This window comes from Streptomyces sp. NPDC041205, from assembly GCF_055591765.1.
In genome coordinates this window covers 167,133-221,408 of record NZ_JBVIZH010000003.1, presented here as the reverse complement: position 1 = coordinate 221,408, position 54,276 = coordinate 167,133, and the positions used below count along the sequence as shown (strand labels likewise).

Annotated in this window: 59 protein-coding genes and 1 riboswitch (1 of these 60 cut by a window edge); of the genes, 33 read left to right on the top strand and 26 right to left on the bottom strand. The window is 72.1% G+C overall.

The window, feature by feature from the left end; genetic code table 11:
- From ACZ6BG_RS15225 to ACZ6BG_RS15200, 6 genes are all read left to right on the top strand, one after another.
- On the top strand, positions 1-639 hold the 3' portion of the coding sequence (locus ACZ6BG_RS15225) for a Gfo/Idh/MocA family protein (protein WP_469000801.1). Its footprint begins 306 nt before the window's first position; only the last 639 of its 945 coding nucleotides appear in the window; the start codon falls outside the window, past its left edge; the stop codon is at positions 637-639.
- 452 nt (positions 640-1,091) lie between these two features.
- Positions 1,092-1,913 (top strand): MmyB family transcriptional regulator, encoded by an 822-nt coding sequence (locus ACZ6BG_RS15220; protein ID WP_469000798.1) that lies wholly within the window; start codon positions 1,092-1,094, stop codon positions 1,911-1,913.
- 125 nt (positions 1,914-2,038) lie between these two features.
- Complete coding sequence (locus ACZ6BG_RS15215) at positions 2,039-3,079, top strand: PhlD (protein ID WP_469000795.1); 1,041 nt, start codon at positions 2,039-2,041, stop codon at positions 3,077-3,079.
- A gap of 444 nt (positions 3,080-3,523) precedes the next feature.
- Positions 3,524-3,781 carry a hypothetical protein gene (locus tag ACZ6BG_RS15210; RefSeq protein ID WP_469000793.1) on the top strand — a complete coding sequence of 86 codons (258 nt, stop codon included), beginning with the start codon at positions 3,524-3,526 and terminating at the stop codon, positions 3,779-3,781.
- A complete protein-coding gene (locus tag ACZ6BG_RS15205) occupies positions 3,781-4,443 on the top strand; it encodes a trimeric intracellular cation channel family protein (RefSeq protein WP_469000791.1) in 663 nt (220 codons plus the stop codon). Before ACZ6BG_RS15210 ends, ACZ6BG_RS15205 begins: the two co-directional genes overlap by 1 nt.
- 9 nt (positions 4,444-4,452) lie before the next feature.
- The gene (locus ACZ6BG_RS15200; protein ID WP_469000788.1) at positions 4,453-5,229 is read left to right on the top strand and encodes a GNAT family N-acetyltransferase; all 777 of its coding nucleotides are present in this window, start codon (positions 4,453-4,455) and stop codon (positions 5,227-5,229) included.
- A gap of 186 nt (positions 5,230-5,415) precedes the next feature.
- Here the strand turns inward: ACZ6BG_RS15200 and ACZ6BG_RS15195 are convergent, their stop codons facing one another.
- Both ACZ6BG_RS15195 and ACZ6BG_RS15190 read right to left on the bottom strand, forming a co-directional pair.
- The gene (locus ACZ6BG_RS15195) at positions 5,416-6,594 is read right to left on the bottom strand and encodes an isoaspartyl peptidase/L-asparaginase family protein (protein ID WP_469000784.1); all 1,179 of its coding nucleotides are present in this window, start codon (positions 6,592-6,594) and stop codon (positions 5,416-5,418) included.
- Positions 6,595-6,777: 183 nt separating this feature from the next.
- Complete coding sequence (locus ACZ6BG_RS15190) at positions 6,778-8,004, bottom strand: acyl-CoA dehydrogenase family protein (RefSeq protein WP_469000780.1); 1,227 nt, start codon at positions 8,002-8,004, stop codon at positions 6,778-6,780.
- 189 nt (positions 8,005-8,193) lie between these two features.
- Between ACZ6BG_RS15190 and ACZ6BG_RS15185 the strand changes: the two genes are divergently transcribed.
- A complete protein-coding gene (locus tag ACZ6BG_RS15185; RefSeq protein WP_469000776.1) occupies positions 8,194-8,841 on the top strand; it encodes a TetR/AcrR family transcriptional regulator in 648 nt (215 codons plus the stop codon).
- Between the two features lie 52 nt (positions 8,842-8,893).
- On the opposite strand, the gene def is transcribed toward ACZ6BG_RS15185, so the two are convergent.
- Positions 8,894-9,460, bottom strand: coding sequence for a peptide deformylase (gene def / locus ACZ6BG_RS15180; RefSeq protein WP_468459380.1), 567 nt, complete (start codon positions 9,458-9,460; stop codon positions 8,894-8,896).
- Positions 9,461-9,597: 137 nt separating this feature from the next.
- Between def and ACZ6BG_RS15175 the strand changes: the two genes are divergently transcribed.
- The 5 genes from ACZ6BG_RS15175 (at position 9,598) to ACZ6BG_RS15155 (ending at position 14,216) form a co-directional block, all read left to right on the top strand.
- Positions 9,598-10,845, top strand: a complete 1,248-nt coding sequence (locus ACZ6BG_RS15175; protein ID WP_030362405.1) for a Mur ligase family protein — start codon at positions 9,598-9,600, stop codon at positions 10,843-10,845.
- Between the two features lie 46 nt (positions 10,846-10,891).
- Positions 10,892-11,620, top strand: a complete 729-nt coding sequence (locus tag ACZ6BG_RS15170) for a type 1 glutamine amidotransferase (protein WP_030362404.1) — start codon at positions 10,892-10,894, stop codon at positions 11,618-11,620.
- A gap of 232 nt (positions 11,621-11,852) precedes the next feature.
- Positions 11,853-12,878 carry a 6-phosphofructokinase gene (locus tag ACZ6BG_RS15165; protein ID WP_469000772.1) on the top strand — a complete coding sequence of 342 codons (1,026 nt, stop codon included), beginning with the start codon at positions 11,853-11,855 and terminating at the stop codon, positions 12,876-12,878.
- Between the two features lie 114 nt (positions 12,879-12,992).
- A complete protein-coding gene (locus tag ACZ6BG_RS15160) occupies positions 12,993-13,964 on the top strand; it encodes a cytochrome c oxidase assembly protein (protein ID WP_469000769.1) in 972 nt (323 codons plus the stop codon).
- Positions 13,965-14,057: 93 nt separating this feature from the next.
- Complete coding sequence (locus tag ACZ6BG_RS15155) at positions 14,058-14,216, top strand: hypothetical protein (RefSeq protein WP_037656815.1); 159 nt, start codon at positions 14,058-14,060, stop codon at positions 14,214-14,216.
- Positions 14,217-14,306: 90 nt separating this feature from the next.
- Here the strand turns inward: ACZ6BG_RS15155 and ACZ6BG_RS15150 are convergent, their stop codons facing one another.
- Entirely contained in the window at positions 14,307-14,705 is a 399-nt protein-coding gene (locus ACZ6BG_RS15150) for a subtilase-type protease inhibitor (protein WP_469000767.1), read from the bottom strand.
- A 325-nt stretch (positions 14,706-15,030) separates the two neighbouring features.
- Between ACZ6BG_RS15150 and ACZ6BG_RS15145 the strand changes: the two genes are divergently transcribed.
- The 3 genes from ACZ6BG_RS15145 (at position 15,031) to ACZ6BG_RS15135 (ending at position 17,460) form a co-directional block, all read left to right on the top strand.
- Positions 15,031-15,771: a lysophospholipid acyltransferase family protein gene (locus ACZ6BG_RS15145; protein WP_469000764.1), complete on the top strand. Its 741-nt coding sequence runs from the start codon at positions 15,031-15,033 to the stop codon at positions 15,769-15,771.
- Positions 15,772-15,929: 158 nt separating this feature from the next.
- Positions 15,930-16,973 (top strand): NAD-dependent epimerase/dehydratase family protein, encoded by a 1,044-nt coding sequence (locus ACZ6BG_RS15140; RefSeq protein ID WP_469000759.1) that lies wholly within the window; start codon positions 15,930-15,932, stop codon positions 16,971-16,973.
- A 1-nt stretch (position 16,974) separates the two neighbouring features.
- The gene (locus ACZ6BG_RS15135) at positions 16,975-17,460 is read left to right on the top strand and encodes a YbaK/EbsC family protein (protein WP_469000756.1); all 486 of its coding nucleotides are present in this window, start codon (positions 16,975-16,977) and stop codon (positions 17,458-17,460) included.
- Positions 17,461-17,508: 48 nt separating this feature from the next.
- On the opposite strand, the gene ACZ6BG_RS15130 is transcribed toward ACZ6BG_RS15135, so the two are convergent.
- The 15 genes from ACZ6BG_RS15130 to ACZ6BG_RS15060 form a co-directional block, all read right to left on the bottom strand.
- Positions 17,509-19,125: an alpha/beta hydrolase gene (locus ACZ6BG_RS15130; RefSeq protein ID WP_469000753.1), complete on the bottom strand. Its 1,617-nt coding sequence runs from the start codon at positions 19,123-19,125 to the stop codon at positions 17,509-17,511.
- A gap of 253 nt (positions 19,126-19,378) precedes the next feature.
- Positions 19,379-19,633 (bottom strand): hypothetical protein, encoded by a 255-nt coding sequence (locus ACZ6BG_RS15125; RefSeq protein WP_469000749.1) that lies wholly within the window; start codon positions 19,631-19,633, stop codon positions 19,379-19,381.
- A 5-nt stretch (positions 19,634-19,638) separates the two neighbouring features.
- Positions 19,639-20,241, bottom strand: coding sequence for a DUF5994 family protein (locus ACZ6BG_RS15120; protein WP_469000745.1), 603 nt, complete (start codon positions 20,239-20,241; stop codon positions 19,639-19,641).
- Positions 20,242-20,491: 250 nt separating this feature from the next.
- The gene (locus tag ACZ6BG_RS15115) at positions 20,492-20,974 is read right to left on the bottom strand and encodes a DUF5994 family protein (RefSeq protein ID WP_469000743.1); all 483 of its coding nucleotides are present in this window, start codon (positions 20,972-20,974) and stop codon (positions 20,492-20,494) included.
- A gap of 168 nt (positions 20,975-21,142) precedes the next feature.
- Entirely contained in the window at positions 21,143-21,541 is a 399-nt protein-coding gene (locus ACZ6BG_RS15110; RefSeq protein WP_469000740.1) for a DUF5994 family protein, read from the bottom strand.
- 111 nt (positions 21,542-21,652) lie between these two features.
- Complete coding sequence (locus ACZ6BG_RS15105; RefSeq protein ID WP_469000736.1) at positions 21,653-22,687, bottom strand: acyl-CoA desaturase; 1,035 nt, start codon at positions 22,685-22,687, stop codon at positions 21,653-21,655.
- Positions 22,688-23,080: 393 nt separating this feature from the next.
- Positions 23,081-24,187, bottom strand: coding sequence for a fatty acid desaturase family protein (locus ACZ6BG_RS15100; protein WP_469000734.1), 1,107 nt, complete (start codon positions 24,185-24,187; stop codon positions 23,081-23,083).
- A gap of 97 nt (positions 24,188-24,284) precedes the next feature.
- Positions 24,285-25,502, bottom strand: a complete 1,218-nt coding sequence (locus ACZ6BG_RS15095) for a ferredoxin reductase (protein WP_469000732.1) — start codon at positions 25,500-25,502, stop codon at positions 24,285-24,287.
- A gap of 362 nt (positions 25,503-25,864) precedes the next feature.
- Complete coding sequence (locus ACZ6BG_RS15090; protein ID WP_469002912.1) at positions 25,865-26,665, bottom strand: urease accessory protein UreD; 801 nt, start codon at positions 26,663-26,665, stop codon at positions 25,865-25,867.
- Positions 26,662-27,399, bottom strand: coding sequence for an urease accessory protein UreG (gene ureG, locus ACZ6BG_RS15085; protein WP_469000730.1), 738 nt, complete (start codon positions 27,397-27,399; stop codon positions 26,662-26,664). Before ureG ends, ACZ6BG_RS15090 begins: the two co-directional genes overlap by 4 nt.
- A gap of 116 nt (positions 27,400-27,515) precedes the next feature.
- Positions 27,516-28,190: an urease accessory protein UreF gene (locus tag ACZ6BG_RS15080; protein WP_469000727.1), complete on the bottom strand. Its 675-nt coding sequence runs from the start codon at positions 28,188-28,190 to the stop codon at positions 27,516-27,518.
- Positions 28,191-28,206: 16 nt separating this feature from the next.
- Complete coding sequence (locus tag ACZ6BG_RS15075; protein ID WP_469000724.1) at positions 28,207-29,928, bottom strand: urease subunit alpha; 1,722 nt, start codon at positions 29,926-29,928, stop codon at positions 28,207-28,209.
- Entirely contained in the window at positions 29,921-30,232 is a 312-nt protein-coding gene (locus ACZ6BG_RS15070; RefSeq protein WP_469002909.1) for an urease subunit beta, read from the bottom strand. The genes ACZ6BG_RS15075 and ACZ6BG_RS15070 overlap by 8 nt, the downstream gene beginning before the upstream one ends.
- 64 nt (positions 30,233-30,296) lie before the next feature.
- Positions 30,297-30,599, bottom strand: coding sequence for an urease subunit gamma (locus ACZ6BG_RS15065; protein ID WP_087883138.1), 303 nt, complete (start codon positions 30,597-30,599; stop codon positions 30,297-30,299).
- A 280-nt stretch (positions 30,600-30,879) separates the two neighbouring features.
- On the bottom strand, positions 30,880-31,500 hold the full coding sequence (locus ACZ6BG_RS15060; RefSeq protein WP_469000722.1) for a TetR/AcrR family transcriptional regulator: 621 nt from the start codon (positions 31,498-31,500) through the stop codon (positions 30,880-30,882).
- A 153-nt stretch (positions 31,501-31,653) separates the two neighbouring features.
- Here ACZ6BG_RS15060 and ACZ6BG_RS15055 point away from each other — a divergent pair, with 153 nt between their 5' ends.
- The gene (locus ACZ6BG_RS15055) at positions 31,654-32,664 is read left to right on the top strand and encodes an ABC transporter permease (RefSeq protein ID WP_469000719.1); all 1,011 of its coding nucleotides are present in this window, start codon (positions 31,654-31,656) and stop codon (positions 32,662-32,664) included.
- Positions 32,665-32,810: 146 nt separating this feature from the next.
- Here the strand turns inward: ACZ6BG_RS15055 and ACZ6BG_RS15050 are convergent, their stop codons facing one another.
- Positions 32,811-33,110, bottom strand: a complete 300-nt coding sequence (locus ACZ6BG_RS15050; protein ID WP_469000717.1) for a type II toxin-antitoxin system Phd/YefM family antitoxin — start codon at positions 33,108-33,110, stop codon at positions 32,811-32,813.
- A 121-nt stretch (positions 33,111-33,231) separates the two neighbouring features.
- Between ACZ6BG_RS15050 and ACZ6BG_RS15045 the strand changes: the two genes are divergently transcribed.
- From ACZ6BG_RS15045 to ACZ6BG_RS15030, 4 genes are all read left to right on the top strand, one after another.
- Positions 33,232-33,861, top strand: coding sequence for an ATP-dependent Clp protease proteolytic subunit (locus ACZ6BG_RS15045; protein ID WP_469000714.1), 630 nt, complete (start codon positions 33,232-33,234; stop codon positions 33,859-33,861).
- Between the two features lie 7 nt (positions 33,862-33,868).
- Positions 33,869-34,198, top strand: coding sequence for a hypothetical protein (locus tag ACZ6BG_RS15040; protein WP_469000712.1), 330 nt, complete (start codon positions 33,869-33,871; stop codon positions 34,196-34,198).
- 587 nt (positions 34,199-34,785) lie between these two features.
- Positions 34,786-34,955: riboswitch (cyclic di-AMP (ydaO/yuaA leader) on the top strand.
- Positions 34,956-34,958: 3 nt separating this feature from the next.
- Positions 34,959-35,432: a C40 family peptidase gene (locus tag ACZ6BG_RS15035; RefSeq protein WP_469000710.1), complete on the top strand. Its 474-nt coding sequence runs from the start codon at positions 34,959-34,961 to the stop codon at positions 35,430-35,432.
- A gap of 103 nt (positions 35,433-35,535) precedes the next feature.
- Positions 35,536-36,099, top strand: a complete 564-nt coding sequence (locus ACZ6BG_RS15030; RefSeq protein WP_469000708.1) for a DUF6328 family protein — start codon at positions 35,536-35,538, stop codon at positions 36,097-36,099.
- On the opposite strand, the gene ACZ6BG_RS15025 is transcribed toward ACZ6BG_RS15030, so the two are convergent.
- Positions 36,092-36,793 (bottom strand): LysE family translocator, encoded by a 702-nt coding sequence (locus ACZ6BG_RS15025; protein ID WP_469000706.1) that lies wholly within the window; start codon positions 36,791-36,793, stop codon positions 36,092-36,094. The genes ACZ6BG_RS15030 and ACZ6BG_RS15025 overlap by 8 nt on opposite strands.
- 178 nt (positions 36,794-36,971) lie before the next feature.
- Here ACZ6BG_RS15025 and ACZ6BG_RS15020 point away from each other — a divergent pair, with 178 nt between their 5' ends.
- A complete protein-coding gene (locus ACZ6BG_RS15020) occupies positions 36,972-37,883 on the top strand; it encodes a LysR family transcriptional regulator (RefSeq protein WP_469000703.1) in 912 nt (303 codons plus the stop codon).
- A 78-nt stretch (positions 37,884-37,961) separates the two neighbouring features.
- Here ACZ6BG_RS15020 and ACZ6BG_RS15015 read toward each other — a convergent pair whose 3' ends face one another.
- The gene (locus tag ACZ6BG_RS15015; RefSeq protein ID WP_469000700.1) at positions 37,962-38,393 is read right to left on the bottom strand and encodes an ATP-binding protein; all 432 of its coding nucleotides are present in this window, start codon (positions 38,391-38,393) and stop codon (positions 37,962-37,964) included.
- Positions 38,394-38,655: 262 nt separating this feature from the next.
- Between ACZ6BG_RS15015 and ACZ6BG_RS15010 the strand changes: the two genes are divergently transcribed.
- Both ACZ6BG_RS15010 and ACZ6BG_RS15005 read left to right on the top strand, forming a co-directional pair.
- Positions 38,656-39,516, top strand: a complete 861-nt coding sequence (locus ACZ6BG_RS15010) for a helix-turn-helix domain-containing protein (protein ID WP_469000698.1) — start codon at positions 38,656-38,658, stop codon at positions 39,514-39,516.
- A 9-nt stretch (positions 39,517-39,525) separates the two neighbouring features.
- Positions 39,526-39,750 (top strand): DUF397 domain-containing protein, encoded by a 225-nt coding sequence (locus tag ACZ6BG_RS15005; protein ID WP_289953863.1) that lies wholly within the window; start codon positions 39,526-39,528, stop codon positions 39,748-39,750.
- A 57-nt stretch (positions 39,751-39,807) separates the two neighbouring features.
- Here ACZ6BG_RS15005 and ACZ6BG_RS15000 read toward each other — a convergent pair whose 3' ends face one another.
- A complete protein-coding gene (locus ACZ6BG_RS15000) occupies positions 39,808-40,944 on the bottom strand; it encodes an 8-amino-7-oxononanoate synthase (RefSeq protein WP_469000695.1) in 1,137 nt (378 codons plus the stop codon).
- Positions 40,945-41,141: 197 nt separating this feature from the next.
- Between ACZ6BG_RS15000 and bioB the strand changes: the two genes are divergently transcribed.
- The 4 genes from bioB to ACZ6BG_RS14980 all read left to right on the top strand — a co-directional run bounded on the left by bioB (position 41,142) and on the right by ACZ6BG_RS14980 (position 45,292).
- Positions 41,142-42,317: a biotin synthase BioB gene (gene bioB, locus ACZ6BG_RS14995; protein ID WP_469000692.1), complete on the top strand. Its 1,176-nt coding sequence runs from the start codon at positions 41,142-41,144 to the stop codon at positions 42,315-42,317.
- On the top strand, positions 42,310-43,629 hold the full coding sequence (locus ACZ6BG_RS14990) for an adenosylmethionine--8-amino-7-oxononanoate transaminase (RefSeq protein WP_469000689.1): 1,320 nt from the start codon (positions 42,310-42,312) through the stop codon (positions 43,627-43,629). Before bioB ends, ACZ6BG_RS14990 begins: the two co-directional genes overlap by 8 nt.
- Positions 43,626-44,339 (top strand): dethiobiotin synthase, encoded by a 714-nt coding sequence (bioD, locus tag ACZ6BG_RS14985; protein WP_469000685.1) that lies wholly within the window; start codon positions 43,626-43,628, stop codon positions 44,337-44,339. Before ACZ6BG_RS14990 ends, bioD begins: the two co-directional genes overlap by 4 nt.
- Before the next feature lie 269 nt (positions 44,340-44,608).
- On the top strand, positions 44,609-45,292 hold the full coding sequence (locus tag ACZ6BG_RS14980; protein ID WP_469000683.1) for a class I SAM-dependent methyltransferase: 684 nt from the start codon (positions 44,609-44,611) through the stop codon (positions 45,290-45,292).
- 9 nt (positions 45,293-45,301) lie between these two features.
- Here ACZ6BG_RS14980 and ACZ6BG_RS14975 read toward each other — a convergent pair whose 3' ends face one another.
- From ACZ6BG_RS14975 to ACZ6BG_RS14965, 3 genes are all read right to left on the bottom strand, one after another.
- On the bottom strand, positions 45,302-45,664 hold the full coding sequence (locus ACZ6BG_RS14975; RefSeq protein WP_469000681.1) for a VOC family protein: 363 nt from the start codon (positions 45,662-45,664) through the stop codon (positions 45,302-45,304).
- Positions 45,665-45,864: 200 nt separating this feature from the next.
- Entirely contained in the window at positions 45,865-46,203 is a 339-nt protein-coding gene (locus tag ACZ6BG_RS14970) for a fic family toxin-antitoxin system, toxin component (RefSeq protein WP_469002906.1), read from the bottom strand.
- Between the two features lie 36 nt (positions 46,204-46,239).
- Positions 46,240-46,467 (bottom strand): toxin-antitoxin system HicB family antitoxin, encoded by a 228-nt coding sequence (locus ACZ6BG_RS14965; protein ID WP_030358728.1) that lies wholly within the window; start codon positions 46,465-46,467, stop codon positions 46,240-46,242.
- Between the two features lie 176 nt (positions 46,468-46,643).
- Between ACZ6BG_RS14965 and ACZ6BG_RS14960 the strand changes: the two genes are divergently transcribed.
- From ACZ6BG_RS14960 to ACZ6BG_RS14935, 6 genes are all read left to right on the top strand, one after another.
- The gene (locus ACZ6BG_RS14960; RefSeq protein ID WP_469000675.1) at positions 46,644-47,537 is read left to right on the top strand and encodes an ABC transporter ATP-binding protein; all 894 of its coding nucleotides are present in this window, start codon (positions 46,644-46,646) and stop codon (positions 47,535-47,537) included.
- A gap of 10 nt (positions 47,538-47,547) precedes the next feature.
- Positions 47,548-50,112 (top strand): ABC transporter permease, encoded by a 2,565-nt coding sequence (locus ACZ6BG_RS14955; RefSeq protein WP_469000672.1) that lies wholly within the window; start codon positions 47,548-47,550, stop codon positions 50,110-50,112.
- Between the two features lie 182 nt (positions 50,113-50,294).
- Positions 50,295-51,188, top strand: coding sequence for an LLM class F420-dependent oxidoreductase (locus ACZ6BG_RS14950; RefSeq protein WP_469000670.1), 894 nt, complete (start codon positions 50,295-50,297; stop codon positions 51,186-51,188).
- 85 nt (positions 51,189-51,273) lie between these two features.
- A complete protein-coding gene (locus tag ACZ6BG_RS14945) occupies positions 51,274-51,699 on the top strand; it encodes a GNAT family N-acetyltransferase (protein ID WP_469000667.1) in 426 nt (141 codons plus the stop codon).
- 196 nt (positions 51,700-51,895) lie between these two features.
- The gene (locus ACZ6BG_RS14940; RefSeq protein ID WP_469000665.1) at positions 51,896-53,236 is read left to right on the top strand and encodes a hemolysin family protein; all 1,341 of its coding nucleotides are present in this window, start codon (positions 51,896-51,898) and stop codon (positions 53,234-53,236) included.
- Positions 53,233-54,246, top strand: coding sequence for a hemolysin family protein (locus ACZ6BG_RS14935; RefSeq protein ID WP_469000661.1), 1,014 nt, complete (start codon positions 53,233-53,235; stop codon positions 54,244-54,246). The genes ACZ6BG_RS14940 and ACZ6BG_RS14935 overlap by 4 nt, the downstream gene beginning before the upstream one ends.
- Positions 54,247-54,276 lie beyond the last annotated feature (30 nt).

Genomic DNA, 54,276 nt, shown 5'->3' with positions numbered 1-54,276 from the left:
GCGCGCGGCCTCGCCGACGCGGTGGAACGGGCCGGGGTGGCGTCCGTGGTCTTCTTCACGCTCCGGTTCGCCCCGCCCATGGCGCAGTGGCTGGCGCGCCGGGCCGAGGAGGGGCCGTGGTTCACGGCGCGCGCCGACTGGTACAGCTCGTTCTTCGCGGCGGACGGCAGCGGTGCCTTCGACTCGCCGTGGCGGGCCGCCAAGGGCGGCCTGTGGGACGTCGGACCGCATGCGCTTGCTGTGCTCACGGCGGTGCTCGGCGAGGTCACGTCGGTGACGGCGGCGCCGGGGCCCGCGGACACCGTCCATCTGATCCTGCGGCACGCGGGCGGCGCGTCGAGCACGGCGACGCTCACGCTGCGGGCGCCGCGGGCGGCCGAGGGCCTGGTCCTCGAGTTCCGCGGCGAGGGCGGGACGGCCGTGCCGCCGGGGTGGGGCGAGAGCGGGTGGGGCGATTCGACCGATGCGTTTCGGTCAGCGGTCGACGCCCTGGTGCGTGCGGCGGGCGGCGGGGAGCGGCACGCGTGCGACGTACGTTTCGGACTGCGGGTGACGGAAATCCTCGCTGACGCGGAACGGCAAGTGGAGGCGCGAAGGGAGACGGAACTTCCGGCTCAGCAGCCGACCGGGGCCTCTTGAAGCACGTCCGGGCACTCGCGCCGCCCGTAACAACACGGGCGGCCGGTACCGTGGCCGCTACGTAATGGCGAGTGACGGCACCGGCCGCAGCCAGTGAACCCAGGAACCGAACCGGGCGGTAACTGCCACGCGGGTACACACTGCTCAGTTTCCGACCACACGGATCGGAATACGAACAACCGGTCCCACGCACTACCCGACTACGACCCCGTAGGCCTAGGGGGTGTCCAACGCCGAGGAATTTCAGCCAATTTCACGCCACTCGAACAGGACGCCCCTGAGTTGTGCCCACGAGCCCACCGACGATCAAACCTGCAGGTCGGTGGTCTCGCGTACTCCATGATGCCGCATCGACTGATCGTTTTCTTCAGGCAATGTTTATGCCCAAAGAAGTTGCGAATATTTAGACTGCTGATGCTCAACTCGGCGTGCACGAAGAGGGATTACCCACCATGAACAAGACGGCGCTACGCGCTCTGCTCCGTGAACGACGCGCCCTCATCGCCCCCGAATCGCACGGGTTCGTCCGTTCGACGGGCCAGGGCCGCCGGGCTCCCGGGCTGTCCCAGCACCAGGTGGACCAGCTCCTCCACCGCACTCTCGGCACCTATCACCGTCTGGAGTCGGGCAATTACCCGAACCCGCCGACCTCTCTCCTGCGCGATGTGGCCCGCCTGTTCGGGTTGAACGAACAGGAATGGGTTTCCTTGTGCCGTTATGCCCTACTACAGGATCCTCCGGGGCCGCTGCACTTGTCGTCGGGCAAGGAGATTCCCGGCGTCTGGCAGGAGGCCGTGGACGGTGTGCGGCACATGGCGTACATCACGGACGCCTCCTGGGACATGCTCGCCCACAACGAGGCCTTCACTCGGATGTTCCCGGACAGCCAGGTCCCCACGAACGTGATGCGCTGGATGGTCCTGGACCCGGTGGGCCGCGCGCACCTCCTCGACTGGCGCACCACCTGGGCCCCGATGGTGCTGCCGCAACTGCGCGCCGCCCTCGCCTCCCGGCCCGAGGACGAAACGCTCCGCCAGATCGAGAAGGAGGTCCTCGCCGACCCCGAGACCGCTCCCTACTACGGCGCCGGGCGCCCCTTCCCCCACCCCGACGGCGACGAGCGCCCCCTCATGCACGCCGAGCTGGGCCCCGGCTGGGTCACGATGTGCGCGGCTCAGCCCTTGACGGCTCCCGGCGCCCGGCTGATGATCCTGGTGTTCCACCCCGGGACACAGCGCTCCCACCCGCGCACGCCCATGCTCCGCTCCTCTTGATCCTCCAGTCGGCCTGACCCCCCAATCGGCCCAGAGGGAGGAGCACGGCAGGATGCATGTTCGATGTGGTGCAGTACTTTGGCCCCAGATCCCCACATCGGATCGTGCCTCGTGGGAGCCCTTCCATGCCAGCTCATGTACTCAGACCTCTGACCGTCCTGGGTGATCACCAGGTCACCACCGCAGAGATAGCCGAAGACATCCGGAACCAGCATCCGGACCACCCGCGACTGGGCGCGTTCCTCCGCGTCGTCGGCAACTGCGGGGTTCGGACGCGTTACTTCACCCGGCCGCTGGGCTCCCCCACCGTCTCGGGCTCCGCCGGGATAGAGGAACGCGTCAGCATGGCCTTCGAGGACGCCCTCGCCATGGCGGAGAAGGCGGCCAAGGCGGCCTTCGACCAGGCCGGGCTCACGGCGCTCGACATCGACGCCATCGTGACCACGCACACGACGAGCTGGGCTGTCCCGAACCTGGACATCAACCTGATCGACCGGCTCTGTCTGCGCCCCACGGTGCGCCGCGTGGCCCTGACGACCGTGGCCTGCCCGGGTGGCGCCCAGGCGCTGATCCGCGCCGCCGACCTGGTGGCCGCGCGGCCCGGCAGCAAGGTCCTGGTGGTGGCCGGGGAAGTCCTGTCCGGCATCTACCACAACGCCGACGACACCATCGAGTCGATGATCTACAAGGCCCTGTTCGGCGACGCGGCGGCAGCGACGATCGTCACCGACGAGCCCCTCGGTCCTGGCCTCGTCATCGAGGACAGCTTCGAGTACATCCTGCCGCACAGCGTCGACCGCCAGGCGGGCCGCATCGACCACGCGGGCATCCATTTCGTGTCCACGAAGAAAGCGCTGTCCGCAGCCGACGACGTGCTGCCCACGCTCACGGACTGGGTCGGCACGGACCGCCCCGGGTTCGCCGTCATCCACCCGGGCAGCCCGCGCATCATCGCCGACACGGCGGCGGCGCTCGGCCTCGACGAGCACGACACGCGGCACTCCACGGACACCCTCGCCCACGAGGGCAACATCGGCGGGGTCAGCGTCCTGCGCGTCCTCGAGCGCACCCACGCCGACCCGCCCGCCGACGGCTCACTCGGCTACACCATCGCCTTCGGCCCCGGTTTCGCCACCGCGGCCCTGCGCTGCCGCTGGCAGTCCTGACTCCGTCTCCTGGCACTCCCCGCCGCACCCTCCCGCCGACGTCCCACGCCCCGGCCCGCGTACGGCATTCGGCGCCCCGGCCCACTCGAAGCACTCTGCCGGACCCGTCGGCTGCCACCACCCCGCTTTGCTCCTCCTTTCCGCTATTTGCCGTGCCTTTGCATAAGGCGCCTCTGCACGCGGCGGCTTTGCGCGAGACGGCCGGGTGCGCTGCGCTGGTGCGTGAGGCGACTTTGCGCGCCATGCGTTTGCGCAACGAAGCTGCGCGCGACGCGGCTTCGTTCGACGGGCCCCCGTCGCCTCCGTGACCGGGCCCCATCCGTTGTCGGCCCCGCCCTTCCATGCTCGGCTCCTCCGCGCTCGCACTCCCTCATCCTTTCGGCCATCACGATCCGTCCACCTGACCGATGGCGCGCCCCGGGCCGCGCCGGACAAGCTGGACGGATGTTCACGGCGCGTAATCCCAGGTGGTGGCTCAGGGCGGCGGGGGCCGTCGGCGTGGTCGGGCTGACGGCGGCGCTCCTCGCGAGCGGGCCCGCCCGGCACGGGCGGCCCCGCCCCGGACCGGGTGACGGCGGCGCGGATCCCCGGCTCGACGCGGCCGCCCTGGCGATCGCCGTCGTCGTGTCGACGGCCGTCCTCCTGCTGCTGCGCCGCCCCGCCACGGGCAAGGACGCGGACGGCCGCGAGGTGGGCCGCTGATGCTGCACACGCTGTACCTGGTCGGCATCGCCGCCTTCGCCGCCAGCGGCGTGCTCGCCGCGCACCGCGCGCGGATGGATCCGTTCGGCGGCCTCGTGCTCGCCTTCGTCGCCTCCGTCTCCGGCGGCACCCTGCGCGACCTCATCCTGGACCGGCACCCGCTGTACTGGACACACGACTGGGTCCTGCTCACGGTCATCGCCTGCACGGGCGTGGCCACGATGCTGTTCCTGCGCCACCGGGAGCTGCCGCAGCGCACGCTCATGGTGGTGGACGCCGTCGGCCTGGCCGTGGTGACCGTCATGGGCGCGCAGGCCGCCATCGACGCTGGCGTCACACCGCTCGCCGTCGTCCTCCTCGCGGTCCTCACGGGGGTGACCGGCGAGGTCCTGCGCGATGTGCTGTGCGGCCAGTTCCCGCCGCTGCTGCTGCGCGAGGAGGTGTACGCGACCGCCGCGCTCGCGGGCGCCCTGTGCTACCTCGGCCTGCACCACGCCGGCGCGTCCCCGACCGCGACGACAGTGACCTCGGCCGGCCTCGTGCTCGCCCTGCGCCTCGCCGCGATCACCAAGTCCCTGCACCTGCCGCCGCTCTCCCGCGCCGAGAGCGCGGACGACGCCCCCGCACGAAATCCTGTTGCCCCACCGGAACCGCCCTGCTGAAGTGACCGCATGGATCACTCAGCGGTGCTCGCGGCGTACGACCGGCAGATTCGGCAGAACCTGGATCCCGACGGCCCCGGTGTGGTGGTCGAGCGGCTGGACGGTGTCGTACGCCGGGTGGGCGGCGCGCACGACTGGAACGGCGTCGTGTGGTCGGACCTGGACGAGAGCACCGCGGACGCGGCCATCGCCGCGCAGGTGCGCCACTTCACCTCGCGCGGCCTGGAGTTCGAGTGGAAGGCGTACTCCCACGACCTGCCCGCGGACCTGCCCGACCGGCTCCTCGCGGCCGGGTTCACGCCCGAGCCGCCCGAGGCCCTGATGGTCGCCGCCGTGGACGAGCTGCCCCTGGACGCGGGTCCGCCCGAGGGTGTCCGGCTGGTCCCGGTGACGGACGCGGCCGGTGTGCGGCTGATGGTCGACGTGCACGAGCAGGCCTTCGGCACGGACGGCACCGCCCTCGGCAGGCAGCTGCTCGACCAGCTCACGACGGCCCCGGACACCATCGCCGCCGTCGTCGCCCTCGCCGGTGACGTCCCGGTGAGCTCGGCCCGCCTGGAGTTCCGCCCGGGCACGGACTTCGCGGGCCTGTGGGGCGGCGGCACCGTGACCGAGTGGCGCGGCCGCGGCATCTACCGCTCCCTGATCACCCACCGCGCCCGCATCGCGGCCGCCCACGGCGTACGCCACCTCCAGGTCGACGCGTCCAGTCAGAGCCGCCCGATCCTGCACCGCCTCGGCTTCACGGAACTGGGCACGACAACGCCCTACGTATACAAGCCGTGAGCCCGGCCCGGGCCGGAACCCGCGTGGGCGGCCGAGGACGGTCGGGTGACGGCGCTCGCGGGGCAGGGAACGGAGCCGTGCGGGGGCCGGACGGTCTGTCGGACCCAACGGCCGGGACGACTCGAAGCGCCCCGGGGCCGAGGGGCACCGCCCCCTCCCCCGGCCCGGCCGAGACGCCACCCACTCTCACGTATTGGACGGAGTCTCATCCGGGAAGATCTTCGTGACGACCTTCCCGCTCTTCGTGAGATAGCCGTGCAGCATGCCCGGGCTGCTGTGCGGCGCGTCGAACTCCCCGTCGGGCGCGAGCGCGATCACGCCCCCTTCGCCGCCGAGCTTCGGCAGGCGCTCGACGATCACTTCGTACGCGGCGGACGCGACGTCCGCGCCCTTGAACTCCACGAGGTTGGAGATCGTCGAGGTGGCGGCGCCCCGGATGAACACCTCACCGGCGCCGGTGGCGCTCGCGGCGATCGTGGTGTTCTTCGCGTACGTCCCCGAGCCGATCAGCGGTGAGTCACCGACGCGGCCGGGGAGTTTGTTGGTCATGCCGCCGGTCGAGGTGGCCGCCGCCAGATCGCGTCGCTTGTCGACGGCCACCGCGCCGACCGTGCCCTTGGACTGCGCGTCGGCGATCGCGGCGGGCGAGTCGGCGGCACGATCGCCGCCCTCGGCGCCCTTGGATGACTGTGAGCTCTTGGCCGCGCCCCCGCCGCCCCTCTCCGCCTCCTTGGCGGCCATCAGGGCGTCCCAGCGCGCCTGCGTCCAGTAGTAGTCCTGGGTGACGGTCTTCAGGCCGTGTCGCGCGCCGAAGTCGTCGGCGCCCTCGCCCGCGAGCAACACATGCGGGGACTTGTCCATGACCGCGCGGGCGCCCGCGATGGGGTTGCGCAGGCTCTTCACGCCCGCCACCGCGCCCGCCTTCAGGTCCGAGCCACGCATGATCGACGCGTCCAGCTCATGTCCCGCGTCCGCGGTGAACACGGCGCCCTTGCCCGCGTTGAACAGCGGGTCGTCCTCCAGTTCGACCACGGCCGCCTGCACGGCGTCCACACTCGAACCGCCCTTGTCGAGGATCTTCTGCCCGGCCCGCAGGGCCTTGCCGAGCCCGTCCCGGTACGCCTTCTCGCGCTCCGGGGTCGTCTTGTCCCGGTCTAGCGCGGTCCCGGCCCCGCCGTGCACGGCCAGGACCACGTCCCGCGCGTCGGGCTTGCCCTTCCCTGCGGGGCGCTCCCCGTGCCCGGCGGGCACGGACCGGCCGTCCGGCTCCCGGCCGTCTCCCTGGGGGACGACCACCGCCGTCACGGTGACCGCGGCGGCGGTGGCGAGGACGGGGATCAGCCAGGTCAGGGGGCGTCTGCGCATCGGCACTCCTCAGCAGAGGGAACGCGGGCGTCCACGGTAATGGCATGACCATGGCGCCTGCCAGAGCGCCTCCTCAGCCCCGGCCCGCACCCCCGTCACACGCCCAGCGCCCTCATGACCCGCCCCTGGGGCCGGTCCGGCGCGACGCCGCGCCGGACCGCCCCGGGCCACGCTCCCCGCCCCTCAGCGGATCGGCAGCCCCGACAGCGTCCGCGCGATCACCAGGCGCTGGATCTCGCTCGTCCCCTCGAAGATCGTGTAGATCGCGGCATCCCGGTGCATGCGCTCCACCGGGTACTCCCGCGTGAAGCCGTTGCCACCGAGGATCTGGATCGCCTGGGCGGTGACCTTCTTCGCGGTCTCGCTCGCGAACAGCTTGGACATCGAGCCCTCGGCCGACTCGAACTTCTTGCCCGTGGTCGCCATCCAGGAGGCCCGCCACACGAGGAGACGGGCCGCGTCGATCTGCGTCCGCATGTCGGCCAGCTGGAAGGCCACGCCCTGGTTGTCGATGATCGGGCGGCCGAACTGCGTACGCGTCTTGGCGTACTCCAGGGCCTCCTCGTACGCGGCGCGGGCCGTGCCCACCGCCATCGCGCCGACCGCGGGACGGGACGCCTCGAAGGTCGCCATGGCGGCGTTCTTCAGGCGCTCGCCGCCGCTCTTCGCACGCTCACGCGCGCGTGCCAGGCGCTCGTCCAGCTTGTCCTTGCCGCCGAGCAGGCAGGAGCCGGGGACGCGCACGTCCTCCAGGACGACCTCGGCGGTGTGCGAGGCGCGGATGCCGTGCTTCTTGAACTTCTGGCCCTGGGACAGGCCGGGGGTGTTCGGCGGCACGATGAAGGACGCGTGGCCCTTGGAGCCCAAATCGGGGTCGACCACCGCGACGACCACGTGGACGCTCGCGATGCCGCCGTTGGTCGCCCAGGTCTTGGTGCCGCTCAGGACCCACTCGTCCTTGGCCTCGTCGTACACCGCGCGGGTGCGCATGGACGCCACGTCGGAGCCCGCGTCCGGCTCGGACGAGCAGAAGGCGGCGACCTTCACGTCGTTCACGTCGCCGTACATCTGCGGGATCCAGGTGCCGATCTGCTCCTCGGTGCCGTTGGCGAGGACGCCGACGGCGGCGAGGCCGGTGCCGACGATGGAGAGGGCTATGCCCGCGTCGCCCCAGAAGAGCTCCTCCATCGCCATGGGTATGCCGAGCCCGGTGGGGTCGAAGAACTGCTGGGCGTAGAAGTCCAGGGAGTAGATGCCGACCTTCGCCGCCTCCTGGATCACCGGCCAGGGCGTCTCCTCGCGCTCGTCCCACTCGGCGGCCGCGGGCCGGATCACGTCGGCGGCGAACCCGTGGAGCCAGTCCCTGACCTCCTTCTGCTCGTCACTCAGCTCCATGGTGAACTCGGCCATGACCCCTCCAGGACTGCGGAACCCTGCTACGTTACTTCCGGTAACTGGAGTGTGTTACCGGCCGGTAGCCGATGTCAACTCCCGGCAGCCCGTTCGATGCGCACCCTCACGCGAGTGTTACGTTTCGCGTGCGTCAGGCATTTCGCACGGCGCGTGCGTCACGCAATCGCACGGGCGGAGAGACACCCCATGGAGACCACGCAGCGGACCGATCAGCAGCGGTCCGCCGAGCAACGGCGACGCGAGCTTCTGGAGGCGGCCGACCGCGTCGTGCTCCGCGACGGACCCGGCGCCTCGATGAACGCCATCGCCGCCGAGGCAGGCATCACCAAGCCCATTCTGTACCGGCACTTCGGCGACAAGGGCGGACTGTACGCGGCCCTCGCCAAGCGGCACACGGACGCCCTGCTCGCCTCGCTGCGCGCCGCCCTCGACGCCCCCGCCGAGCGCCGGGAGCGGGTGGAGGCGACGCTCGACACCTACCTCGCTGCGATCGAGGCCCGCCCGCAGGTCTACCGCTTCCTGATGCACCCCTCGGAGGCGGGCACGGCCGGCGACCAGGGCGGCTTCGACGTCGGCCTGCACTCCGCCCCCCTGCTGCGCCGCCTCGGCGAGGAACTGGCCGAGGTCATCGAGGAGCGGGTCGACCTCGGCCCGGAGAGCGCCCGTCTCGCCCGGGTCTGGGGCCATGGCATCGTCGGCATGATGCACGCGGCCGGTGACTGGTGGCTCGGCGAACGGCCCTGTTCGCGCGCCGAGTTGGTGGGCAGCCTGGCCGACCTGCTGTGGGGCCGGCTCGCGGCGGCGGGCAACCGCATGGGCGGGCCAGGCTTCTGAGCGCTTCCCGGACGGCCTTTCCGAGAGCATCCCGGGCAGCGGTGACCGCGGTTCAGGCCGTGGTCGCCGCGGCCTCGGCGCGGGTCGCCCACGGAGCCTTCGCCGCCTGGCGCAGCACCCGGCGGCGGCGCCACCCGGTGACGTGATCGGTGTACACCCCGCCCTCCAGGTGGTCGTACTCGTGCTGCAGGCAGCGCGCGAAGAACCCGGTGCCGTGCACCCGCACCGCCTCCCCGCGCATCGTGACGCCCTCCAGGACGGCGTGGTCGAAGCGCGGGGTCGCCGCCTCGAGGCCCGGCAGCGACAGACACCCTTCCGGCCCCCGGACGCTCACCCCGTCCACATCGACCAGGCGCGGGTTCACCAGGTGCCCGAGATGGCGCACGTCCTCGTCGTCCGGGCAGTCGTACACGAACACCCTCAGGCCCACGCCGATCTGATTCGCGGCCAGGCCGACGCCCTTGGCGGCGTACATCGTGGCGAACATGTCCTCGACGAGCGCGGCCAGTTGGGGACCGAAGTCGGTCACCTCCGCGCCGGGGGCGTGCAGCACGGGGTCGCCGAGCAGGGTCAGGGGTCGTACGCGCCCTGAGGCGCCCGGGATCGAGCCGTGTCGCATGGCGGCAAGAGTACGGTCCAGGGGAGAGCAGCAGCGTGAGCAGGTGGTGTGATTCGGGCTTGTCTGCCGATCTCGATAGGCTGGCCCGACACGATGCCGGGCAGGCGCGGCGCCGTACGCAAGGAGGATCACGAGAGATGGCAGGACACCCTGGCAGTGCAGACCCGCTGTCGCCGCGGGCCAAGCTGGCCGTGACGGCGGGCAAGGCGGCCGCGGCGGTGTCGCGCGCGGCGGGCCGCGGCAGCGGATCGGTGATCGGCGGCAAGGTGGCCCTCCGGCTCGACCCGGAGCTCCTCGGCCGGCTCGCCACGCACCTGGACGTGGTGCTCGTCTCGGCCACCAACGGCAAGACCACCACGACGCGGCTGATCGCCGAGGCCCTGCGTGCCAGCGGCCCGGTCGTCTCCAACGCCCTCGGCGCCAACATGCCCGCCGGAATCACCTCCGCGCTCGCGGGCGGCTCCGACGCGCGGTTCGGCGTCATCGAGGTCGACGAGAAGTATCTGGCGGGCGTCGCCCGTGACGTCGACCCCAAGGCGATCGCGCTCCTGAACCTCTCCCGTGACCAGCTCGACCGCGCCGGTGAGACCCGCATGCTCGCCGAGAAGTGGCGCGAGGGCCTGGCCGGTTCCAAGGCCGTCGTCATCGCCAACGCCGACGACCCGCTGGTCGTGTGGGCCGCCTCCTCCTCGCCGAACGTGGTGTGGGTGGCCGCGGGCCAGGAGTGGAAGGACGACGCCTGGTCCTGCCCGGCGTGCGGCGGTGTCATGCAGCGCCCCGGCGACGACTGGTTCTGCGGCGAGTGCGGCTTCCGCCGCCCCGCGCCGAGCTGGGCCCTCTCCGGTGACTACGTCCTCGACCCGCACGGCTCCGCCTGGCCCATCCACCTCCAGCTCCCCGGCCGGGCGAACAAGGCCAACGCCGCCTCGTCGGCCGCCGTCGCCGCCGTCTTCGGCGTGCCCCCGCAGGTCGCCCTGGAGCGGATGTACCAGGTGCAGGCCGTCGCGGGCCGCTATGACGTCGTCCAGTTCCAGGGCCGTGACCTGCGTCTCCTTCTCGCCAAGAACCCGGCGGGCTGGCTCGAAACGTTTTCGCTGATCGACCCGGCCCCCGCGCCGGTGGTCCTGTCGGTGAACGCCCGCGGCGCCGACGGCACGGACACCTCCTGGCTGTGGGACGTCGACTACACCCGCCTCGCCGGACGCCCGATCTTCGTGCTCGGCGACCGCAAGCTGGACCTCGCCGTCCGGCTCGAGGTCGCGGGCCTGGACTTCCGTGTCTGCGAGACGCTCGACGAGGCCGTGCAGCTCGCGCCGCCAGGACGCATCGAGACGATCGCGAACTACACCGCGTTCCAGGACCTGCGCCGCCGCGTAGGCAACTGACACCCCGGACCCCCGCACTTCGAGACCTTCGTAGGGACCTATGAGCATGAGCGACAACAGCCTGCGTCTGGTGTGGGTCTACCCGGACCTGCTGAGCACGTACGGCGACCAGGGCAACGCCCTCGTCGTCGAGCGCCGCGCCCGCCAGCGCGGCCTCCAGGTCGAGCGGTACGACGTCCGCAGCGACCAGCCGGTGCCCACCTCCGGCGACATCTACCTGATCGGCGGCGGTGAGGACCGCCCGCAGCGCCTGGCCTCCGAGCGGCTGCGCCGCGACGGCGGACTGCAGCGGGCCGTGGGCAACGGCGCCATCGTCTTCTCGGTGTGCGCGGGCTACCAGATCCTCGGCAACGAGTTCATCAACGACCTCGGCCAGCGCGAGCCCGGCCTCGGCCTGCTCGACGTGGTCTCCACCCGCGGCGAGGGCGAGCGCTGCGTCGGCGACGTGCTCGGCGACATCGACCCGCAGCTGGGCCTGCCCGAGCTGACCGGCTTCGAGAACCACCAGGGCATCACGCACATCGGCCCGGGCTCGCGCCCGTTCGCCCGCGTCCGCCTCGGCAAGGGCAACGGCACCGGCGACGGCACGGAGGGCGCGTACAACGGCACCGTCTTCGGCACGTACATGCACGGCCCCGTGCTCGCCCGCAACCCCCTCATCGCGGACCTGCTCCTGAAGCTGGCCCTCGACGTGAACGCGCTGCCACCGACGGACGACCGCTGGTACGAGGCGCTGCGCGGGGAGCGGATCGCCGCCGCCCAGCAGCCCGCGTAGCACCTCCGGCGGGGTGGGTGGGCGGTACGCGCGGGTCGGACCGCCCCGCCGCCGCTCGCGCCGCGCGCTCGTCCTCGAACGCCGGTCAGGCTGAATCCGTCTCGGCCCCCGAGCACCGTGTCCAGCAGGCGGGCAGCGCTGCGATGCCCCTCCCCGCGCCGGTAGGGTGGCCGGGTTCCAGCCGGACGACGTGGTCCGGTCACCGACCCACGTAGCAAAGGGTTTCCGCGCTATGCGCCTTGGTGTCCTGACCTCCGGCGGCGACTGCCCCGGCCTGAACGCCGTCATCCGGTCCGTCGTCCACCGCGCCGTCGTCGACCACGGCGACGAGGTCATCGGCTTCCACGACGGCTGGAGGGGCCTGCTCGAATGCGACTACCGCAAGCTGGACCTGGACGCGGTCGGCGGCATCCTGGCCCGCGGCGGCACGATCCTCGGCTCGTCCCGGGTGCAGCCCGCCCATCTGCGTGACGGCGTCGAGCGCGCCAAGGGCCATCTCGTCGACCTCGGCCTGGACGCCGTCATCCCGATCGGCGGCGAGGGCACGCTGAAGGCGGCCCGGCTGCTGTCCGACGCGGGCCTGCCCATCGTCGGCGTGCCGAAGACCATCGACAACGACATCGCCGTCACCGACGTGACGTTCGGCTTCGACACGGCCGTCGGGGTCGCCACCGAGGCCCTTGACCGGCTGAAGACCACCGCCGAGTCGCACCAGCGCGTCCTGATCGTCGAGGTCATGGGACGGCACACCGGCTGGATCGCGCTGCACTCCGGCATGGCGGCCGGCGCGCACGCCATCGTCGTCCCCGAGCGGCCCTTCGACATCGAGGAGTTGGCGAAGAAGGTCGGCGAGCGGTTCGAGGCGGGCAAGAAGTTCGCGATCGTCGTGGCCGCCGAGGGCGCCAAGCCCCGCGAGGGCTCGATGGCGTACGACGAGGGCGGCAAGGACGTCTACGGCCACGAGCGGTTCGCGGGCATCGCCCGGCAGCTCTCCCTCGAACTGGAGCAGCGCCTGGGCAAGGAGGCCCGCCCGGTGATTCTCGGCCATGTGCAGCGCGGCGGCACCCCCACCGCGTACGACCGTGTGCTCGCCACCCGCTTCGGCTGGCACGCCGTGGAGGCCGTGCACCGCGGTGAGTTCGGCCGGATGACGGCGCTGCAGGGCACGGACATCGTGACGGTGCCGCTCGCCGAGGCCGTCGAGACGCTGAAGACGGTGCCCGACGAGCGGTACGAGGAAGCGGAGTGCGTGCTCTGACGCACACCCGCAGGCGCGTGTTCTGAACCGCCCCCGGTCGCAAGCGCGACCGGGGGCGGTTCTACTCTGGTGCGGACACACAGCGCACAATCTGCACGAAACAGGAGCCAGCGGATGGATCACAGCGGGCACGGCATGCATGGCATGGACCATGGGATGAACATGGATCTGCCGCCGTTCACGCTGGGGCGCGGGCTCGAACCCTCGGCCGACCCCTTCTTCCTCATCGGCTGCCTGGTGGCCCTCGCCCTGTACGGGTGGGGCGTCGTCCGCCTGGTGCGGCGCGGCGACAAGTGGCCGGTGGGCCGCACCGTCTCGTTCGTCGTCGGCGTCCTGACCATCCTGCTGGTGATGTGCACCAAGCTGAACGACTACGGCATGGTCCTGTTCAGCGTGCACATGGTGCAGCACATGATCATCAGCATGCTCTCGCCGATCCTGCTGCTCCTCGGCGCGCCGATCACGCTGGCGCTCCGGGCGCTGCCGGTCGCGGGCCGCGGCCGCAAGGGGCCGCGCGAGCTGCTCCTTGCGCTGCTGCACAGCCGCTACGTACGGATCATCACGCACCCCGCGTTCACGATCCCGCTGTTCATCGCGAGCCTGTACGCGCTGTACTTCACGCCGCTCTTCGACACCCTGATGGGCTCCAAGGCCGGGCACATCGGCATGATGGTGCACTTCCTCGCCGTAGGCCTGGTGTTCTTCTGGCCGATCATGGGCGTGGACCCGGGCCCGCACCGCCCCGGCCATCTGATGCGGATGCTGGAGCTCTTCGCGGGCATGCCGTTCCACGCGTTCTTCGGCATCGCCCTGATGATGGCGTCCGAGCCCATGATCGACACGTACAAGAACCCCCCGGCCTCGCTCGGCGTCGACGCGCTCGCCGACCAGAACGCGGCCGGAGGCATCGCCTGGGCGTTCAGCGAGGTCCCCTCGGTGCTCGTGCTGCTCGCCCTGCTCTTCCAGTGGTACCGCTCCGACCAGCGCGAAGGCCGCCGCAAGGACCGCGCCGCCGACCGCGACGGGGACAAGGAGCTGGAGGAGTACAACGCCTATCTGGCGTCACTGGCGGCACGCGGACGCTAGCGCCCTGCTGGCTTCGCGGGTGAGGATGGACTCAGGCCACGGTTCGGCGCCCGGGTGACCGGACGCCCGACCTGCGTTTGAGGAGGCAGGGCGATGCCTGGTTCTACGAAGACGATGGGCGCGTTCACCATCGGGGGGCTCGTGATGGTGACCGCGTACACGGTGGCGCTCGGGAGCAACGGCTGGCTGTGGTTCGGCTGGGTCGTGCTCGGGCTCCTCACGGTGGCGATGGTGTTCGCACGCACGACGTGAGACGCCACGGCGGCACCCGGGGGCGCGCCACGGCGGGCCCCCCGCCCCGGGCGGGCCCGGGGAACCGCACGCGGACGGCGAGCACGGCACTCAGAAGCGGAAGACGTGTCCGGTCCCCGCGCCCAGGTGGCAGGCGTTGGCGTACGTCCGGTGCCAGTCCACCGGCCTGCCGCGGAACTCCCCGCTCGCGCTCACGGTGACCGGCGCGTACTCCATGGTGCAGAGCTCCGGCGCGACCGGCAGCGCCGCGAAGTCACCGCCGACGGCGTCCAGCTCGGCGCAGGCCCGCGCCGCGTGTGGGTGGTGTCCGGAAGGCGTCGGCTCGCAGGTCAGCAGGACGCCCCGGATCCAGGTGTTCTCGTCGCCCGAGACGGTGAGGAAGAGGCCGGGCTCGTGGGGCGGGGTGCCCATGCCGGGCGCCGCTGCGGCGGGCGCGACGGCCGCCGCGAGCGCGATCAGGGCGGCCGAGGTGACGGTGAGCGAACGCATGGGTCCTCCGGGGGCTGCTGCGACGGACGCCTGTCACGGACGGTGGCGTCAGTCACGAACGGTGACATCGGGTAGGTGTGGTGGCGTCGGGTACGGCTGGCACGGGTCGAGCACCGGCCAGAGCACCCTCGCGCCATCGGGCGCGGCAAGCCGCCGCGCCGGTCACTCCCCCGTACGGGTCCGCGCCCTCCCTCGTGCGGAGCCGCCCCGCGCCCCGCGCCGAGCGTGCGTCGCGCGATCCACAAGACCCGAACGGGCTCTCGCGCATGCGCCCGCGATTGACTACTGTGCGTCGGCACCACCCCCGGGGGAAGGCGGCGCCCGCATGTTCTACCTACTGCTCAAGTACGTGCTCCTCGGGCCACTGCTCCGGCTGATGTTCCGCCCCAGAATCGAAGGTCTGGAGCACATTCCGGAGCACGGTGCGGCCATCGTCGCCGGGAACCACCTCTCGTTCTCCGACCACTTCCTGATGCCCGCGATCATCAAGCGCCGCATCACGTTCCTGGCGAAGGCCGAGTACTTCACCGGACCCGGCATCAAGGGACGGCTCACCGCCGCGTTCTTCCGCAGCGCCGGGCAGATCCCGGTGGACCGCTCCGGCAAGGAGGCCGGGCAGGCCGCGATCCGCGAGGGCCTCGGCGTGCTGCGCAAGGGCGAGCTGCTCGGCATCTACCCGGAGGGCACCCGCTCGCACGACGGCCGCCTGTACAAGGGCAAGGTCGGCGTCGCCGCGATGGCGCTCAAGGCGCAGGTCCCGGTGATCCCGTGCGCGATGATCGGCACCTTCGAGGCGCAGCCCCCGGGCAAGGTCGTACCGCGCTTCCAGCGCGTGACGATCCGCTTCGGCGAACCCCTCGAATTCTCCCGCTACGCGGGCATGGACGGCGAGAAGGCGGTCCTGCGCGCGGTCACGGACGAGCTGATGTACGCGATCCTCGGCCTGTCCGGCCAGGAGTACGTGGACAAGTACGCGGCCGTGGTGAAGGCGGAGGAGGCCGAGGCTGAGGCCGCGGAAGGGGCGCGGGCGGCGGGGCGGAAGTTCCCTCGGATGCCGTTGAGTTGAGGGACGGCCCGTCCGGCGTGCGCCCCGGCGGTGCTCCCCCGGGACCACCGTCCAGAGGGCGCCCCGGCGGTGTTCCTCTGGGGCCCGGAGCCACCCTCTGCGTCTGCTGACCGCATAACCCGCGCGGCCGTCGCCCGGCGCAGGCGTACCGTCCGGTCATGAGTCGAGCAGTGGTGATCGGGGCGACAGGGCAGGTCGGGCGGGCGGCGGTCAGGGCGCTGGCCGAGGACGGCTGGGCGGTGACCGCGGCGTCGCGGGGCGGCGGGCGCGACGCCACCTGGCCCAGGGACGTGCGCGCGGCACGCCTGGACCGCGCGGACGACGTGACGTTCGCGGAGCTGGTCGGCGAGGGCTGCGACGTCCTCGTCGACATCGTCGCGTACGGGGCGGAGCAGGCCCGGCAGCTCGCGGCCCTCGCCGACCGGATCGGCTCGGCGGTGGTGATCTCCAGCGGCGCGGTGTACGAGGACGAGCGGGGCCGCGGCTTCGACACCCAGGACGAGCCGGACGGCTTTCCCCGCTACCCGGTGCCGATCCCCGAGACCCAGCGGACCGTGGCGCCCGGCACCACGACGTACGGCACCCGGAAGATCCAGCTGGAGCGGAACCTGCTGGCACTCGGCGACCGGCTGCCGACGACGCTCCTGCGGGCAGGCGCGATCCACGGCCCGCACTGCCGCTCGCCGCGCGAGCTGTACTTCGTGAAGCGGGTCCTCGACGGCCGCCGCACCCGGATCCTGAGCGAGGGCGGCGCGAGCCGCTTCCATCCCGTGAACGTGCGGAACCTGGCGGAGCTGATACGACTCGCGGCGCGCCACCCCGGCACGCGGGTGCTGAACGCGGGCGACCCGGACGCCCCCACGGTCGCGGAGATCGGTGCGGCCGTCGACGCCGTGTTCGGCTTCGAGAGCGAGACGGTACTCATCGAGGGCGAGGCCCCGGGCAAGGGCGTCGGCGTCACGCCCTGGACGGCTCAGCACCCCGTCATATACGACATGTCAGCCGCTGAACGGGACTTGACATACAAAGCGGTCACGACGTACGCCGACTCGCTGCCGGAGACGGCGAGTTGGCTCACGGACCAGCTCTCCGGCCGGGACTGGCGCGAGGCGTTCCCGGCCCTGGCCCGCGCCTATGATCCAGTGATCGATCTCTTCGACTACCGGGCGGAGGACGCCTGGCTGGCACGGCGGGAGGCCTGAGGTGACCGAGCACGCCCAGTACACGAAACTCATCGGACTGCTGGAGGAGCGTGGCGCGCACTACCGCGTCATCGAACACGCACCGGAGGGTGCGACGGAGGCGGTGAGCGCGCTGCGCGGCAACGAACTCGCGCAGGCCGCGAAGTGCATCGTGGTGATGGTGAAGCTGGACAAGAAGAGGAAGAGCTACGTCCTCGCCGTCGTCCCCGGCGACCGGCGCGTCGACCTGAACGCGCTCAAGGCCCTGCTCGGCGGGGTGTACGCGGGCTTCGCCACACAGGAGGTGGCGGAGCGGCTCTCGGGGAGCGTGAGCGGCACGATCCTGCCGTTCTCCTTCGACCCGGAGCTGGAGCTCGTCGTGGACCCGGACCTGCTGGCGCACGAGGAGCTGTTCTTCAACGCGGCGCGGCTCGACCGCTCGCTGGCGCTGCGGACGGCGGACTACCGGGAGATCGCTCAGCCGAGGCTGGAAACGATCTCCCAGTAGCACCGCACCTACTGCTGACTGCTACAGAACGACTCTGCTACAGACCGACTACGGCTTGGGCGTGGCGTGCGGGGTGCACGTCACGTCACGGCTGTCGAGCTTGCCGTTGAGCAGGTAGTTGTCGACGCGCTGGTTGAGGCAGGGGTTCTCGAGGTTGGTGATGCCGTGCGAACCGGCGTCCTTCTCCGTGATCAGACGCGAGCCCTTGAGCCGCTTGTGCAGCTCGACCCCGCCCGGGTACGGCGTGGCGGCGTCGCGGGTGGCCTGGGCGATCAGCGTGGGCGGCAGGCCCTTGCCGGTCTTCACCTCGACGGGCTTGTGCTGCTTGCTGGGCCAGGTGGCGCAGGGCAGGTTCATCCAGGCGTTGGCCCAGGTCATGAACGGGTGGTCCTTGTGGATGCGGGTGTTGTCCCGGTCCCACTTCTTCCAGCTGGTGGGCCACTTGGCGTCGGCGCACTCGACGGCGGTGTAGACGGCGTTGCTGTTCTCGGAGGACTTGTTGCCGGCCACGTCGGACAGGTCGGGGCTTGCGGCCTCGATCAGCGGCTTCGGGTCACCGGCGACGTACTTGCTCCAGTTGGTGGCGATGGAGACCCAGGTGGAGTCGTAGTAGGGCGCGCTCTGGAAGTACGCGACGAGCTCGGCCGGGCCGACGACGCCGTTGAGCGGGTTCTGCTTGGCGGTGGCGCGCAGCTTCGCCCACTGCGCCTGCACCTTCTCGACGGTGTCGCCGAGGTGGAAGGTCGAGTCGTACTTGGCGACCCAGGTCATCCAGTCCTTGAGACGGATCTCGAAGGCGACGTCCTGGTCGAGGTTGGCCTCGTACCAGATCTTCTCCGTCGAGGGGTTGACGACCGAGTCGAAGACCATGCGGCGCACATGCGTCGGGAAGAGGGTGGCGTAGACGGCACCGAGGTAGGTCCCGTACGAGACACCCAGGTAGTTGAGCTTCTTCTCACCCAGCGCCGCGCGGATGACATCCAGGTCGCGGGCGGTGTTGGGCGTGGTCATGTGCGGCAGCATCCAGCCGCTGCGCTCCTTGCAGCCGTCCGCGTACTCGGCGGCGAGCTTGCGCTGGGCGCGCTTGTCGGCCGTGGAGTCGGGGACCGGGTCGAGCTTGGGGGCCTTGACGAACTCCTGCGGGTCGACGCAGGAGATGGGCGTGGAGTGGCCGACGCCGCGGGGCTCGAAGCCCACGAAGTCGTAGGCCTTGGCGGTCTTCTCCCACAGCTTGTTCTTGGTGGTGACGCGGGTGGGGAAGCGCAGGCCGGAGGCGCCGGGGCCGCCGGGGTTGTAGAGGAGCGCGCCCTGGCGCTCGCCCTTGGTCCCGGTGTTGCCGATGCGGTCGACGGCGAGCTTGATCTGCTTGCCGTTCGGCTTGGCGTAGTCCAGCGGCACGGTGACCCAGCCGCACTGGATGGGCTTGGCGATGCCCCAGTCCTCGGGACAGTCCTTCCAGGAGATGCCCTTCTTGGCGGCGCGCCGGGCGGCGATGGCGGCGCCGGCGGCCTCCCGGTCCTTGGCGGCCGCGGCCTTGGCCGGGCCTTGACCGGCCCGGACATCGGCGCTCGCGGACGGCGCGGCAAGCGCCCCCGCTATCAACGTCGCCGCGACGAGTGTGCCCGCGGAACCGAACGTCACCGTCCGTCTGGTCCGCGTGGTCATCGGGGTACGACTCAAGTGGGGCCTCCCGCACATCGATTCGGTCGTTCGCTCGGTACGGGGATACTTGCGTCTGGGGGGTCCCTGACAACAGACGTGTTGGACGTTTTTTACCAATCCGATAAACGGATTGGTTTGTACCGGTGAGCGGCCACGGCAGGCCGGAGGCCCGATCCCTGGGAGGGGTCGGGCCTCTGGTGTGGGGTGAGTGACTCACTGTGTGACTGCGGCTCCGGTGGAAGTGCGGGGGATGTCGTCAGGGTCGGCGTCGTGCCCTGGAGCGGCCTCGGCCGCCGTCGCGGTGGTCTCGGCGGGGATGAGGGCTGGTCGGTTCGGTGCGGGCGTCCGGTTTCGGTGGGATCGGTGGTGCGGGGGTTCGCGTGGTGGTGCGGGGGCGGCCGTAGTGGAAGGACGCGATGCGTTCGTTGTGCTGTGCGTTGAGTCGGTGGATGAGGAGCACTCCGAGGGCGATCATCGCCAGGAGGACGATCACGGTCACGACGGTGTCCATCGTGCTCACATCCTTTGCGGTCGCCGCAGGCGCTGCGGTGTCGCGGCGTCCCGGTCGCGGGCCTCATGGCCCCCTTCGGAGGCCCAGGCCTCCTCCACCGCCCGGTCGTTCTCCGCCACCGTCCGTCGACGCGCTGCCTCCTCCATCAACCGGCTCGCGGTCGACGTTCCCAGTGGGTCGCTTCCGGCGGCCATCAGCCAGGCCGCCGCGTCCGGAGGTGTCTGCGGCGGGACCACCAGCAGGTTCCAGCGGCCCGCGCGGTACGAGAGGAGCATCAGCTCGTGGGGGTCCTGCTCGGCCCGGTACCAGCCCACCTTCAGGACGTGCCCGGCTACGGGCACCTTGCGCGGGACGACCGGCCAGTGGGCGGGATTCACGGTGACCCGGGTGATCCGCCCCCACAGCGGGTCGAGCACGGCTGTCAGCGCGGGGAGTTCCGCCCGGAGATCGCGGGAGCGGGGCCACCAGGCGCCGTCCAGCAGCGCGGGCGAGGTGCCTGCGGGAGCGAGCGACAGGCGGAGAAGTGGCGAAGAGGGCCAAGACCCGGCGAGGGAAGGCGCGGTCGGCCCGACCTCAAGGGTCGGCTGGAATGAGGTGGTCGCAGTCATGACGCGAACCCTGCCCCGGGCCGACTGACACCGGCCCGGCATATTCGATCGCCGAAAACGACACAAGCGTGGCAGCCGGTGCGCGAAATATCCTCGGTAGTTCGAGCTTACTCCTCCAGCGAGTCGAACGGTCCGGTCCTCGGGTCTTCGTGACAGTCGGGCATAGGGGAGGACGGTCGGGCATAGGGGCGGACGGTCGGTCGTACCCGAGGACAGTTGGACGTACGCGAGGACGGTCGGACGTACGCGATCAGCCCGGGCCCACGCGATCAGTGCCGGTGTCGATGAGGATCTGCTCGGCCTCGGCGAGGTTGTCGGCGCGGACGGCTGCCGCCATCGCGGCGCGTGCCGCATCCGGTGTCGCGTGCGGCGGGACCACCAGCAGGGAGAAGTGGTCCTCGTCGCCGCGGGTGATGAGGACGGTGTCGTCACCGACCGGGGAGAAGTCGACGTGCACGACACGGTCCCCGACGATCAGTCGCGTCGGCGCGTCCTCCCAGGCGCCGGAGTCCAGGCCCACTCGCGTGACCGGCCCCAGGTGTTCGGTCAGCGCGGCGAGCAGACCGGGCAGTTCGGCGCCGACGTCGCGGGAACGCGGCCACCACGCGCCGTCGAGGATTCCCTGACGTTCGTGTGTCGTCTCCAGGCGCAGGAACGCCGTGCCGGGCCTGACGGCCTTGTGGACGGCGTCCGGCAGCAGCTTCGGGACGCTGGGAGGGTCGGAGTCGGACATCGCGTTCGCCTGTCTGCGGGGTTCGACGGCTCACGCGCGCGTACGGCGATGGCGGTGCTGCCGCCGGGGAGACCTCACGATCTTCCTCATCTCACGGTACTCCTCGCTCCACCCGGCAGGAGGTCAGCGACAGTGAGCTCACCGGCAGGGAGATCACTGGCAGCGATGTCAGACGTCTCCTTCCGCCGCGGCCGCCATGAGTGGCTCGGCCAGGCCCTGCGGGGTGTCGGGCGGTACGACCAGCAGGTCCCACCGGCCCCGGCCCGGGGCGAGCAGGCAGATCGTGTGCGGGGCGGACACGGCGGTGCACCTGCTCAGGCGTACGACCTGGTTGGAGACCAGCATCCGGCCGGGTGTCGCGGCCCATGTCGCCCCGTTGACCGTGACGCTGCTGATGTGGCCCCAAGCCCCGGGCAGTCCGGCGAGCAGCCGCGGGAGTTCCGTGAGCAGGTCGTAAGAGTGGGGCCACCACGCGCCGTCGATGGGGTGTGGCAGGTCGTCACGGGGCGCGAGGCGAAGGCGGAGGAGCGGGGGTGAGGGAAGCAGGGGCTCCAGGACGGCGGTCATGAGGTCTCCGTAGGTTGGTGGGGGTCCGGATCTGTCGGGCGGCCCGGAGTCGGCGGGCAGCCCCGAGCCGGCGGGCGACCCGGAGTCGGCGGGTGGCCCTGGTCGCCGGGTTCACATACGGCGGGCGGTGACCCGGTCACGTGTCGGCCAGCGCACGTCGTGCACCCACCCGACACGTTCGAGGAGGCGGATGACGGCGGCGGAGGGATCGATCTGGCCGCGGTCGACACCGTGCCGCGCGCTGGTGGGGTCGGCGTGGTGGAGGTTGTGCCAGCTCTCGCCGAAGGAGAGCAGGGCCAGGGGCCACAAGTTGGTGGCCCGGTCGTGCCGCCGGGTGCGGAAGGGGCGGCTCCCGATCATGTGGCACAGCGAGTTCACGCTCCACGTCACGTGGTGGAGCAGCGCGATCCGCACAAGTCCCGCCCACAGCAGGGCGGTCAGGGCCCGCTCCCACGTACCGCCGATGGCCCACCCGGCCGCGAACGGCAGCGCGAGCGTGAGGACGCACAGCACCGGGAAGGCCCGGGACACAGCCCGGATGTCACGGTCGGCGAGCAGGTCGGGGGCGTAACGCCGGGCGGACGTGGGGTCGTTGCGGAACAGCCAGCCGACGTGGGCGTGCGCGAGACCGCGCAACTGGCCGCGCAGATGGGTGCCGTAGCGGTACGGGGAGTGCGGGTCACCGGGCCGGTCGGTGAAGGCGTGATGGCGGCGGTGCGTGGCGACCCAGCCGATCACGTCGCCCTGGAAGCTCAGCGAACCGGCCACCGCGAGTGCGACGCGCACGGGACGGACGGACTGGTATCCGCCGTGCGTGAGCCCGCGGTGGAAGCCGACGGTGACACCGAGTCCGGTGACGACGTACAGCGCGAGGGCGAGCAGGACGTCGGCGGGATGGATGAGGCTCCCCCAGAGCAGCCAGCCGGCCAGGCCGAGCCCCAGGAACGGGGCGACGACGATCACCGCGGTCACGAACACGTACAGGTGCTCACCGATGCCGCGTGGCGCGCCCGGTGCGTCGGCTTCGGCGGGGAAAGGCCCCGCCCCGTCATATCCCTGGGAGGGCTGGGCAACGCTCGGCGGCGACGCGAGCGCCGCGGGGCGTGCGGCCGCCGTTGTGGGGGAACTGCGCGTCGTGGACGACACGATGGGGACTCCTTGACCTCGGTGCGGGTGGCGCGGCCGGGGTCACGGGCTGCCCCTGTACGGGTGATGGGTCGCTGTACTGCCCTGAGGCGTACCGCGACGGGACGGTCAGACCGCCTCGCGCGCAAGCGCACGGTCGGCGGGCCGTCTACGGGTCTCGGTCCACGGCCGGACGGGGCGCGCGCTGTGCGGAGAGGCTTCTGCGGTCATCAGGCGGAACCTGCCTCCGAGCGCGCGTCGCCCGGTGTCGTGGAGCCACGAGGCCGAGACCGATCTGAACGCCGGTATACGAAAGGTCCTCGCTTCCCACACCGTACTCCTACCGGAACCCCGGGAGGCCGAAGTGGAGCCGATCCCCGCCGCGCCATGGCCTGAGCCCCGGCGCCGCACGGCTCACCCCGGTACCGCGTACCGCACCACGCGCCCCCACATGGACGCGTACTGCCGCCACAGGGGTCCGGTCACATAGGGAACGCCGTACTCCGCGCACAGCCCCCGCACCTTCGGGACCAACTCGGCGTAGCGGCTGCTGGGGAGGTCGGGGAAGACGTGGTGCTCGATCTGGTGGCCGAGGTTGCCGGACAGGACGTGCAGCAGCGGGCCGCCCTCGAAGTCGGCCGAGCCCTGGATCTGCCGCAGGTACCACTCGCCGCGGGTCTCCCCCTCGATGTCGGTCTCCGAGAACGTCCTGACGTCACCCGGGAAGTGGCCGCAGAAGATCACCGTGTGCGCCCAGACGTTGCGCAGCACGTTCGCGGTGAGGTTGCCGAACAGGCAGGGCAGCGCGGAAGGACCCGCGAGGAGCGGGAAGAGGACGTAGTCCTTGGCAGCCTGCCGCACCCCCTTGCGGACCAGCCGCCCGATCTCGCCGAACAGGCTCCGGGCGCTCTTGCGGCCCGCGGTCACGGCGTCCGCCTCCAGGTCGTACAGGGCGATGCCCCATTCGAAGACGGGCGCGAGCAGGGCCGCGTACAGCGGTTGCAGGAGGTGCACCGGGCGCCAGGGCTGCTCGGGGCTCATGCGCAGGATGGTGTAGCCGAGGTCGCGGTCGCGGCCCACGACGTTCGTGTACGTGTGGTGCAGGTGGTTGTGGGTGTGTTTCCAGGCGTCCGCGGGGGTGAGGAAGTCCCACTCCCAGGTCGCGGAGTGGACGGCGGGGTCACCCATCCAGTCCCACTGGCCGTGCAGGATGTTGTGGCCGAGCTCCATGTTCTCCAGGACCTTGGCGGTGGTGAGCATCGCGGTGCCCGCGAGCCAGGCGGGCGGCAGGAGGGAGACGGCGAGGGCGATGCGGCCGCCTGCCTCCAGGCCTCGCTGGACGGCGATGACCCGGTGGATGTACCGGGCGTCGCGCGCTCCGCGCCCGGCGACGATCTCGGCGCGCAGCCGGTCGAGTTCGGCACCGAACTCGTCGGTCCAGGGCGGTGGTTCGAGGGGAGGCGCGCCCGTCGGATTCGGCGGCGACTTCGGTATCGGCCGGTCTGTGGCGGTGGAGGTCATGGAGGCTCCTTCAGGTTTCGGGCGGGGGTCGACGGTCGAAAGCGGGCGGGGACCGGGCCGTCGGAAACGGGGGACTCGGCGGTCGAGTCCGGGAAGCTCAGCGGTCGAGTACGACCGGTCCGGCCGCGGCCTGGACGCAGGTCTGGATCAACTCGCCTTTCACCTCGCGCACTTCACCCGTGCGCAGATCGCGTACGCGCCCATGGACCAGGGGCACGAGACAGCCGAAGCAGATGCCCCGGCGGCACCCGTACGGCATCGGCACGCCCGCGCGCTCACCGGCCACCAGGAGGGGGACGGACGCGGGCGATTCGGCGTCGACGCCGCTGCGCGCGAAGCGCACTCGGCCGCCTGACCCGGCGGCCGAGGCGAGCGGGTCGGCAGATGGCAGGGCAGTCGGCGCGGCGAGGCGGAAGCGCTCCACGTGCAGGCGTCTCACGGGCAGGCCCTCCGCACCGTCCAGTCGTTCCCCGCCAGGTCGATCGCCGCGCCGCCACTGCCCCTCCCAGTGCTCACGCAGTACGTCGAGCAGCCCCTCAGGGCCGCAGGCCCACGTCTCGCGGGAGAGCCAGTCCGGGCAGAGCGGGCCGATGTCGCGGCAGGTGATCCGGCCGGAGGTGCGGGTGTACCGCAGGTGGAGGCTGAGCCACGGTAACCGCTGCGCCATGTCCGCCAGTTCGTCGTGGAACAGACACTCGTCCGGTGCGGGCGCGCTGTGCAGCAGTACGACGTCGGGGTCCGGCTGGGCACGGCGGAGTGCGAGCGTACGCAGCATCCCCATGACGGGCGTGACGCCGCTGCCCGCGGTGACGAACAGGATCCGGTCGGGTGTCGCACCAGGCTCGGGGAGCACGAACTCCCCCTGTGCGGGGCCGAGTCGGAGGATGGTGCCGGGTGGTGTGCGGTGCACCAGGTGCGGCGACACCTTGCCGCGGGGGTCCGCTTTGACGGTGATGGTCACCTCGCGGCCGGGTGCGTCGGCGGCGGAGGTGAGGGAGTACGTACGCCAGTGCCGTACGCCGTCCAACTCGACGCCCACCGGCAGGTATTGCCCTGCGCGGTGGCCGCCGCTCCACCCGCGGCCCGGCCGGATGACCAGCGTGGCGGAGTCCGCGGTCTCGGGTCGCACGGCGGTCACCAAGCCTGCCGGATGCCGTGCCGACAGCAGCGGATCGACGAGGCCGAGGTAGTCGTCCGGAGAGAGGGGCGAGGTCAGTGGGGCCGTCAGGGCGCCCAGGGCCGTGAGGAGACGTCTGCCGACCCAGCCGGGGAGGCCCCAGGGCGGCGACGGCGGACGAGGTGCGAAGGCAGGCATGCGTGGCGCCCTTCCGAGGGGACTCCAGGGCGGGCTCCCGCCAGAGAACCACGTCGGGGCGCCGGGCGTGGGGTCACCAGGAGCCGTTCCCGCCACCCGCGCCGTCGCCACGGCCTGGCAGGACGTCCGCGGCATGACGGCAGCCGACGGCGGCGGTGGCCGCGGGCTGGCACGACGGCCAAGGCCCGCGGGCCCGCGGGCGGTCCCGATTGGCCGGATCGGGCCGACGTGCCGCGCGGGGGCGCCTGCGCGATCCCGGAACTCGGTCCTCCGTCGCCGGATTCCGGGGTGTCCTGGGCGCCCAGGACACCCGGGACGCCGAGGGCAGGCAGGCCGGACGGGGCGGCGACCTTCGCGGCGGGCTACGTCAGGCGGTTCAGGGCGTCGTCGAGGATGTGGCGCAGGCGCAGGGCGTCCGGCGCCAGGGCGGTGACCAGGACCGCGGGGCCCGCCAAGGGGCTCAGCGCGGCGGAGTCGCCGAGCATGGCCGGCTTCGGGCAGTCGTACTCGAACTCCGGCCGTACGACGATGAGCTGACCCACGGCTCGATGGCCCGCCAGGACCGCGGGGCCGTCCCAGCCCGCCGGGGCGCCCGGCCCGCACGACAGCTCCTGGTCGAGGAGGGTTCGGCCGGCGTGGCGCACCGTCAGTCTGCTGTGCAGCAGCCCCGGGGTCTCGCCGGTCCGTCCGAGGACCTGTTCCTCGCGCAGCACGAGCCGTCCGCCCGCCCCGATGTCGGCCCGCGTCGTGACACGCAGGTCGCTGCCCCGAGCCGAGATCAACTGTTCGGGCAGCCAGTGCAGTTCCGCCCCGTCGGCGACGGTGAGCGACACGTCGTACCACGCCGGTGCCCCGTCCTGGCCCGGCAGCGCGATCGTCGCCGCCGCGGATCCGACGCTCAGCCTCGCCCCCTCGGCGACCTCCGCCTCCACGGCCAGGTGGTCCCCGCCGAGGGGGCCGCTCATCGCTCCCACCAGCGTGACGTGGGCCGCGGGCCCCGTGGCGCGGGTGCGGCGCAGGGCGAGGGGAGCCTCGCCGTGCAGGACGGGCAGGACGGTGCGGCCGTGGGCGTCCGCGTGGGCGGCGATGCGGGCCAGGGCGTGGACGCCCGCGGGGCTGGAGGGGTGATCCGGGGCGGCGGAGGTGGGGGCGGGGAGGCTCACTGTGCTGGTGCCGTCGCCTTCGTCGCCGTCCCAGCCGTCCCAGCCGTCCCAGCCGTCCCAGCCGTCCACGACGCGTGCTGCTCGCGTACCCAGCGCGCCACCGCCGTCACGTGCTCCTCCGAGCGCAGTGACTGGAACACCACCGGCAGTTCCGCGCGCTGGGCCTTCGCGTCGGCGGCCATCCGGGCCAGGTCCGAGCCCACGTGCGGGGCCAGGTCCGTCTTGTTCACCACAAGCAGGTCGGCCGTGGTGACGCCGGGGCCTCCCTTGCGCGGGATGTCGTCGCCTCCGGCCACGTCGATGACGAAGATCTGGGCGTCCACCAGGCCGCGCGAGAACGTTGCCGTGAGGTTGTCGCCGCCGGACTCCACCAGGATGAGGTCCAGCGGGCCCACCTCGTCCTCCAGGTCCTCCACCGCCTCCAGGTTCGCGGAGATGTCGTCCCGGATGGCGGTGTGGGGGCAGGCTCCCGTCTCCACGGCGGTGATGCGTTCCGGGGGGAGGACCGCCTCGCGGAGGAGGAACTCCGCGTCCTCTCGGGTGTAGATGTCGTTCGTGACGACCGCGAGGGAGAGTTCGGCGCGGAGGGCCTGGCAGAGGGCCGCGACGGTGGCCGTCTTGCCCGAGCCGACCGGACCGCCGAGGCCGATGCGGAGGGCTCGGCGGGTGCCGTCGGGGCGGTGCGCGTCCGCGCTGATCGCCTTGGACTCGTCGTGGATGTGGTCGAGGTGCATGGTCGCTTCGCTCCGAAGGTCGGTCGGTGGGTGGTGGGAATGTGCCGGTCGTTCTCGGCCCGTCCGGCGTTCGAGGACGGGGCCGAAGGCCGATCGGCGGTGCCCTCGGCAAGGCCCTACGACGCGAACAACCGCACCGGCCACCCCGCATGCCCCTCCGCCCCCACCTCCAACAGCGGCGCCGACGCGGCGGGCAGGACGTCCACCCCCTCCCCCACGGCCCGCCGAGCGGCCCCCGCGGCGTCGCGGACCACGCCGTCCAGCTCCGGTGCGAGCCGGGCCAGAACGGCCGTCGCGTCGAACGGGTCGAGACCCAGGAGGCGTACGACGGCGGTGGCGGGGCCGCTGACGGCTTCGTACGCGGAGCAGTGCGCGGCGTCCTCCGCGCCGAGCCCGGCCGCCCGCGCGGCCACGCCGAGGACGACCGGCTGATGGGCCCCCTTGGGGAACTCCCGTGCCAGCGCGTCGAGTTCGGACGCGGGCCACGCGACCCGCGCGGCCCGCAGCAACTGCCGCCCGAGCCTGCGCGCGGCCACCCGCAGCGCGGCCGACGGCGTGCGCGCGTCCGCCGCCCCGTCGAGGGCGACGGGGTCGAGCCCGAGCGCCCCGGCCGCGGCGAGGGCAGCCGACACCATGCCGGTCGTGTGCAGGCGGCCCCGGCAGAAGTCCTCCAGGGACGCCGCCCCGGTGATCCGCCCCGCCTTGACGGCCGCCTCGGCCCCGCCGGAGTGCGCGTGCCCTCCGGCGGGAAAGCGGCCGTCGGCCAGGACGAGCAGTGCGGCTCGTGACATGTCGGGCCACCTCCTCTCAGAAGAGGAAGTACCGCTGGGCCAGCGGCAGTTCGGCGGCGGGTGCGGGCTCGACGAGTTCGCCGTCGATGCGTACGGCGAAGCTGTCGGGGGCGACCTCGACCCTCGGCAGCGCGTCGTTCTCGCGCATGTCGGCCTTCGTTCGGCCCCGGGTGGAGGCGATCGGAACGAACTGCCGCTCGAGCGCGAGGCGTTCGGGCAGGCCGTCGTCCAGCGCGGACTGTGTGACGAAGTTCAGGGAGTTGCGTGCGGGTGCCCTGCCGTGGCCGCCGAACATGGGGCGCGGAAGGACCGGCTGCGGGGTCGGGATCGAGGCGTTGGCGTCGCCCATCTGCGCGTACGCGATCTGTCCGCCCTTCAGGACCACTTCGGGCTTGACGCCGAAGAACGCCGGTTCCCACAGCACCAGGTCGGCCAGCTTGCCGCTCTCGACCGAGCCCACCTCGCCCTCGATGCCCTGCGCGATCGCCGCGTTGATCGTGTACTTGGCGACGTACCGGCGCGCCCGGTGGTTGTCGGCGCGGGTGTCACCGGGGAGCGGCCCGCGCCGGCGCTTCATCACATGGGCCGTCTGCCAGGTGCGCAGGACGACCTCGCCGACGCGGCCCATGGCCTGGGAGTCGGAGGACATGATGGAGATGGCACCGAGGTCGTGGAGGATGTCCTCCGCGGCGATCGTGGTCGGGCGGATGCGGGACTCGGCGAAGGCCAGGTCCTCCGGCACGGCCGGGTTGAGATGGTGACAGACCATCAGCATGTCGAGGTGCTCCTCGACGGTGTTGACGGTGTGCGGGCGGGTCGGGTTGGTCGAGCTGGGGAGCATGTTCGGCAGCGAGACCGCCGTGATCATGTCCGGGGCGTGGCCGCCGCCCGCGCCCTCCACGTGGAAGGCGTGCAGCGTGCGCCCGGCGACGGCCGCGAAGGTGGCGTCCACGAAGCCGGCCTCGTTGAGCGTGTCGGTGTGGACGGCGAGTTGGGCTCCCGTGTCCTCGCAGACGTTCAGGCAGGCGTCGATCACCGCCGGAGTCGCGCCCCAGTCCTCATGGATCTTGAAGCTGACGGCGCCCGCGCGGAGTTGGGCGTGCATCGACTCGGCGGACGTCGTGTTGCCCTTGCCCAGGAAGCCGATGTTGACCGGGGCGTTCTCCAGGGCGGCGAATATCCGGGCCAGGTGCCAGGCGCCGGGGGTGATGGTGGTGGCCTTGCTGCCCTCGGCGGGTCCGGTGCCGCCGCCGATGAGCGTGGTGACGCCGGCGGCCAGGGCCTCGTCGACGATCGTCGGCGAGATGAAGTGGATGTGCGTGTCGATGCCGCCGGCGGTGAGGATCCTGCCGTTTCCGGCCAGGATCTCGGTCTCCGGGCCGATGACAAGGCCGGGGTGCACGCCGTCCATCGTGTCCGGGTTACCGGCCTTGCCGATGCCGGTGATCCGGCCGTCGCGGATGCCCACGTCGGCCTTGATCACGCCCCAGTGGTCGATGATCACGGCGCCGGTGACGACGGTGTCGGGGGCGCCTTCGGCGCGGGTCGTGCGGGACTGGCCCATCGACTCGCGGATGACCTTGCCGCCGCCGAACACCGCCTCGTCGCCGGAGCGTCCGGGGCCGCCGGAGCGGTCCTCCTCGATCTCCACGAGCAGTCCGGTGTCGGCGAGCCGGATCCGGTCGCCGGTCGTCGGGCCGAAGAGGTCGGCGTACGCGGCGCGGGACAGCTCAGCCATCGAGAGCACCTCCGGTCTCGCCGCGCAGCCCGGGCACGACGCGGGCGCCCGCGAGGGGAACCAGCGTGACCTCGACGGGGATGCCGGGCTCGAAGCGCACGGCGGTGCCCGCGGCGATGTTCAGCCGCAGGCCGCGCGCGGCGGAGCGGTCGAACTCCAGGCCGGGGTTGGCCTCGGCGAAGTGGTAGTGGGAGCCGACCTGCACGGGGCGGTCGGCAACGTTGAGGACGGTCATGCGGGTGGTGGGGCGGCCCTCGTTGAAGGCGACGGGTCCGTCCGCGAAGAGGATCTCGCCGGGGACCAGGCCGGTGTCCACACCGCCGCCCGCGCCCGTGCTGTCTGCGGATTGCATACGTCCCGTACCCCCGTCAGACGATCGGGTCATGGACGGTGACGAGCTTCGTGCCGTCCGGGAACGTCGCCTCGACCTGCACGTCGTGAATCATCTCGGGGATGCCTTCCATGACGTCGTCGCGCGTCAGCACCGTGCGACCCGACGTCATCAGATCGGCGACGCTGCGGCCGTCGCGGGCGCCTTCGAGGATGTGCGACGTGATGAGCGCGATCGCCTCGGGATGGTTGAGCCGCAGGCCGCGCGCCCGGCGCTTCTCGGCCACGTCGGCAGCCACATGGATGAGCAGTCTCTCCTGCTCGTGCGGTGTCAGTCGCACGTCCCCACCTCATCGTCCTTGCTCCGAACCGTGCGGGGTCCGGCTGCCGCGGCCACCGCGACGGGAAAAGATGTAACGCGCAGCGAATGGCGCGCCGAGGTACACCTTGGCGTACGAGATCCCCAGGTGGCGTGGCACGGCAGGCTAGTTGGACGGAGTTTCAGCGAGGTTAACCAGCCCTTGACCCGGTCATGACCGTCAGCAGGACTGCTCCATACTTCAGCGGGACTCCCCCGCGCTCGGGCAGCGGCGCTCCCGCACACTCAGGCGGGCTCGCTCCTCACGCGGGCTCCCCCATGCTCATCAGCCCGCGCACCCCGTCCGCCAGCGCGTCCACCGGCACCCCGTCGAACAGGGCGACCTGGGCCGCGAATCCCTGCGCCATGGCGATCATCGTCCGCGCGACGCGGTCCGCGGGCACGTCGGCGCGCATCATGCCCGCGGCCTGATAGCCCTCGACGATCCGGATCCAGGCCGCCCGCACCGCGTCGTACCCGTCCTGGATGAGGGCGCGCAGCTCCTCGTCGCGCAGCGTCTCCGTCCAGACCTGCACAAGCAGCCGCGGGAAGTACGGCCGGTCGCGCTCGACGAGGCCCGGCTTGAGGTCGAGCACCTGGCCGAGCGCGCGGCCGACCAGCACGTCCGGCGGCGGGGGCGGCGTCTGCCGGGCCGCGGACTCGAAGACTTCTCGGATCTCCCGCAGCACCTCGGAGACGATGGCGTGGATCAGCTCGTCCTTGCCGCTGAAGTAGCGGTAGACGGCACCGGCCGACAGACCCACTTCCTTGAGCACGTCCTGCATCGACGTGGCGTGGAAGCCGTTGCGGGCGAAGCAGAGCGCGGCGCCGTCGAGGATCTGGCGGCGACGTGCGTCGAGGTGTTCCTGGGATACGCGGGCCATGCGCTCAACGTAAAACGAATATTCATTCTTGACAACCGACGCACCCTCGCTCCACAGTGGGGGCACCGCAAAAACGAACGATCCTTCTTTTTAGAGGTCACCGACTCAAGGTCTCCAACCTCTCCCCTCAGCCTCTTCGCTCTGGAGAACCCCATGCCCACGCCGTCCCCTGCCGCGCCCCCGCAGGCCCGCCGCATGCTGACGGTCGCCCTGCTGGTTCCCTTCATCGTGACCCTTGCCCTGTGGGCCTTCGCCTGGCCCGCCGCCAGGACCGCCCCGCGCGATCTGCCGCTCGGCGTGGCGGGTCCCACCCAGGCCACCGCCCCGTTGCAGAAGCAACTTCAGCAGCGGGACGACGCGTTCGAGATCCATCGGTACGCGGACGAGGCGGCGGCCCGCGCCGCCATCGAGAACCGGACCGTGTACGGCGCGATCGTCGCCACCGGCGAGGGGCCCAAGCTCCTGACGGCATCGGCCGCGAGCCCCGTCGTCGCCCAACTCCTCCAGCAGGCGGTGGCGGCGGGCGTCCCGGACGGCGCGCGGGTCACGACGGTCGACGTGGTGCCCGCCCCGGCGTCCGATCCGCGCGGGGCGGCCCTGGGGGCGAGCGTGCTGCCGCTGGCTATCGCGGGGGTCGCGGCGGGCTCGCTGGTGACGCTGCGGGGGCTGCGCGGACCGCGCGCCGCAGGCACGCTGATCCTCGCCACGGCACTCGTCGGCCTCGTCGCCGCCGCGCTCGCCGACAGCTGGCTCGGCATCCTGACGGGCGACTGGTGGGCGGAGGCCGGAGTGCTCGGCCTGTCGGCGCTCGCCGTCGCCGCGACCGTGGCCGGCCTTGCGGCGCTGCTCGGACCTGCGGGCATCGGCGTGGGCGCGCTCCTGATGGTGCTGCTCGGCAATCCGTTCTCGGGGGTGACGTCGGCGCCGCAGCTGCTGCCGGAACCGGTCGGCCTGATCGGCCAGTTGCTGCCGCCGGGAGCGGGTGGCTCGCTCCTGCGCTCGACCGCCTTCTTCGACGGGGCGGCGGCCACGGGCCCCGCGGTCACCCTCGCCGTCTGGGCGACCCTGGGCCTCGGGGCCGTGCTCGTCGGGGCCCGGCACGGCCGGAGTGCTCCCCCGGTGACGGCGTCACCCCCGGCGCGCGAGCCCGCCCCGGTCGGCTGACGCCGCGCCCCACCGAACAGTCGTGTGCCCCCGCCGTAGCGGACGGGGGCACACGGCCTTCGTCATGCCTCATGGATGTACGCGCTCTTCGGGTACGTGACGTCCGCCCCTCCTGCTCGGCGTGACGCCCCCGGGCGCCCGCGGGACTACGTCACGTTCGGCCCGCGGTGCTCCGCCGCGATGCCGAACCGCTGCCGCTCGCCGCCCGCACCGGACACCGACGAGCCGAGGGAGGAGACGGAGCTGATCGCCGTCTCCCCGGCCGCGGCGCCGACCGCCTCGGCCTCATCGAGCTCATCGAGTCGACGCAGGTCATCGGCCGAGACAAGGGCCACGAGCGGCTTGCCGTGACGCGTGACGACCACGCGCTCGTTGCCGTAGACAACGCGGTTGATCAGGTCGGCGAGCTCTGCGCGGGCTTGCGTCACCGGAATCTCGTAGGCCATGGCCCCATCATAACGTCACGTACGTCCTGTACATTTTTTACAGAAGTCGCCGCTCAGCGGCGGCGCCCACACGCATGCCCGTGCGCCCGCACGCATGCCGTACAGACCGGGAGGCCCGCCCATGCAGCAGCCGTTCACCCGTCATGTCCTGCCGGAGTTCACCGAGCGCACCAGCTCGGGCCCGCGCACGCTTGATCCCTACTCCAAGCTCCTGGAGGAGCGCATCGTCTTCCTCGGCACCCCCGTCGACGACGTCTCCGCGAACGACGTCATGGCGCAGCTGCTGCACCTGGAGTACCTCGCGCCTGACCGGGACATCTCGCTGTACATCAACTCGCCCGGCGGCTCGTTCAGCGCGGCCACGGCGATCTACGACACCCTGCGGTTCACGACCTGCGACGTGGAAACCGTCTGCCTCGGCCAGGCCGCGTCCGCCGCCGCCGTGCTGCTCGCCGCGGGCACACCGGGGAAGCGGTCGATCCTGCCCGGCGCCCGGGTGCTGCTCCAGCAGCCCGCGCTCGCCGAGGCGTTGCGGGGCCAGCCGACCGACCTCGCCATCCAGGCCGAGGAACTGCGCCGCACCCGCGCGCTCCTGGAGGAGATGCTCGGGCGCCACACAGGGCGGGACGCCGAGCGGATCGCGGCGGCCATCGAGCGCGACACCGTCCTGGACGCCGCGGCCGCGGTGGAGTTCGGCCTGGTGGACCGGGTCGTGCCGAACCGCAGGGCCACGACCGCTACCGCCGAGTGAGGCCCGGGTGCTGCCCGAACTGCCGCCGCTGCCCGCCCTGACCCGCGCCGAGGGCGAGCTCATCGACGCCTATCTCGCGGTCGTGGACCTCGTCGGCCGCATCAATCCGGGGCGCGCGGAGCACACGTACGGCGGCCTGCGCGCCGCACAAGCCCTCGTCAGCAGGGCGACGGAGCTGCGGGACGCCCTTGCGCTGATGCACCAGCGGGGCGAGACGGAGATCCACACGGCGACGCTGGCCCGGGCGTTGCGCACGCTGGACGGCGAGCGCCGTACCGCGCGCGTGACCGTGCCGCCGCCCACGGTCGGCGAGGAGGCGCCACCGACGGGTGGCTGACCGATCCGCCCGAGGGCGGGGTGAGCGCACTTGCGAAGCGCACCCATAAACGGCGAGTTCGCCAAGCGTTTCTGCTACGAGTTGACGGGGACCGCCGAGGCCGAGCCGGCTGGTCACCCGCAGCCCCGCGCCGAGCCGCCCCTCTCCTTCACGGCCGCGCACCCGAGGTGCGCCGTCGCACCGGACGCCCGTCGGAGCGCCACGGCCGCAGCGCGTCCGCGCCGTCCGCCCGTTGAGGGTGCGACCGACACGGACGGATGTCGCGCCACTTCCGGTCCAGACCGGGGTCCGACCAGAGGTGGTAGCTCTTTCAGCGTAGGAAACACTCGCACGCGTGTGCCCCTGTAGTTGCACAACTCCCTTACGCGGCAGCCGGAACCGGACGTTCCAGCGCTGTTCGGGCAATCGTCTCCGACTGTGACCCAGGTCCCTTTCCGGCTCTGTCCACCCGAACGGGTCAGTCGTGAGGAGCCTCACATACAGCCGATTCGGCTCGGTTTTTTGGCCACTCTCGGGTGAAGATCCCTTCCGACGACAAGCCCCCGCCACAGGCGGCGGGGCGGTCCGGGTGGACGCCGAGTCCTGCCGCCACCCGGATGCCCGGTCGACATCTGTGCATCGGCAGGAGTGGAGGACCCAGCAAGGCGGACCGTCCGGGAGACCGGCCGGCCCTTGGGGTGAAGTCGCGACGCGACCGGGCATCTTCGCCTGCCCGAACCCGACAGGTCATCCTTCACAGGCGGCTGACGAAGGGTTGCGCATGACTGCGCTGAATCGTGTTCCGTCGCTGCTGACGAGGGCCGGTACCGCATCGGCACTCACGCTCGCCGCCGTGGGCGGCACCATCGTGGCACCCGGTCTGGTCTCCGAGGCCGAGGCCGCCACACACGGGACGAAGGCGCTCAAGATCGCGGCTTCCAAGAAGGGCTCCCCGTACGGCTACGGAGCCGTGGGGCCGCGCCGGTTCGACTGCTCGGGCCTCACGCTCTACTCGTACAAGCGCGTGGGCAAGAAGCTGCCGCGAACCGCCGCGCAGCAGTACAACAAGACCCGCCATGTCTCCAAGAGCAACCGCACCCGCGGCGACCTGGTGTTCTTCCACTCCGGCCGGAACGTTTACCATGTCGGCATCTACGCTGGCAAGAACAAGATCTGGCACGCCCCGAAGCGGGGCACGGTGGTACGCCTCGAGAAGATCTGGACGAACAGCGTCTCGTACGGCCGAGTCCGCTGACCTGAGTGCCCGGACGGCGGTGCCTTCGGGCAGGCACCGCCGTCCGGGCGTGACCGGGCCGACGCGAGGAGTGCTTCGCGCCGGCTCGGGATACTCGTAGTGCATGTCCGAAAACGTCCCCGACGACGGCCCCCGGTCAGCGGGCACCGCCGCGCACGACCACAGCCAAGGCCGCGACGACGGCCGCAACGAGACTCCGCTGGAGCGCGCCGACCGCAACTTCGTCGAACTGCTCCAGGAGCTGAGGGTCACTCAGACCGGTGTCCAGCTCCTCTTCGCGTTTCTGCTCACGCTCGCCTTCACCCCCCGCTTCCCCTCGCTCGACACCTTCCAGCGCGCCACGTACGTGACCACACTGCTGCTCGCCGTCCTCGCGGCCGCGCTGTTCACCGCACCCGCCGCGCTGCACCGGGGTCTGTTCGGGCGCGGCGCGAAGCCGCTCATCGTCAAGGTGTCGTCGCGGCTCGCCGGGGCCGGACTCGCCGTCCTTGCCCTGGCGCTCACCGGTTCGGTCCTGCTCGTCGTGGACGTGGCGGCGAGCCGCACCGGCGCCTTCTGCGCCGCCGCGGCCACGCTGCTGGTGTCCGGTGGCCTGTGGGGGCTGCTTCCGTGGACGGTCGCGCGACGGCAGCAACAACGCAACGGCCCCTCTGATCGGGCTACGTGAACAGCGGTTCCACGAGGAGCGCCAGGCCCAGCGCCGTGAGCGCCACCCCGGTGCCGCCCTCGATCGCCCTGGCGACGCGGGGCTCCCGCAGCCGACGGCCGAGCCGGTCCACCAGCAGCGCGACGGCCGGGAACCACAGCAGCGCGAAGGCCACGACGATCGTGGCGAGCAGCAGCGTGCGCGGCATCGCGGGGCTCCCCGCGGGCACGAACTGGGGCAGCACGCTCAGGAACGTCAGGGACGCCTTGGGGTTGAGGGCGTTGGTGAGGAAGCCCTCGCGCAGGCCACCGCCGCCACCACCGGCCACCGCCCGCACGTCCTCCCCCTCCTCTCCCGCCTCCCCCACCTCCCTCTCCTCTCCGGCGGCCGCCTCCCCGTCCGGCCTCTCCCCCGCGCCCGGCCGCCCCTCCCACCGCGTCGCCGACCGCAGCGCCCGCACCCCCAGGTACAGCACGTAGCCGCCGCCCACCATCTGCAGCGCGCGGAACAGCGCGGGCACGGCCGCGAGCACGGCCGCGACCCCGGCGACGGCGAGGGCCGTGTGCACCAGGAGCCCCGCCGCGATGCCGAGCGCGCACAGCACTCCGGCGCGGCGTGAGGCGAGCGCGTTGCGTACGACGACGGTGAAGTCGGCGCCGGGCACGGCGACCATGCCTGCGGCGACGCCGGTGAAGGCGACCAGTTGAGCGTCCATGTAGGCCACTCTGCCGCGAGTGAGCCTTCAGCAGGTATGTAAGATCTTCTGCGTCTTCCTTAAGCATCTGTTTAGGCTGAGCTGCCGGTAGGATCCGGCGGCGGTCCCGGAAGGCGGGGCGACGGCGTCCGCGTACCGCGGCAGGACCGCGGGCCACGGCCACAGGAAGAGGCACGGCATGTACGACCCGACGCGGCTCGCGGCGCTCGTGGCGGTCTCCGAAGCCGGTTCCATCACCCGCGCCGCCGAACGGCTCGGGTATACGGTGCCCGCGCTCTCCCAGCAGCTCGCCAAGCTGGAGCGGGAGGCGGGGGCGGCGCTGCTCGTGCGGCACCACCGGGGCGCGCGGCTCACCGGCGCGGGCGAGTTGCTCCTGGCGCGCGCCCGCCGTGTCCTGGACGAGATGGAGCTGGCCCGGCACGAGCTGGCGCAGCTCGTGGGGCTCTCGGGCGGACGCCTGCGGGTCGCCACGTTCACGACGGCGGGCATCCATCTGCTGCCGCCCGCCCTGACGGCGTTCCGCCGGGCGCATCCGGACGTCGAGCTGACGGTCACCGGCTACGAACCGCCGCTGGGCGTGGCCGCGGTGGCGGCGGGCGACGCCGATGTGGCCCTGACGCACACGTACGAACCCGCCGAGCTGCCCGCGCCGCCCGCGTCCGTGACCCTGGAGCCGGTCCTCGTCGAGGAGTTGGTGCTGGTGACGGCGCCGGGGCACGCGCTCACGGCGGGCACCGGGCGGCTGCCGCTCGCCGAGCTCTCCGGCCAGCCCCTGATCAGCATGGCACCGGCGCATCCGCCGCGGCAGGGCGTGGAGGCGGCGCTCGCGCGGGCGGGGGCGGCGCCCGCGGTGCTCGTCCAGACGCCGGACTACGCGCTGGTGTGCGCGATGGTCAGCGCGGGTCTCGGCGCCGCGGTGGTCCCGGAGATGGTGGCCCGCACGGCGGCGACCCCGGTCGGCGTCCGGCCGTTGGAGCCGGGTGACCTGCGGCGCACCATCTGGGTCGGTCACCGCACCGGCGAGTCGAGCCCGGCCGCGGACACGTTCCGCGCGTTGCTGCGGGGGACGTTCGGCCGCTCGGTCACCTGAGGCACCGCGTGCCCCGGCCGCCGACGGCCCCGCGTGCCTGTGCTGCCCGCGTGCCCGCGCGCCCCGCACCACAGGGCGTCAACTCTGGACCGGCACCGACCACGGCAGGGTGATCCAGACCGTCTTGCCGCCCTCCGCCGTCGGGCAGACCGAGAGTCTGCCGCCGCACTCGGCGGTGAGCCAGCGGATGATGACCATGCCGCGGCCGTTGTCCTGCTGGACGGCGGCGGGCAGGCGCCGGGGGAAGCGCGGGTGGCTGTCCGTGACGCCGATGCGCAGCCGCTCGTCGCGGTCGAGCTGCACGTCCACGGTGAAGGTCGGGGACTGGCCGAGGGTGTGCTGGACGGCGTTCGTGGCGAGTTCGGAGACGATGAGCCGCACCGTGTCGGCGACGTCGGCGTCGGCCGGCAGGCCCCACTCGGACAAGGTGTCCGCCACATACCTGCGGGCGGCTGCGACCGAGACAGGATCGCTCGGCAGAGTGACTGATACTTCCTGGAGGTCTGCCATGGCGACACTGTCCCTTTCCCACCGGGACCGGACTCCGACTCGTGGCGGAAGAACTCGAGGACAGTCCCGGAACTGGTGCTTCGCGCCAGAGTGCCACTCCTGGGCCGGTGACGCGCGGCGATCCACCGAGATGTGCATATATCTGTCGCTCGAAGCGGTGAACTCTGCGACGGCAGACCGTATTTGGGCGCAACACTGGCGCTTCCTCTACAGTCTCCCGCTGTCCCGTACGGTTGGCGCGGACGTCCGGAAGGAGACGGACATGCAGTACGGTCCCGCGGTGCGGCGCCGCAAGCTCGGCGCGGAGCTGCGCGCGCTGCGCGGACAGGCCGGACTCACCAGCGGCGAGGCGGCGGCCCGGGTCGGCTGGCACCAGTCGAAGGTGAGCCGGATCGAGACCGGGCGCTCCGGGGTGCGCGCCTCGGACGTGCGACTGCTCCTGGAGGCGTACGAGGTCGATGATCCGCAGTTGCGCGAGCTGTTGGTCGTGCTCGCGGGCGGGGAGGACGAGGCCGGGCGGCACCACTGGTGGCACGCCTACCGCGGTCTGCTGCCCCCGGCGTACCGCGACTTCATCAGTCTGGAGTCACAGGCCTGCAGGGTGCGCACGCTGGAGACCACCGTGGTCCCCGGTCTGCTGCAGACGCCGGACTACGCCCGCGCGGTGACACGTGCCGCGCTCGGCGGGCTGCCCGAGGAGCAGGTGCGGGCCCTGGTGCAGGTGCGCCTCGCGCGGCAGGACGTGCTGCGCAGCGAGCCGCCGCTGCGGCTGAGCGTGATCCTCGACGAGGCGGTGCTCCGGCGCCAGATCGGCGGTCCCGAGGTCCTCGCCGGGCAGTTGCGGCGGCTCCTGGAGGCGGCGCGCCTTCCTCAAGTACGCATCCAGGTGCTGCCGTTCGTCTCCGGCGAGCACATCGGACTCATCGGATCTTTCGTTATTCTCTCCTTTCCGAACATTTCTGATCTGGATGTGGTTGTTCTCGACCACTTGACGAGTAGCCTCTACCTCGAACGGAAAGAAGACCTTCAGGCGTATACCGACGCCTTCAACTCCCTTCAGGGACAGGCGCTTTCCGTTCAGGATTCAATGGATTTCATCGCCGGGTTAGGTGACGGCGCGTAAGGAGGCACCATGACTGCACTGCCTCGGTCCGTTCCCTCCAGCACGTCTCTCAGGGACGCGCGGTGGCGGCGCAGCAGCCGCAGCAATGGAATGAACAACTGCGTGGAAACAGCGCCGCTCGGCTCCGGACCGCTCGCCGGTCTGTTCGCCGTGCGCGACTCGAAGGACACGGCGGGTCCAGCCGTGCTCTTCTCCCCTGCCGCCTGGGAGGACTTCATCGACGCCCTTCGGTGAAGTCCGGGTGAAAGCGCCGGACCCTGGACCCAGGTCTCAGGTGCCAGATCTCAGGAGTCAGGGTGCGGTGCGGCTGATCGTGGCGACGGCTTCGGCGACCTCTGCGTCGCTCAGGTCGGCACGTGCGGTCAGCCGCAACCGTGAGACGCCGTCGGGAACCGACGGCGGGCGGAAACAGCCGACGGCCAGGCCCTCACGGCGACAGTCGGCCGCCCAGCGCACCGCGGCTTCCGGCGACGGCGCGCGCACGGAGACGACGGCGGCGTCGGGACGTACCGCCGAAAGCCCCTCCCCCGTCAGGAGTTCGTGCAGCGTCCTGGCCACCGCACGCGCGCGGGCGGCCCGTTCCGGCTCGCGGCGCAGCAGGCGCAGGGCGGCGAGCGACGAACCGGCGGCTGCCGGGGCGAGCCCGGTGTCGAAGATGAGGGTCCGGGCCGCGTTGACCAGGTGAGCGATGACCTTGGCCGGGCCGAGCACGGCCCCGCCCTGGCTGCCGAGCGACTTCGACAGGGTGACCGTGACCACGGTGTCGGCGGACCCCGCGAGCCCGGCCGCGTGCGGCGCGCCACGGCCGCCGTCCCCGAGCACCCCGAGCCCGTGCGCGTCGTCGACGACGAGGCCCGCCCCGGCCTCGCGGCAGACGGCGGCGAGCTCGGCCAGCGGCGCCGCGTCACCGTCGACCGAGAACACCGAGTCCGTCACCACGACCGCGGACCCCGCGTGCGTGCCGAGCGCCTTGCGCACCGCGGCCGGGTCGGCGTGCGGCACCACCTGGGTCGTGCCGCGGGCGAGGCGGCAGCCGTCGATCAGGGAGGCGTGGTTGCCCGCGTCGGAGACGATCAGCGATCCGTGCGGGGCCAGCGCGGTGACCGCGGCCAGGTTCGCCGCGTAGCCGGAGGACAGGACGAGGGCCGCCTCGAAGCCGCAGAAGTCGGCCAGCTCACGCTCCAGTTCGGCGTGCAGTTCGGTGGTGCCGGTCACCAGACGGGAGCCCGTGGCGCCCGCGCCCCAGCGCCGGGCCGCGGCCGCGGCCGCGGCGGTGACCTCCGGGTGGCGGGTCAGTCCCAGGTAGTCGTTTCCGGCGAGGTCGAGCAGAGGGGATTCGGCCGGGCGCGGACGCAGCGTGCGCACCAGGCCCGCCTGTGCACGCAGCCGCGCCTGCTCGTCGATCCAGTCGAACGGCGAGCCAGCCATGGGACCTCCGGGGCGTCACGGGTCGGCGTACGTGCCCTGCGCAGACGGGACGTACGGACCGGGGTGTTTGTAGACAGTGCACAGACCCTAGCGGCCGCACCACCCGGCCATGGTGTGGCAATACCCACACCTCCCGATGCTTCTGTTGTACGGAATCTCCATGGTCAGAAACTCCGGCGTGCGTCAGGATCGGCGCCATGGATCTGCTCAACACGCTGGTGGACAAGGGGCTTCGGCGGGAACTGCCGAGCCGTGACGAGGCGCTCGCGGTGCTCGCGACCTCCGACGAGGACCTGCTCGACGTGGTGGCGGCGGCCGGAAAGGTACGGCGCCACTGGTTCGGCCGACGGGTGAAACTCAACTATCTGGTCAACCTCAAGTCGGGTCTGTGCCCGGAGGACTGCTCGTACTGCTCGCAGCGACTCGGCGCGGAGACCGGGATCCTCAAATACACCTGGTTGAAGCCGGACGAGGCCTCCAGGGCCGCGGCGGCCGGGCTCGCCGGCGGCGCCAAGCGGGTCTGCCTGGTGGCGAGCGGCCGCGGGCCCACGGACCGGGACGTCGACCGGGTCTCCGACACCATCAAGACGATCAAGGAGCAGAACGAGGGCGTCGAGGTCTGCGCGTGCCTCGGCCTGCTCTCCGACGGCCAGGCGGAGCGCCTGCGCGGCGCGGGCGCGGACGCCTACAACCACAACCTCAATACGTCCGAGGCGACGTACGGCGACATCACCAAGACGCACACCTACGCCGACCGCGTCGACACCGTGCAGAAGGCGCACGCGGCCGGGCTCTCCGCCTGCTCGGGCCTGATCTCGGGCATGGGCGAGACCGACCAGGACCTGGTCGACGTGGTCTTCGCGCTGCGCGAGCTCGACGCGGACTCCGTGCCGGTGAACTTCCTGATCCCCTTCGAGGGCACCCCGCTCGCCAAGGAGTGGAACCTCACCCCGCAGCGTTGCCTGCGCATCCTCGCCATGGTCCGGTTCGTCTGCCCGGACATCGAGGTCCGCATCGCGGGCGGCCGTGAGCTGCACCTGCGCACGCTCCAGCCGCTCGCCCTGCACCTCGCCAACTCGATCTTCCTCGGCGACTACCTGACCAGCGAGGGCCAGGCGGGCAAGGCCGACCTGGAGATGATCGCGGACGCCGGGTTCGAGGTGGAGACCACGGACCAGGTGACGCTGCCGGAGCACCGCAGGGGCGGTGGGTGCGGCTCGGTCTGCGGCTCGCGGGACTCCGCCGACGAGACTCCCGCCGAGGCCGCGACGCCCGCCGCGCAGGACGAGGCGCCCGCGACGCCGGGGCCGCGCACGGACCTGGTGGCGGTACGCCGCCGGGGCGCCGGAACGGACGTGGCGCCCAATGCCTGACCCACGCACGGCGTCCGGCCTGGACGTCAAGGAGATCCTCGACCTCGACCGCGCGCACGTCTGGCACCCCTACGGCCCGATGCCCGGCCGCCAGGACCCGCTGGTCGTGGAGTCCGCGCACGGCGTGCGGCTGCGCGTCGCGGGCGTCGGCGAGCTGGTCGACGGCATGTCGTCGTGGTGGTCGGCCATCCACGGCTACAACCACCCCGTCCTGAACGACGCGGTGCGCGAGCAGTTGGACAGCATGAGCCACGTGATGTTCGGCGGGCTGACGCACGAGCCAGCCGTACGGCTCGCGAAGCGACTTGTCGACCTCACGCCGGACGGCCTGGAACATGTCTTCCTCTCCGACTCCGGTTCGGTGGCCGTCGAGGTCGCGGTCAAGATGTGCCTCCAGCACTGGCGTTCCCTCGGGCGGCCCGAGAAGCGCCGGATGCTGACCTGGCGCGGCGGCTACCACGGCGACACCTGGCAGCCCATGGCCGTGTGCGACCCCGACGGCGGCATGCACAGCCTCTGGCAGGGCGTGCTCCCCCAGCAGGTGTTCGCGGACCAGCCCCCGGCGGGCTTCGACGCCTACGACGAGGCGTACGCGCAGCATCTGCACGACGTGATCGGACAGCACGCACACGAACTCGCGGGCGTCATCGTCGAGCCGGTGGTGCAGGGCGCGGGCGGCATGCGCTTCCACTCCCCCCGCTATCTGCGCGCGCTGCGCGAGGCGTGCGACGCGCACGACGTGCTGCTCGTCTTCGACGAGATCGCGACGGGCTTCGGCCGCACGGGCGCGCTGTTCGCGGCGGACCACGCAGGTGTCACGCCCGATGTGATGTGCCTCGGCAAGTCCCTGACCGGCGGCTATCTGACGATGGCGGCGACGCTGTGCACCGAGCGGGTCGCCTCGGGCATCGCGCGGGGCGAGGTGCCGGTGCTCGCGCACGGGCCGACGTTCATGGGCAACCCGCTCGCCGCGGCGGTCGCCAACGCCTCCATCGACCTGCTGCTCGGCAAGGACTGGCAGACGGACGTGAAGCGCGTCGAGACGGGCCTGCGGGCTGCGCTCGCCCCGGCCGCCGAGCTGCCTTTCGTCCGTGATGTACGGGTCCTCGGCGCGCTCGGTGTCGTGCAGCTCGACCACCAGGTCGACATGGAGGCGGCGACGAGCGCCGTGGTGCGGGAGGGCGTGTGGGTGCGGCCGTTCCGCGACCTCATCTACACCATGCCGCCGTTCGTCACGGGTGACGCGGACGTGGCACGGATCGGCCGTGCGGTGTGCGCGGCGGCACAGGCGAGCGGGGAGGTCTCGGCGTGAGCGTGCTTGTGGTGTCCGGTACGGGCACGGAGATCGGCAAGACCGTGACGACGGCGGCCGTCGCCGCGCTGGCCCTCGCGGCCGGGCGCAGCGTCGCCGTCCTCAAGCCGGCCCAGACCGGGGTCGGCCCGGGGGACCCGGGCGACGTCGACGAGGTGCTGCGGCTCGCGGGCGACCGGGTGACCCCGGTGGAGCTGGCACGCTTCCCCGAGCCCCTCGCGCCCTCGACGGCCGCGCGCCGAGCGGGGCTGCCTGCGGTCTCGCCCGCCCAGGTGGCCGAGGCGGCGGAGAAACTGGCGGCCTCGCACGACCTGGTCCTGATCGAGGGGGCCGGGGGCCTGCTCGTCCGCTTCGACGAGGCGGGCACGACCCTCGCGGACGCGGCCCGGCTCCTTGCCGCCCCCGTCCTCGTCGTGGCCACCGCGGGCCTCGGCACCCTCAACATGGCCACGCTCACCACCGAGGCCCTGCACGCCCGGGGCCTCACCCCGGAGGGCATCGTCATCGGCAGCTGGCCCACCGCCCCCGACCTCGCCTCCCGCTGCAACCTGGCCGAACTGGCCGACGTGGCGGGGGCGCCCCTCCTCGGCGCGATCCCCGAGGGGGCGGGTGCCCTGCCGGGCCCGGAGTTCCGCGCGGCGGTCGGGGGTTGGCTGGGACCGGGGTTGGGCGGGAGCTGGACGGGGCCGGGGGCTCTGTCCGAGGCGTGAGCCGGGTGCGGGGTCGGGTCCGTCCCACCGGGGCCGGTCCGCCCCACCGGGGCCGGTCCGTCCCAGGGCGTGCCGGCCCGATCCCGCACACGACAGCCGGGCCGTGATGATCCAGCCCGTCCGGCGTTTGAGGACGAACGCGAAGCGCGATCGACGCCCACCCCGGCGCCGGTGCGCGAAGGTCCGAGGCCGGGGGCCCGGGGCACGAGCCCCAGTTTCGGGAAGGGGCGGGTTGGGGGAAGAAACCCCCACCCACCCGAGGAGGCACCATGCCCCCGCCCTCCGCCCGCCCCGCCCCGCGCGACGCGGTCCACCACCCCCTCTTCGCCCGCTTCTACGCCCGCTTCAGCGTCTCCGCCGAACCGGCCATCGCCCCGCACCGCGAGGAACTCCTACGGGGCGTCGAGGGCCGCGTCATCGAGGTGGGCGCGGGCAACGGCCTGAACTTCGCGCACTACCCGAGCACCGTCGCCGAGGTGGTCGCGATCGAACCGGAGAGCGTCCTGCGCCGCCTGGCCGTGTCGACGGCGCTGCGCGCGGACGTCCCCGTGGACGTGGTGCCGGGCGCCGCGGAGGCCCTGCCGGTCAAGAGCGAGGCGTTCGACTTCGCCGTCGCGTCGCTGGTGCTGTGCAGCGTGCGGGACGCACCGAGGGCGCTCGGTGAGCTGCGCCGGGTGCTGCGGCCGGGCGGTGAGCTGAGGTTCTTCGAGCACGGCCGGGCCCCGGGCGGCGCGATGGCGACGGCGCAGCGCGTCCTTGACCGCACGGTGTGGCCACGCCTGTTCGGCGGCTGCCACGTCAGCCGGGACACGGTCGGCGCGCTGCGTGCGGCCGGGTTCCAGGTGGGGGCGTACCGCGAGATCGTGGTGCCCGCGCGCGGCCCGAAGTTCCCCACGTCGTACTGCGTCCTTGGCTCGGCGCGCCGCCCCGCGGAGGACGAGGCGACGGGCTGAACGGCGCCGTCAGATCGGCTGCGCGAGATTCACCGCGTTGCCGTCGGGGTCCTGGATGTGGGCGACCCGCTGCCCCCACGGCATGTCGTTGGCGGGACCGAGCACCGTGCCGCCGAGGGCTTCGACGCGGGCGAGGAGTTCGTCGACGTCGTCCACGGTCACGCTCAGGAGCGAGCGCTGCGGGGTGCCCAGGTCGACGCTCTTGTCGGCGACGATGCCGAGGTCGGAGTCCTTGACCCGCAGGTTCAGGAAGAAGACGGGCCCCTCGTCCGGGACGCGTTCCGTCTCCTCGGCGCCGAGGAGACCCGTGTAGAAGGCGACGAGGCGGTCCAGGTCGGGGGTGATCAGCATCGGCTGGATGGTGGCGGGCATGGCGGGGTCCTCCTGGTGGTCGCGACCGGTTACGTCTTGCTGACCGCAGGACGAGCCACAACTCATCGGCCGCGCGCCAGGCGATGTCGTACGCTCACCGCCCGATGCCGTACCGCCCGCCGGACCGGACCGCGCTCCGGTCACCGGGCAGGACGGCCCCGCCGGATCACAGGCCCCACCGGATCACGGACGCCACCAGGTCACAGACTCCACTGCCGCAGCTCACGCGCTATGTCGTGCACGCCGGCCCCGTCCTCCTTGATCAGCCGGGCCAGGTCCCGCACCTGCTCGGGCGAGGTCACGACCTTCACACCGCTGGCGACGAGGTAGGCGTAGGCGACCGAGGAGGCGAAGAGCGCGTTGGAGCGTTCGAGGGCGGGCAGGTGCAGCAGGAGCTGGAGCAGGGCGGCGGCGCGGTCGTGCGGGCCTTCGTAGACGGGCACGCCGAAGATCTCCGCGTGGTGGCGGGCGACGGCGGCCACCAGGGCGCCCCAGTCGGTCACTTGTGGATCACCCGGCGTCTTGTGCTCGGCGACCATCAGGAGCCAGGCGAGGTCGACTCTGAGGTTCAAGGGTCAGCGACGACCCTCGCGCTCCGCGCCGAACTCCTCGGCGAAGACGGTCTCGTACTGCTTCATGAAGTCGGCGGCGGCCTCCACGAAGGTGTGGCCGAGCTCGCCCGCGTCCTGTTTGACCAGCTCTTCGATATAGCGATTCACGCTCACGCCACGGGCCATGGCGCGTTCGCGCGCGGCCCGGGCGGTGTCCTCGTCCACCCGCACGTTCAGCTGAGTCTTCGCCATGTCCACAAGCTAGCGCCGATCCGCTAGCACCGGCAAGAGGTGCCGGGCACGACCGGTCAGGTGCCCCTTACACGCTCCTCACTCATCGACCTGCGAGGGATACCAGCCGCCCGCTCCGACCCCTTACTCTCTGCTGGCATACGCGAGTTGGGACGGCCACGACCCGGGAGGCGGCCTTGTCCACACCTGCTTCGACACCGCACACGGAGCGCGCCGAGCCCTCCGGCGTCGCGGCCCGCGCCCGCGGGCTCACGAAGGCCTACGGCTCGGGTGAGACAGCCGTGCTCGCCCTGGACGCGGTCGACGTGGACATCGCGCGGCAGCGGTTCACCGCCGTGATGGGGCCGTCCGGCTCCGGCAAGTCCACGCTGATGCACACCCTTGCCGGGCTCGACTCGGTCTCGGCGGGCCAGGTGTGGCTCGGCGACACCGAGATCACCGGGCTCAAGGACCGGGAGCTCACGCGGCTCAGGCGGGACCGGATCGGCTTCATGTTCCAGTCGTTCAACCTCATCCCGACGCTGAACGCGCGCGAGAACATCACCCTGCCCATGGACATCGCGGGCCAGCGCCCCGACGCCGAGTGGCTGGAACACGTCATCGACACGCTCGGCCTGCGCGACCGGCTGCGGCACCGGCCCGCGCAGCTCTCCGGCGGACAGCAGCAGCGCGTGGCGTGCGCGCGTGCCCTTGCCTCCCGCCCCGAGCTGATCTTCGCCGACGAGCCGACCGGCAACCTCGACTCGCGGGCCGGGCTCGAAGTGCTCGGGTTCCTGCGCGAGGCGGTGGACTCGCTGGGCCAGACGGTGGTGATGGTGACCCATGACCCGGGCGCCGCCGCCCACTCCGACCTGGTGGTCTTCCTCGCGGACGGCCGGATCGTGGACGAGATGGCCCGGCCCACGGCGGAGGGCGTCCTGGAGCGGATGAAACGGTTCGACGTCCTGCACGGCACGGCCGCGGACCCGGCCGACGAGGCGACGGACGCCGCCGGACCACCAGGCACCGGCGCGGCCCCGGCCGCCCCTCTGGCGAAACCCACCCGCGACGACCCGTCCCCCAAGGACTGAGGCGGCACCCGTGCTGAAGGCCACCCTCCGCAGCTTCCTCGCGCACAAGGGCAGGCTCGCCCTGTCCGCGCTCGCCGTGATCCTCTCCGTGGCGTTCGTCGCGGGCAGCCTGATCTTCTCGGACACCGTCGCCCGTACCTTCGACCGGCTCTTCGCGTCCACGTCCGCCGACCTCTCCGTCGGCCCCAAGGACGACCTCGACGAGAGCATGCCGACCGGACGGACCCCGACCGTACCCGCCGACCTCGCCGGGCTCGTCGCGAAGGTCGACGGCGTCGCGGCCGCGCACGTCGACGCGACCGTGGAGAACATCACGGTCGTCGACCGCGACAACGACCCCGTCGGACCCACCACGGGCGCGCCCACCGTCGCGGGCAACTGGTACGAGACCGAGCGCTCCCCCGTGAAGATCACCTCGGGCCGGGCGCCGCGCGCCGCCGGGGAAGCGATGATCGACGCGGACACGGCCGACAAGAAGGACGTGGCGATCGGGGACACCCTCAAGATCCTGGCCGCGCCGGGGTCGTTCGAGACGCGGGTCGTCGGCATCGTCTCGTTCACGACCACCAACCCCGGTGCCGCGCTCGTCTTCCTGGACACCCCGACCGCGCAGACCAAGCTGCTCGGCGCCGAGAACCGCGCGACCAGCATCTCCGTCGACGCCGCGGCGGGTGTCGGCGACACCGAGCTCAAGCGCCGTGTGGCCGCCGAACTCGGCGGCGGATACGACCTGGAGACCGCCGACGAGCAGGCCGAGTCCGCCGCCTCCGAACTCGGCGGCTTCCTGGACGTCATCAAGTACGTGATGCTCGGCTTCGCCGGGGTCGCCGTCCTGGTCGGCATCTTCCTGATCGTCAACACCTTCTCCATGCTCATCGCGCAGCGCACCCGCGAGCTGGGGCTGCTGCGCGCGCTCGGCGCCGACCGCAGGCAGGTGCGCCGCTCCGTGCTCATCGAGGCGGTGCTCCTCGGCGTGGTCGGCTCCACCCTCGGGCTCGCCGCCGGGATCGGGCTCGCCGCCGGACTCATCGAGCTGATGGGCCTGTTCGGCATGAACCTGAAGTCCACGGAGATGGTGATCGCCTGGCCGACGCCCGTCGTGTCGTACGTCGTCGGGGTGGGCGTCACCTTCCTCGCGGCGTATCTCCCGGCACGCCGGGCCGCGCAGGTCTCGCCGATGGCCGCGCTCGCGGACGCCGAGATCGCGGGCGTGGGGCGGCCGCTTCGGGTACGGGCCATCGTGGGCTCGGTCGTGGCGGCGGGCGGCGCGGCGGCGCTCGTGGGGTGCGCGACCTCCTCCGACACCTCCACGTCGGCCTCGCTGCTCGGGCTCGGCGTCGTCCTCAGCCTCGTCGCCACCGTCGTCGCGGGCCCGCTCCTGGTGCGGCCGGTGGTCCGGGTGCTCGGCGGCGCCTTCCCCGCCGTCTACGGCTCCGTGGGCCGGATGAGCCAGCGCAACGCCCTGCGCAACCCGCGCCGCACCGGCGCCACCGCGGCCGCGCTCATGGTCGGGCTCGCCCTGGTCGGCGGCCTCTCCGTGGCCAGCGCCTCCATGACCAAGTCGTTCGACGACCAGATCGACAAGACGCTCGGCGCGGACTTCGTCGTGCAGAACAACGCGTTCCTGCCGTTCCCGACGGAGGTCACCGAGAAGGTGGAGGCGACCGACGGCGCCGGGCTCGTCGTCCGCAGCCGCTTCACCCCCCTGAAGCTGCGGATGCCGGACGGCAAGACCGTGGAGACGACGGCCGCGGGATTCGGCAAGCAGCTCGACGAGGTCGTGAAGACCACGTACGCGCAGGGAAGTTCGGCGCGGGCCCTCGCCCCCGACCGGCTCGCGATGGACCGGGGCTACGCCAAGGACCATGACGTGCGCGTCGGTTCGGTGCTGCCGGTGGAGTTCCCCGGCGAGCGCAAGGTGAAGCTGACGGTGGCCGCGCTCACCGACAACGAGGGCCCCGAGGGTCCCGGCATGCAGGGCGGGCTCTTCATGGGGCTCGGCACGCTGGAGAAGTACGTGCCCGACGGCCAGGACTCCGCCGTCTACGTCAACACCGCGCCCGGCACGGACCCGGAGGCGCTGCGCGACCGGCTCGACACCGCGCTCGACCCGTACCCGCAGGTGCAGGTGCGCGACCAGGCGGACTACAAGAAGCTGATCCGCGAACAGATCGCCGTGATGCTCTACCTCGTGTACGCGCTCCTCGGCCTCGCGATCGTCATCGCCGTGCTCGGCGTGGTCAACACCCTTGCCCTTTCGGTCGTCGAGCGCACCCGTGAGATCGGGCTGCTGCGCGCGATCGGCCTGGCCCGGCGGCAGTTGCGGCGCATGATCCGGCTGGAGTCGGTGGTGATCGCGGTGTTCGGCGCGGTGCTCGGCCTCGCGCTCGGCCTGGTGTGGGGGGTGTCGATGCACCAGGTCCTGGAGCTGCAGGGGCTCAAGGCGTTCGCGGTGCCGTGGTCGACGCTGGTGGCGGTCGTGATCGGGTCGGTGGTGGTCGGGATCGTGGCGGCGCTGCTGCCCGCGCTGCGGGCGTCGCGGATGAACGTGCTGGAGGCGATCGCGCACGAGTGAGGGGCCGTTGGGAGGCGCGGGATCGGTGCGCGCGTCGGCCCGCCCGGGGCCGGAATGCGGTGGCCCGCGGGAGCGGGCGGGTGGTGGAACCGGACGCGCCCCTTCCCGTTCCGCACGGCCGCCGTCCGAGCCGCCCGCGCGGGGCCGGGTCTCCCTCGTCCTCGTACCGCCAAGGAGAGTTCATGCCCCACCGGCCCTTCCGCTTCGGCGTCAACATGATCGAACCGAGCCCGCGCGAGGAGTGGCGGACCAAGTGCCGCACGGCGGAACAGCTCGGCTACGACGTGATCCTCGTGCCCGACCACCTGGGCATGGCCGCGCCGTTCCCGGCCGTCGTCGCCGCCGCGGAGGCCACCGAGCGGCCCCGGGTCGGCACCTTCGTCCTCAACGCCGGGTTCTGGAACCCGACCCTGCTCGCCCGCGAGGCGGCCACCACGGACCTGCTCACGGACGGCCGCCTCGAACTGGGCCTCGGCACCGGCTATGTGCGGGCCGAGCACGACGCGGCCTGGCTGCCGTGGGGGTCGCCCGGCGAGCGCGTGGCCCATCTGCGGCACACCGTCGAGACGCTGGACCGGCACTTCGCCGAGGACGGGTTCGTACCCAAGCCGGGCCAGACACCCCGCCCGCCGCTCCTGATCGGCGGCAACGGCGAGAAGATGCTGAAGCTGACGGCCGAGCACGCGGACATCGCCGCGTTCACGGGAGCCCGGCCGGTGGCGGGCGACACGAGTGGCAAGCTGCTGCACCTGACGGCCGAGGAGATGGACGAGCGGGTCGCCTCCTACCGGCGGCACGCGGCCGGGCGGTCGGTGGCCGCCGAGCTGAACCTGCTGATCCAGCTGGTGGACATCACCGACGACCGGCGCGCCAAGGGCCACGAGGTCGCCGACCACATCCCTCACCTCTCCGTCGACGCCGCCCTCGACCTGCCCATCCTGCTCATCGGCACGGTCCGCCAGATCGCCGACCAGCTGCGCGCCCAGCGGGAGCGGTACGGCTTCTCGTACATCACGGTCCTCGAGCCGTACTACGAGGTGTTCGCGGCCGTCATCGAGGAGCTGCGGGGCGAGTGACGTGGGCGTACGTGCAGGTGGCGCCACTGTCCGCATGCTGGAAATTTCCGCGCGCCGCCGCCCGGCCCGGTGATGGGATGCCGTCATGACTGATCTACGGATACGCGCCGCGGCGCCCGACGACCTGGACGCCGTACTCGCCTTCTGGAAGGTGGCCGCGGAGGGCACCAGCATCAGCGACGACCGCTCCGGCGTGGAGCGTCTGCTCGCCCGTGACCCGGGGGCGCTGCTGCTCGCCGAGCGGGACGGGGAGCTGGTGGGCACGGTGATCGCCGGGTTCGACGGCTGGCGGGCGCATCTGTACCGGCTCGCCGTGCACCCCGACGCCCGGCGGGCGGGGATCGGCTCGGCGCTGCTGCGCGCGGCCGAGGAGCGGTTTGTCGCGCTCGGCGGGCGGCGGGCCGACGCCATGGTCCTGAACCGCAACGAGCCGGCGCACCACGCCTGGCATGCGGCCGGATATGCTCCCCAGCCGCAGTGGAGCCGCTGGGTCAAGCCGCTCGCCGAATGACCGTGCCGCCGCCTCGGCGACAGGCGCGGTAACAGTGAGTGACGTAGAGCGCAGAGTTTTGCCGATCCTTTAACATGGGGCCCACCACTCGAATCCCGACGGAAAGGTGTGAGCGTCCGCCCATGGGCGAGCCTCCTAGTACCCCACATCGCGCATTCACCACGCCCCTGGCCGATCATGGGACGGAGGTGACCTGATGACTGAAGTGCTTCTGCTCCTCGTGGCGGTGCTGCTCTCGCTCGCCTGCGGAGTCTTCGTGGCGGCGGAGTTCTCGCTCACGACCGTCGAGCGCAGCGACCTGGAGCGCGCCGTCGAACGCGGCGAGCGCGGCGCGGCCAGCGCCCTCAAGGCCGTCAAGAACCTCACCTTCGAGCTCTCGGGCGCGCAGCTCGGCATCACCGTGACCGGCCTGGTCGTCGGCATGCTCGCGAAACCGGCCATCGGCGACCTCATCGAGGGGCCGCTGAACGCCGTCGGCGTCCCCGACTCGGCGTCCTCGACCGTCGCCCTCATTCTCGGCACCGCGCTGTCGACCGTCTTCCTGATGGTCGTCGGCGAGCTGGTGCCGAAGAACTGGGCGATCTCCTCGCCGCTGCCCATCGCCAAGCGGGTGGCGACGCCCCAGCGCGTGTTCAGCGCCGCGTTCCGCCCCTTCATCCGGCACCTGAACAACACCGCGAACCGCGCGGTGCGCCGCTTCGGCCTGGAGCCCACCGAGGAGCTGGCCTCCGCGCGCGGCCCCAAGGAGCTGCTCGCCCTGGCCCGGCACTCCGCGAAGGAGGGCGCCCTGGAGGCGGAGACCGCCGAGCGGTTCATGCGCACGCTGAACCTGGCCGACCTCACCGCGGAGAACGTCATGACGCCGCGCGTCCAGGTCGTCGCCCTGGACGTGGCCGCCACCTGCGAGGACGTCGCCAACGCCACCCGCGCGACCGGCCTGTCCCGGTTCCCGGTCTACCGCGGCAACCTCGACTCGGTCGTCGGCGTCGTGCACATCAAGAACGTCCTGGCCGTGCCCGCCGAGCTGAGGGCGCGCCGCCCCGTGAGCGAGCTGATGCGCGAGCCGCTGCTCGTACCGGAGTCACTGACCGTGGACCGGCTCCTGGACCGGCTCTCGGGCCGGCGCACCATGGCCGTCGTCATCGACGAGTACGGCGGCACGGCCGGTGTCGCGACCCTGGAGGACATCGTCGAGGAAGTCGTCGGCGAGGTGCACGACGAGCACGACCCGCACGAGACGCCCGACCTGGCCCCGGCCGGGACCGACGACGAAGGCCGGACGCTGTACTCGGCGGACGGCGCGGCCCGCACCGACCAGCTCGCCCGCGTGGGCCTGCGGGTGCCGGAGGGCCCTTACGAGACGCTGGCCGGTCTGATCGCCACCGAGCTCGGCCGCATTCCCGCCGTGGGCGACGGCGTCGAGGTCGCCGGCTGGCACCTGGACGTCGTGGACGCCGCGGGCCGCCGAGCCGCCCGTGTGCTGCTGCACGCGCCCGCCGAACCCGCCGATGACGAACCCGAGGAGGACGACCGATGACTGTCATCCAGTTGCTGATCGGCCTTGCGACGCTCGTCGTCAACGCCTTCTTCGTGGGCGCCGAGTTCGCCCTGATCTCCGTGCGCCGCAGCCAGATCGAGCCGTACGCCGAGGAGGGCGACCGGCGCGCCAAGAGCGTGATGTGGGGCCTCAAGCACGTGTCCGCGCTGATGGCGGCCGCCCAGCTCGGCATCACGCTGTGCACCCTGGTGCTCGGTGTCGTCGCCGAGCCCGCGATCGCGCATCTCCTCGAGCCGCTGTTCGACGCGGTGGGCGTGCCGCACGGCCTGGTCCACCCGATCTCGTTCGTCATCGCCCTGGCCGTGGCGACGTATCTGCACATGCTGCTCGGCGAGATGATCCCCAAGAACATCGCGCTCGCCGAGCCGGTCCGCAGCGCCCTGCTGCTCGGGCCGCCGCTGGTGGCGTGCGCCCGGGCCGTGCGGCCGGTGGTGTTCACGATCAACGCGTTCGCCAACGCGATCCTGAAGCTGCTGCGGGTCGAGACGAAGGACGAGGTCTCGGCCACGTTCTCGGACGCCGAACTGGCCCGCCTTGTGCAGGACTCCAGCGACGCGGGCCTGATCGACGACCGTGCGCAGGAGCGCCTGCACGACGCCCTGGAGCTGGGCCGTCGTCCGGTGCGGGACGTGGTGCTTCCGCTGGAGCGGGTGGTCTACGCGCGCGTGGGCGTCACGCCGGAGCAGTTGGAGCAGTTGTCCTCGCGGACCGGCTTCTCGCGTTTCCCCGTCGTCGACGAGGGACGGCGCATCGTCGGCTACCTCCATGTGAAGGACGCGCTCGACCTGTCCCCGCGCGATCTGCCGTTCCGGGTGACGGACATGCGGTCCATCGCCCGGGTGCGGGAGACCACGTCGCTCAACGACGTCCTGACGGCCATGCGGGGCAGCCGCACCCATGTGGCGGCGGTGCTCGGCGAGGACGGCAGGCTGGCCGGGATGGTCACGATGGAGGACGTCCTGCGGGAGCTGTTCGGCCAGCCCGTCTGACCTCGTCCGCCGACGCTCCTGAGGCTCATG

Coding starts and splice junctions, on each gene's coding strand:
- ACZ6BG_RS15220 (WP_469000798.1), top strand. CDS start 1,092: ATGAACAAGACGGCGCTACGCGCTCTGCTCCGTGAACGACGCGCCCTC.
- ACZ6BG_RS15215 (WP_469000795.1), top strand. CDS start 2,039: ATGCCAGCTCATGTACTCAGACCTCTGACCGTCCTGGGTGATCACCAG.
- ACZ6BG_RS15210 (WP_469000793.1), top strand. CDS start 3,524: ATGTTCACGGCGCGTAATCCCAGGTGGTGGCTCAGGGCGGCGGGGGCC.
- ACZ6BG_RS15205 (WP_469000791.1), top strand. CDS start 3,781: ATGCTGCACACGCTGTACCTGGTCGGCATCGCCGCCTTCGCCGCCAGC.
- ACZ6BG_RS15200 (WP_469000788.1), top strand. CDS start 4,453: ATGGATCACTCAGCGGTGCTCGCGGCGTACGACCGGCAGATTCGGCAG.
- ACZ6BG_RS15195 (WP_469000784.1), bottom strand. CDS start 6,594: ATGCGCAGACGCCCCCTGACCTGGCTGATCCCCGTCCTCGCCACCGCC.
- ACZ6BG_RS15190 (WP_469000780.1), bottom strand. CDS start 8,004: ATGGCCGAGTTCACCATGGAGCTGAGTGACGAGCAGAAGGAGGTCAGG.
- ACZ6BG_RS15185 (WP_469000776.1), top strand. CDS start 8,194: ATGGAGACCACGCAGCGGACCGATCAGCAGCGGTCCGCCGAGCAACGG.
- def (WP_468459380.1), bottom strand. CDS start 9,460: ATGCGACACGGCTCGATCCCGGGCGCCTCAGGGCGCGTACGACCCCTG.
- ACZ6BG_RS15175 (WP_030362405.1), top strand. CDS start 9,598: ATGGCAGGACACCCTGGCAGTGCAGACCCGCTGTCGCCGCGGGCCAAG.
- ACZ6BG_RS15170 (WP_030362404.1), top strand. CDS start 10,892: ATGAGCGACAACAGCCTGCGTCTGGTGTGGGTCTACCCGGACCTGCTG.
- ACZ6BG_RS15165 (WP_469000772.1), top strand. CDS start 11,853: ATGCGCCTTGGTGTCCTGACCTCCGGCGGCGACTGCCCCGGCCTGAAC.
- ACZ6BG_RS15160 (WP_469000769.1), top strand. CDS start 12,993: ATGGATCACAGCGGGCACGGCATGCATGGCATGGACCATGGGATGAAC.
- ACZ6BG_RS15155 (WP_037656815.1), top strand. CDS start 14,058: ATGCCTGGTTCTACGAAGACGATGGGCGCGTTCACCATCGGGGGGCTC.
- ACZ6BG_RS15150 (WP_469000767.1), bottom strand. CDS start 14,705: ATGCGTTCGCTCACCGTCACCTCGGCCGCCCTGATCGCGCTCGCGGCG.
- ACZ6BG_RS15145 (WP_469000764.1), top strand. CDS start 15,031: ATGTTCTACCTACTGCTCAAGTACGTGCTCCTCGGGCCACTGCTCCGG.
- ACZ6BG_RS15140 (WP_469000759.1), top strand. CDS start 15,930: ATGAGTCGAGCAGTGGTGATCGGGGCGACAGGGCAGGTCGGGCGGGCG.
- ACZ6BG_RS15130 (WP_469000753.1), bottom strand. CDS start 19,125: ATGACCACGCGGACCAGACGGACGGTGACGTTCGGTTCCGCGGGCACA.
- ACZ6BG_RS15125 (WP_469000749.1), bottom strand. CDS start 19,633: ATGGACACCGTCGTGACCGTGATCGTCCTCCTGGCGATGATCGCCCTC.
- ACZ6BG_RS15120 (WP_469000745.1), bottom strand. CDS start 20,241: ATGACTGCGACCACCTCATTCCAGCCGACCCTTGAGGTCGGGCCGACC.
- ACZ6BG_RS15115 (WP_469000743.1), bottom strand. CDS start 20,974: ATGTCCGACTCCGACCCTCCCAGCGTCCCGAAGCTGCTGCCGGACGCC.
- ACZ6BG_RS15110 (WP_469000740.1), bottom strand. CDS start 21,541: ATGACCGCCGTCCTGGAGCCCCTGCTTCCCTCACCCCCGCTCCTCCGC.
- ACZ6BG_RS15100 (WP_469000734.1), bottom strand. CDS start 24,187: ATGACCTCCACCGCCACAGACCGGCCGATACCGAAGTCGCCGCCGAAT.
- ACZ6BG_RS15095 (WP_469000732.1), bottom strand. CDS start 25,502: ATGCCTGCCTTCGCACCTCGTCCGCCGTCGCCGCCCTGGGGCCTCCCC.
- ureG (WP_469000730.1), bottom strand. CDS start 27,399: ATGCACCTCGACCACATCCACGACGAGTCCAAGGCGATCAGCGCGGAC.
- ACZ6BG_RS15080 (WP_469000727.1), bottom strand. CDS start 28,190: ATGTCACGAGCCGCACTGCTCGTCCTGGCCGACGGCCGCTTTCCCGCC.
- ACZ6BG_RS15075 (WP_469000724.1), bottom strand. CDS start 29,928: ATGGCTGAGCTGTCCCGCGCCGCGTACGCCGACCTCTTCGGCCCGACG.
- ACZ6BG_RS15060 (WP_469000722.1), bottom strand. CDS start 31,500: ATGGCCCGCGTATCCCAGGAACACCTCGACGCACGTCGCCGCCAGATC.
- ACZ6BG_RS15055 (WP_469000719.1), top strand. CDS start 31,654: ATGCCCACGCCGTCCCCTGCCGCGCCCCCGCAGGCCCGCCGCATGCTG.
- ACZ6BG_RS15050 (WP_469000717.1), bottom strand. CDS start 33,110: ATGGCCTACGAGATTCCGGTGACGCAAGCCCGCGCAGAGCTCGCCGAC.
- ACZ6BG_RS15045 (WP_469000714.1), top strand. CDS start 33,232: ATGCAGCAGCCGTTCACCCGTCATGTCCTGCCGGAGTTCACCGAGCGC.
- ACZ6BG_RS15035 (WP_469000710.1), top strand. CDS start 34,959: ATGACTGCGCTGAATCGTGTTCCGTCGCTGCTGACGAGGGCCGGTACC.
- ACZ6BG_RS15030 (WP_469000708.1), top strand. CDS start 35,536: ATGTCCGAAAACGTCCCCGACGACGGCCCCCGGTCAGCGGGCACCGCC.
- ACZ6BG_RS15025 (WP_469000706.1), bottom strand. CDS start 36,793: ATGGACGCTCAACTGGTCGCCTTCACCGGCGTCGCCGCAGGCATGGTC.
- ACZ6BG_RS15020 (WP_469000703.1), top strand. CDS start 36,972: ATGTACGACCCGACGCGGCTCGCGGCGCTCGTGGCGGTCTCCGAAGCC.
- ACZ6BG_RS15015 (WP_469000700.1), bottom strand. CDS start 38,393: ATGGCAGACCTCCAGGAAGTATCAGTCACTCTGCCGAGCGATCCTGTC.
- ACZ6BG_RS15010 (WP_469000698.1), top strand. CDS start 38,656: ATGCAGTACGGTCCCGCGGTGCGGCGCCGCAAGCTCGGCGCGGAGCTG.
- ACZ6BG_RS15005 (WP_289953863.1), top strand. CDS start 39,526: ATGACTGCACTGCCTCGGTCCGTTCCCTCCAGCACGTCTCTCAGGGAC.
- ACZ6BG_RS15000 (WP_469000695.1), bottom strand. CDS start 40,944: ATGGCTGGCTCGCCGTTCGACTGGATCGACGAGCAGGCGCGGCTGCGT.
- bioB (WP_469000692.1), top strand. CDS start 41,142: ATGGATCTGCTCAACACGCTGGTGGACAAGGGGCTTCGGCGGGAACTG.
- ACZ6BG_RS14990 (WP_469000689.1), top strand. CDS start 42,310: ATGCCTGACCCACGCACGGCGTCCGGCCTGGACGTCAAGGAGATCCTC.
- ACZ6BG_RS14980 (WP_469000683.1), top strand. CDS start 44,609: ATGCCCCCGCCCTCCGCCCGCCCCGCCCCGCGCGACGCGGTCCACCAC.
- ACZ6BG_RS14975 (WP_469000681.1), bottom strand. CDS start 45,664: ATGCCCGCCACCATCCAGCCGATGCTGATCACCCCCGACCTGGACCGC.
- ACZ6BG_RS14970 (WP_469002906.1), bottom strand. CDS start 46,203: ATGGTCGCCGAGCACAAGACGCCGGGTGATCCACAAGTGACCGACTGG.
- ACZ6BG_RS14965 (WP_030358728.1), bottom strand. CDS start 46,467: ATGGCGAAGACTCAGCTGAACGTGCGGGTGGACGAGGACACCGCCCGG.
- ACZ6BG_RS14950 (WP_469000670.1), top strand. CDS start 50,295: ATGCCCCACCGGCCCTTCCGCTTCGGCGTCAACATGATCGAACCGAGC.
- ACZ6BG_RS14945 (WP_469000667.1), top strand. CDS start 51,274: ATGACTGATCTACGGATACGCGCCGCGGCGCCCGACGACCTGGACGCC.
- ACZ6BG_RS14940 (WP_469000665.1), top strand. CDS start 51,896: ATGACTGAAGTGCTTCTGCTCCTCGTGGCGGTGCTGCTCTCGCTCGCC.
- ACZ6BG_RS14935 (WP_469000661.1), top strand. CDS start 53,233: ATGACTGTCATCCAGTTGCTGATCGGCCTTGCGACGCTCGTCGTCAAC.